This is a genomic window from Bradyrhizobium sp. WBOS08, from assembly GCF_024585125.1.
Classification (GTDB): domain Bacteria; phylum Pseudomonadota; class Alphaproteobacteria; order Rhizobiales; family Xanthobacteraceae; genus Bradyrhizobium; species Bradyrhizobium japonicum_B.
Genome location: NZ_CP028988.1, coordinates 4505771 through 4562220 on the forward strand (window position 1 = coordinate 4505771; position 56450 = coordinate 4562220).

The 56450-nt window shown below is 64.9% G+C and carries 54 protein-coding genes (2 of these 54 running past the window's edge); 34 read left to right on the forward strand and 20 right to left on the reverse strand.

Translation table 11 applies throughout. The features are described from left to right. Together DCM80_RS21190 and DCM80_RS21195 are read right to left on the reverse strand one after the other, a co-directional pair. Window positions 1–196: the start of an MFS transporter gene (locus DCM80_RS21190; RefSeq protein WP_257193507.1), read on the reverse strand. Its footprint begins 1007 nt before the window's first position; the window shows 196 of its 1203 coding nt (coding positions 1–196); it begins with the start codon at window positions 194–196; the stop codon falls past the left edge of the window. Window positions 197–289: 93 nt separating this feature from the next. Then, on the reverse strand, window positions 290–772 hold the full coding sequence (locus tag DCM80_RS21195) for a cupin domain-containing protein (protein WP_257197993.1): 483 nt from the start codon (window positions 770–772) through the stop codon (window positions 290–292). A 27-nt stretch (window positions 773–799) separates the two neighbouring features. Between DCM80_RS21195 and DCM80_RS21200 the strand changes: the two genes are divergently transcribed. Continuing rightward, window positions 800–973, forward strand: a complete 174-nt coding sequence (locus DCM80_RS21200) for a hypothetical protein (RefSeq protein ID WP_257193508.1) — start codon at window positions 800–802, stop codon at window positions 971–973. 91 nt (window positions 974–1064) lie between these two features. Then, window positions 1065–1781, forward strand: a complete 717-nt coding sequence (locus tag DCM80_RS21205; protein WP_257193509.1) for a peroxiredoxin-like family protein — start codon at window positions 1065–1067, stop codon at window positions 1779–1781. 199 nt (window positions 1782–1980) lie between these two features. On the opposite strand, the gene DCM80_RS21210 is transcribed toward DCM80_RS21205, so the two are convergent. Then, on the reverse strand, window positions 1981–2862 hold the full coding sequence (locus tag DCM80_RS21210) for a LysR family transcriptional regulator (RefSeq protein WP_257193510.1): 882 nt from the start codon (window positions 2860–2862) through the stop codon (window positions 1981–1983). Between the two features lie 179 nt (window positions 2863–3041). On the opposite strand from DCM80_RS21210, the gene DCM80_RS21215 reads away from it, so the two are divergent. The 3 genes from DCM80_RS21215 to DCM80_RS21225 all read left to right on the forward strand — a co-directional run bounded on the left by DCM80_RS21215 (window position 3042) and on the right by DCM80_RS21225 (window position 6103). Beyond that, a complete protein-coding gene (locus DCM80_RS21215; protein WP_257193511.1) occupies window positions 3042–3866 on the forward strand; it encodes a 3-hydroxybutyrate dehydrogenase in 825 nt (274 codons plus the stop codon). Between the two features lie 70 nt (window positions 3867–3936). Next, a complete protein-coding gene (locus DCM80_RS21220; RefSeq protein ID WP_257193512.1) occupies window positions 3937–5085 on the forward strand; it encodes a patatin-like phospholipase family protein in 1149 nt (382 codons plus the stop codon). A 73-nt stretch (window positions 5086–5158) separates the two neighbouring features. Beyond that, entirely contained in the window at window positions 5159–6103 is a 945-nt protein-coding gene (locus tag DCM80_RS21225; RefSeq protein WP_257197994.1) for an oxygenase MpaB family protein, read from the forward strand. Between the two features lie 199 nt (window positions 6104–6302). Here the strand turns inward: DCM80_RS21225 and glgA are convergent, their stop codons facing one another. Then, on the reverse strand, window positions 6303–7718 hold the full coding sequence (glgA, locus tag DCM80_RS21230) for a glycogen synthase GlgA (protein WP_257193513.1): 1416 nt from the start codon (window positions 7716–7718) through the stop codon (window positions 6303–6305). Between the two features lie 181 nt (window positions 7719–7899). Between glgA and DCM80_RS21235 the strand changes: the two genes are divergently transcribed. The 8 genes from DCM80_RS21235 (at window position 7900) to DCM80_RS21270 (ending at window position 16898) form a co-directional block, all read left to right on the forward strand. Further along, the gene (locus DCM80_RS21235; RefSeq protein WP_257193514.1) at window positions 7900–9096 is read left to right on the forward strand and encodes a CaiB/BaiF CoA-transferase family protein; all 1197 of its coding nucleotides are present in this window, start codon (window positions 7900–7902) and stop codon (window positions 9094–9096) included. A 127-nt stretch (window positions 9097–9223) separates the two neighbouring features. Then, complete coding sequence (locus tag DCM80_RS21240; protein WP_257193515.1) at window positions 9224–10768, forward strand: ABC transporter substrate-binding protein; 1545 nt, start codon at window positions 9224–9226, stop codon at window positions 10766–10768. A gap of 7 nt (window positions 10769–10775) precedes the next feature. After that, entirely contained in the window at window positions 10776–11726 is a 951-nt protein-coding gene (locus DCM80_RS21245; RefSeq protein WP_257193516.1) for an ABC transporter permease, read from the forward strand. Next, on the forward strand, window positions 11713–12585 hold the full coding sequence (locus DCM80_RS21250; RefSeq protein ID WP_257193517.1) for an ABC transporter permease: 873 nt from the start codon (window positions 11713–11715) through the stop codon (window positions 12583–12585). The genes DCM80_RS21245 and DCM80_RS21250 overlap by 14 nt, the downstream gene beginning before the upstream one ends. Then, on the forward strand, window positions 12582–13574 hold the full coding sequence (locus DCM80_RS21255) for an ABC transporter ATP-binding protein (protein ID WP_257193519.1): 993 nt from the start codon (window positions 12582–12584) through the stop codon (window positions 13572–13574). The genes DCM80_RS21250 and DCM80_RS21255 overlap by 4 nt, the downstream gene beginning before the upstream one ends. After that, a complete protein-coding gene (locus DCM80_RS21260; RefSeq protein ID WP_257193520.1) occupies window positions 13571–14542 on the forward strand; it encodes an ABC transporter ATP-binding protein in 972 nt (323 codons plus the stop codon). Before DCM80_RS21255 ends, DCM80_RS21260 begins: the two co-directional genes overlap by 4 nt. Window positions 14543–14617: 75 nt before the next feature. Continuing rightward, on the forward strand, window positions 14618–15685 hold the full coding sequence (locus tag DCM80_RS21265; protein ID WP_257177285.1) for an alcohol dehydrogenase: 1068 nt from the start codon (window positions 14618–14620) through the stop codon (window positions 15683–15685). Window positions 15686–15818: 133 nt separating this feature from the next. Continuing rightward, window positions 15819–16898 carry an isocitrate/isopropylmalate dehydrogenase family protein gene (locus tag DCM80_RS21270; RefSeq protein ID WP_257193521.1) on the forward strand — a complete coding sequence of 360 codons (1080 nt, stop codon included), beginning with the start codon at window positions 15819–15821 and terminating at the stop codon, window positions 16896–16898. Between the two features lie 31 nt (window positions 16899–16929). Here DCM80_RS21270 and DCM80_RS21275 read toward each other — a convergent pair whose 3' ends face one another. The 4 genes from DCM80_RS21275 to DCM80_RS21290 form a co-directional block, all read right to left on the reverse strand. Continuing rightward, on the reverse strand, window positions 16930–17211 hold the full coding sequence (locus DCM80_RS21275; RefSeq protein WP_028135136.1) for a hypothetical protein: 282 nt from the start codon (window positions 17209–17211) through the stop codon (window positions 16930–16932). 102 nt (window positions 17212–17313) lie between these two features. Beyond that, window positions 17314–18129 (reverse strand): enoyl-CoA hydratase, encoded by an 816-nt coding sequence (locus tag DCM80_RS21280; protein WP_257193522.1) that lies wholly within the window; start codon window positions 18127–18129, stop codon window positions 17314–17316. Between the two features lie 321 nt (window positions 18130–18450). Continuing rightward, window positions 18451–18822, reverse strand: a complete 372-nt coding sequence (locus DCM80_RS21285; RefSeq protein WP_020608151.1) for a helix-turn-helix domain-containing protein — start codon at window positions 18820–18822, stop codon at window positions 18451–18453. Window positions 18823–18851: 29 nt separating this feature from the next. Then, window positions 18852–19901 carry a LysR family transcriptional regulator gene (locus tag DCM80_RS21290; protein WP_028135138.1) on the reverse strand — a complete coding sequence of 350 codons (1050 nt, stop codon included), beginning with the start codon at window positions 19899–19901 and terminating at the stop codon, window positions 18852–18854. Window positions 19902–20306: 405 nt separating this feature from the next. On the opposite strand from DCM80_RS21290, the gene DCM80_RS21295 reads away from it, so the two are divergent. From DCM80_RS21295 to DCM80_RS21310, 4 genes are all read left to right on the forward strand, one after another. Beyond that, window positions 20307–20654, forward strand: a complete 348-nt coding sequence (locus DCM80_RS21295) for a hypothetical protein (RefSeq protein WP_257193523.1) — start codon at window positions 20307–20309, stop codon at window positions 20652–20654. A 204-nt stretch (window positions 20655–20858) separates the two neighbouring features. Continuing rightward, complete coding sequence (locus DCM80_RS21300; RefSeq protein ID WP_257193524.1) at window positions 20859–21590, forward strand: cytochrome c biogenesis CcdA family protein; 732 nt, start codon at window positions 20859–20861, stop codon at window positions 21588–21590. A 143-nt stretch (window positions 21591–21733) separates the two neighbouring features. After that, a complete protein-coding gene (locus DCM80_RS21305; RefSeq protein ID WP_257193525.1) occupies window positions 21734–22006 on the forward strand; it encodes a hypothetical protein in 273 nt (90 codons plus the stop codon). 258 nt (window positions 22007–22264) lie between these two features. Next, window positions 22265–23812, forward strand: a complete 1548-nt coding sequence (locus DCM80_RS21310) for a heme peroxidase family protein (RefSeq protein ID WP_257193526.1) — start codon at window positions 22265–22267, stop codon at window positions 23810–23812. Between the two features lie 79 nt (window positions 23813–23891). Here the strand turns inward: DCM80_RS21310 and DCM80_RS21315 are convergent, their stop codons facing one another. From DCM80_RS21315 to DCM80_RS21340, 6 genes are all read right to left on the reverse strand, one after another. Next, complete coding sequence (locus DCM80_RS21315; protein WP_257193527.1) at window positions 23892–24947, reverse strand: ABC transporter substrate-binding protein; 1056 nt, start codon at window positions 24945–24947, stop codon at window positions 23892–23894. 4 nt (window positions 24948–24951) lie between these two features. After that, window positions 24952–25284, reverse strand: coding sequence for a hypothetical protein (locus DCM80_RS21320; RefSeq protein ID WP_257193529.1), 333 nt, complete (start codon window positions 25282–25284; stop codon window positions 24952–24954). After that, window positions 25281–26039, reverse strand: coding sequence for an ABC transporter ATP-binding protein (locus DCM80_RS21325; protein WP_239622150.1), 759 nt, complete (start codon window positions 26037–26039; stop codon window positions 25281–25283). Before DCM80_RS21325 ends, DCM80_RS21320 begins: the two co-directional genes overlap by 4 nt. Further along, window positions 26036–26842 carry an ABC transporter permease gene (locus DCM80_RS21330; protein WP_257193531.1) on the reverse strand — a complete coding sequence of 269 codons (807 nt, stop codon included), beginning with the start codon at window positions 26840–26842 and terminating at the stop codon, window positions 26036–26038. The genes DCM80_RS21325 and DCM80_RS21330 overlap by 4 nt, the downstream gene beginning before the upstream one ends. Further along, window positions 26839–27660 (reverse strand): ABC transporter permease, encoded by an 822-nt coding sequence (locus DCM80_RS21335; RefSeq protein ID WP_257177296.1) that lies wholly within the window; start codon window positions 27658–27660, stop codon window positions 26839–26841. The genes DCM80_RS21330 and DCM80_RS21335 overlap by 4 nt, the downstream gene beginning before the upstream one ends. Window positions 27661–27781: 121 nt before the next feature. Continuing rightward, complete coding sequence (locus DCM80_RS21340) at window positions 27782–28603, reverse strand: FadR/GntR family transcriptional regulator (protein ID WP_257177297.1); 822 nt, start codon at window positions 28601–28603, stop codon at window positions 27782–27784. Between the two features lie 512 nt (window positions 28604–29115). Between DCM80_RS21340 and DCM80_RS21345 the strand changes: the two genes are divergently transcribed. The 3 genes from DCM80_RS21345 to DCM80_RS21355 all read left to right on the forward strand — a co-directional run bounded on the left by DCM80_RS21345 (window position 29116) and on the right by DCM80_RS21355 (window position 32030). Then, complete coding sequence (locus DCM80_RS21345) at window positions 29116–30114, forward strand: TRAP transporter substrate-binding protein (RefSeq protein ID WP_257193532.1); 999 nt, start codon at window positions 29116–29118, stop codon at window positions 30112–30114. 84 nt (window positions 30115–30198) lie between these two features. Further along, on the forward strand, window positions 30199–30714 hold the full coding sequence (locus DCM80_RS21350) for a TRAP transporter small permease (RefSeq protein ID WP_257193533.1): 516 nt from the start codon (window positions 30199–30201) through the stop codon (window positions 30712–30714). Then, the gene (locus tag DCM80_RS21355) at window positions 30711–32030 is read left to right on the forward strand and encodes a TRAP transporter large permease (protein WP_257193534.1); all 1320 of its coding nucleotides are present in this window, start codon (window positions 30711–30713) and stop codon (window positions 32028–32030) included. Before DCM80_RS21350 ends, DCM80_RS21355 begins: the two co-directional genes overlap by 4 nt. A 43-nt stretch (window positions 32031–32073) precedes the next feature. Here the strand turns inward: DCM80_RS21355 and DCM80_RS21360 are convergent, their stop codons facing one another. Continuing rightward, window positions 32074–33348: a serine hydrolase gene (locus DCM80_RS21360; protein WP_257193535.1), complete on the reverse strand. Its 1275-nt coding sequence runs from the start codon at window positions 33346–33348 to the stop codon at window positions 32074–32076. A gap of 162 nt (window positions 33349–33510) precedes the next feature. Here DCM80_RS21360 and DCM80_RS21365 point away from each other — a divergent pair, with 162 nt between their 5' ends. After that, complete coding sequence (locus DCM80_RS21365) at window positions 33511–34428, forward strand: intradiol ring-cleavage dioxygenase (RefSeq protein WP_257193536.1); 918 nt, start codon at window positions 33511–33513, stop codon at window positions 34426–34428. A 21-nt stretch (window positions 34429–34449) separates the two neighbouring features. Here DCM80_RS21365 and DCM80_RS21370 read toward each other — a convergent pair whose 3' ends face one another. After that, on the reverse strand, window positions 34450–35340 hold the full coding sequence (locus DCM80_RS21370) for a LysR family transcriptional regulator (RefSeq protein WP_257193537.1): 891 nt from the start codon (window positions 35338–35340) through the stop codon (window positions 34450–34452). Between the two features lie 100 nt (window positions 35341–35440). Between DCM80_RS21370 and DCM80_RS21375 the strand changes: the two genes are divergently transcribed. Next, window positions 35441–36310, forward strand: a complete 870-nt coding sequence (locus DCM80_RS21375; RefSeq protein WP_257193538.1) for an SDR family oxidoreductase — start codon at window positions 35441–35443, stop codon at window positions 36308–36310. Between the two features lie 67 nt (window positions 36311–36377). On the opposite strand, the gene DCM80_RS21380 is transcribed toward DCM80_RS21375, so the two are convergent. Together DCM80_RS21380 and DCM80_RS21385 are read right to left on the reverse strand one after the other, a co-directional pair. Then, the gene (locus DCM80_RS21380) at window positions 36378–38111 is read right to left on the reverse strand and encodes a bifunctional protein-serine/threonine kinase/phosphatase (RefSeq protein ID WP_257193540.1); all 1734 of its coding nucleotides are present in this window, start codon (window positions 38109–38111) and stop codon (window positions 36378–36380) included. 60 nt (window positions 38112–38171) lie between these two features. Then, window positions 38172–39011, reverse strand: coding sequence for a formate/nitrite transporter family protein (locus tag DCM80_RS21385; RefSeq protein ID WP_257193541.1), 840 nt, complete (start codon window positions 39009–39011; stop codon window positions 38172–38174). A 677-nt stretch (window positions 39012–39688) separates the two neighbouring features. Here DCM80_RS21385 and DCM80_RS21390 point away from each other — a divergent pair. The 11 genes from DCM80_RS21390 to DCM80_RS21440 all read left to right on the forward strand — a co-directional run bounded on the left by DCM80_RS21390 (window position 39689) and on the right by DCM80_RS21440 (window position 53317). Further along, on the forward strand, window positions 39689–41008 hold the full coding sequence (locus DCM80_RS21390) for a CmpA/NrtA family ABC transporter substrate-binding protein (RefSeq protein WP_257193542.1): 1320 nt from the start codon (window positions 39689–39691) through the stop codon (window positions 41006–41008). 63 nt (window positions 41009–41071) lie between these two features. After that, on the forward strand, window positions 41072–41968 hold the full coding sequence (gene ntrB / locus DCM80_RS21395; RefSeq protein WP_257193543.1) for a nitrate ABC transporter permease: 897 nt from the start codon (window positions 41072–41074) through the stop codon (window positions 41966–41968). 13 nt (window positions 41969–41981) lie between these two features. Further along, the gene (locus DCM80_RS21400) at window positions 41982–42776 is read left to right on the forward strand and encodes an ABC transporter ATP-binding protein (RefSeq protein WP_257193545.1); all 795 of its coding nucleotides are present in this window, start codon (window positions 41982–41984) and stop codon (window positions 42774–42776) included. Window positions 42777–43108: 332 nt separating this feature from the next. Continuing rightward, window positions 43109–44488, forward strand: coding sequence for an MFS transporter (locus DCM80_RS21405; RefSeq protein ID WP_257193547.1), 1380 nt, complete (start codon window positions 43109–43111; stop codon window positions 44486–44488). Between the two features lie 122 nt (window positions 44489–44610). Continuing rightward, complete coding sequence (locus DCM80_RS21410; RefSeq protein WP_257193548.1) at window positions 44611–45039, forward strand: globin family protein; 429 nt, start codon at window positions 44611–44613, stop codon at window positions 45037–45039. A gap of 10 nt (window positions 45040–45049) precedes the next feature. Then, complete coding sequence (locus DCM80_RS21415) at window positions 45050–46267, forward strand: NAD(P)/FAD-dependent oxidoreductase (protein WP_257193549.1); 1218 nt, start codon at window positions 45050–45052, stop codon at window positions 46265–46267. Between the two features lie 27 nt (window positions 46268–46294). Continuing rightward, on the forward strand, window positions 46295–48997 hold the full coding sequence (locus DCM80_RS21420) for a nitrate reductase (RefSeq protein ID WP_257193550.1): 2703 nt from the start codon (window positions 46295–46297) through the stop codon (window positions 48995–48997). 261 nt (window positions 48998–49258) lie between these two features. Beyond that, entirely contained in the window at window positions 49259–50161 is a 903-nt protein-coding gene (locus DCM80_RS21425) for an SMP-30/gluconolactonase/LRE family protein (protein ID WP_257197995.1), read from the forward strand. A 45-nt stretch (window positions 50162–50206) separates the two neighbouring features. Continuing rightward, entirely contained in the window at window positions 50207–51046 is an 840-nt protein-coding gene (locus DCM80_RS21430) for an aldo/keto reductase (RefSeq protein WP_257193552.1), read from the forward strand. Window positions 51047–51234: 188 nt separating this feature from the next. Next, a complete protein-coding gene (locus tag DCM80_RS21435) occupies window positions 51235–52176 on the forward strand; it encodes a DMT family transporter (RefSeq protein ID WP_257180868.1) in 942 nt (313 codons plus the stop codon). A gap of 61 nt (window positions 52177–52237) precedes the next feature. Beyond that, window positions 52238–53317, forward strand: coding sequence for a zinc-binding dehydrogenase (locus tag DCM80_RS21440; RefSeq protein ID WP_257193553.1), 1080 nt, complete (start codon window positions 52238–52240; stop codon window positions 53315–53317). A gap of 5 nt (window positions 53318–53322) precedes the next feature. Here DCM80_RS21440 and ppk2 read toward each other — a convergent pair whose 3' ends face one another. Further along, window positions 53323–54243, reverse strand: a complete 921-nt coding sequence (gene ppk2, locus DCM80_RS21445) for a polyphosphate kinase 2 (RefSeq protein ID WP_257193554.1) — start codon at window positions 54241–54243, stop codon at window positions 53323–53325. Window positions 54244–54334: 91 nt separating this feature from the next. Next, a complete protein-coding gene (locus DCM80_RS21450; RefSeq protein ID WP_257193555.1) occupies window positions 54335–54796 on the reverse strand; it encodes an Lrp/AsnC family transcriptional regulator in 462 nt (153 codons plus the stop codon). Window positions 54797–54928: 132 nt separating this feature from the next. Between DCM80_RS21450 and DCM80_RS21455 the strand changes: the two genes are divergently transcribed. Next, on the forward strand, window positions 54929–56450 hold the 5' portion of the coding sequence (locus tag DCM80_RS21455) for a transketolase (protein WP_257193556.1). It continues 842 nt past the right edge of the window; the window shows 1522 of its 2364 coding nt (coding positions 1–1522); it begins with the start codon at window positions 54929–54931; its stop codon lies beyond the right edge, outside the window.

Below are 56450 nucleotides of genomic sequence, written 5' to 3' on the forward strand. Positions count from 1 at the left end.
TGACGGCGAAGCCCATCGCCGCGGGCGAGACGCCGTAATGGCGCGTCAGCGCCGGCAGGATCGCCTGCGTCGCGAACAGGTCGACGACCGTCAGGAATGCAGTCAGCCCGATCACGACCGAGCGAAGCACGAGACCGGACAAATGCGCGTCCATCGCCATTGTGGACGGCTTGATCGGCGTGGAGAGGTCGGTCATGGCGTGATTGTCCGCGTATCGTGGATGGTCATTCCGGGATGGCGCGGCAGCGCCAGGCCCGGAATGGTGGGGATGCAAGCCCCCGAGGCGGCCTCACATGTGATGGTCGTTGGGATCCTTGCGGACGTCGCCGACGTAGAGAATGACGGTCTCCTTGCCGAGGTTCTTCCACCAATGCGAGGTGCCGTGGACCTCGGGACGGATGTCGCCGGCCTTGTGCACGATCGGATCGGCGCAATTGGAGGCGTATTCGACGATCTCGCCCTGCTGCACGAAGATCAGCGCGGGACGGTCGTCATGGCTGTGCCACGGCACGATGCCGCCGGGCGCGATGGTCAGCTTGCGGAAGCGCAGCTCGCGGCCCTCGATATGGGCGGGCTGCTTGCCGAGGTCGATGGCGCCCAGCGTCACGTCGGTGACGCCGACCGGCTTGTAGTCGACCATCTTTTGCGCGTTCGGCTTGACCTTGTCGGCCGGGCATTCGCCCGCGACGGCAGGCTGCGACGCGAATGTCAGCGCGCCGACGACGGCGAGGCCGGACCAGACCAGGCGCGACAATGTGGGATGCTTGGACACGGGCTTGGACATGGGAAGTCTCCTGTGTTGGCCGCAACCTCGCTGGTCGCCGGCTATGACGGGAGCTTCGTCGAGAACGCGTCGATCCTGAAATGCCGGCTTGCTCTCGATGCGATAGCGATCCGCTATGTTGATGCGCGGCGGCTATCGATCCGATTGGGCAACGGCATTTCCGCTTTCGTACCATTCGGCGTCCGATGACAGGGCGCCCGATTGGCGCCCGGTATCGCGCCTCTTGCGGCCGGCCGAACCGGGAAACTAATATTCACCGAATGCAATGCCGGAGCAGAAGATGACATCTCTCTCGCCAGCCGATGCCGAGCAGCTCAGGCTTGCCTTCCAGCGCTGCCGCGACATGGACGGCACCCTGAACGAGCAGCTCCGCGCCTATGCCGATGCCAGCCGTGCGGTCTTTCCGGCCTATGGCGAGGCAGTCGATCGCCTGGTCGCGAGATTGGGCGGGAACGGCGGCGGCGAGACCGCGCCGCGTCCCGGCGATCTGATGCCGCCATTCATGCTGCCGGACGAGGGCGGGCGTCTGGTCACACTGCCTGCGCTGCTGGAGCGCGGTCCGCTTGCCGTGATGTTCTTCCGCGGCCATTGGTGTCCCTATTGCCGGCTCAATGTCCGCGCCGTGGTCCAGGCGCTCGATCATATCGAGGCCATGGGGGCGCAGGTCGTCGCAATCATGCCGGAGACGCAGGAATATATTGGACAGCTCAAGGCCGAATCCGGCGCGCCGTTTCCGATCCTGACCGATCTCGACAACGGCTACGCGCTCTCGCTCAATCTCGCGATCTGGCTCGGCGCCGAGATCCAGCATCTGCTGTCGTATCAGGACATGGCGAAATTCCACGGCAATGATGGCTGGATGCTGCCGATCCCGGCCGTGTTCGTGGTCGGCCGCGACGGAATCGTCAAAGCGCGCTTCGTCGATCCCGATTTCCGCAAGCGCATGGAGATCGACGATTTGCTCGCGGCGCTGGAGAGCGCGAGCCGGGAGAACTAAGCTTTTCTTCCCTTCTTCCCTTGCGGGAGAAGGCGGCGCGGAGCGCCGGATGAGAGGTCTCTAGCCCCATATACTGATGTGCGTGGAGATATACCCCTCACCCAAGCGAGTCTGGGTCTGCCGGCGTCGCTGCCCTCTCCCACAAGGGGCGAGGGCACAGCAATGCGCCTCTCGCCTGCGGGCGGGAGCGCTCGCTCTGCTAGCCCGCAATCTCCCGCCAGTCGGCGCCGCGCAGCATGCGCATCACGGCGTTGGCGACTGCCGTGCGCTGGCGGCCGGCCACGCCGTAGAGGCTGACGGTGCGGCGGGCGTCCAGTCCGGCGACGGTGGCGCGGCTGAGCGTTTCCGGCAAAGGCGAGGTGTGCGGCACCATGGCGACGCCGATGTCGGCTTCGACCAGCTCGATCAGGTCGCGCTCGCTCGAAATCTCGTGGCCATGCTCGATGCCGTGTTCGCGCAGGTTCGCGGAGATGCGGCGCGAATGCTCGCAGAAGGTCCGACTCAGCAATTGCTCCGAGCGCAGATCGTCCAGTTCGATGCTGCTGCGGCCGGCCAGCCGATGTCCGTCGCCAACGACGAGCTCGAAGCTCTCGGTGAACAACGGCCAGGTGTCGAGCCGGTCCCAGGCCTCGTCGATCTCGGCGGCGATGCCGAGCTCGGCTTCTCCCTTCTTGAGGAAATCGGCGACCTCGCGGCTCGTCCCGCGCAGGAAGCGCAATTCGAGCCGGTTGAACTGCCGCCTGATCTCGTTGAGGTGCGGAATCAGCAATGCCAGATCGATCGAATGTGTCAGCGCGATGCGCAGCGCGCCGACTTCACCGCTCCTGAACGAGGAGGCGAGCGAGCGCGCGCCGACCGCGGCATCATAGCACTGCTTCAGGAGCGGATGCATGCGCTGGCCGAGCTCGGTCAGTTGCGCCGCCGGTCGCTCGCGGCGAAACAGGTCGCCGCCGAGCTCGGCCTCGAGCTGCTTGATCGCGCGCGTCAGCGAGGGCTGCGTGACGTTGCACTCCTCCGCCGCGCGCGTGAAATTGAGCAATTGCGCCACCGCGAGGAAATAGCGGACCTGGTGCATTTCCATGGATCGGCTCCCAGCAAGATCGGCTGGAAACCTAGCCGATCGAAGCGGGAAATGACATCCCGCCCGCGATAGCACGGACGTATGGAGTCGGAAGCCTACCGGTATTTCCGTTCGGGCCGGCGATCCTCCAGGGTCTTGCGAAGGTTTGAAGTCCAGTCATCGCCAACGGAGACCTTGCCATGAACATACCGCTGAAGCCGCAGACCTCGCAGCCTGCCCGCGCGCTGGCCGGCAAGGTCGCGCTCGTCACGGGCTCGACGAGTGGCATCGGTCTCGGCATCGCACGTGCCCTGGCCGCGGCCGGTGCCGACGTCGTCCTGAACGGCCTCGGCGTCGCCAGCGAGATCGGCCGGACGCGTGAGCAGATCGCCGCCGAGTTCGGCGTCAAGGCGAGCTACTCACCGGCCGACATGACGAGGCCGAGGTCGATCGCCGAGATGATTGCGGCGACCATCGCGGAATCCGGCCGGCTCGATATTCTCGTCAACAACGCCGGGATCCAGCATGTCGCGCCGCTCGAGCAATTTCCCGTCGAGAAGTGGGACCAGATCCTCGCGATCAACCTGACCTCGGCCTTCCACACGACGCGGCTCGCGCTGCCGGCGATGCGCCGGAACGGGTTTGGCCGGATCATCAACGTCGCCTCCGCGCACGGCTTGGTCGGCTCCCCGTTCAAGGCCGCCTATGTCGCCGCCAAGCACGGCATCGTCGGTCTGACGAAGGTGACGGCGCTGGAGACGGCGGAGCAGGGCATCACCTGCAACGCCGTGTGCCCGGGCTACGTCTACACGCCGCTGGTCGAAGCGCAGATCGACGGGCAGGCCAAGGCGCACGGCATCTCCCGCGACCAGGTCATCCGCGACGTGCTGCTGGCGCAGCAGCCGAACAAGCGCTTTGCCACGGTCGAGGAGCTCGGCGCACTGACGGTGTTCCTGTCGACGGATGCGGCGGCTTCGATCACCGGCATCGCGCTTCCGGTCGACGGCGGCTGGACCGCGCATTGAGATGGGCCGGCGCAACAAGCCGCAACGGCATGTGAATATTCGATCGGTGCAAGCTCACCAGGAGCAGGACATGAATGGCATGCAGGACAACACGCAGAGCAGGGGCGGGGATCTGCCCGGCCAGGTCGTGCTCGTGCTCCAGGGCGGCGGCGCGCTCGGGTCCTACCAGGCCGGCGTGTATCAGGCGCTGCATGAGGCCGGCATCGAGCCGGACTGGATCATCGGCACCTCGATCGGCGCCATCAATGCCAGCCTGATCGCGGGCAATGCACCCGGCCAGCGGCTGACGCATCTGAAGGAATTCTGGAAGCGGATGGAGCAGAATCCGATCTGGAATCTGCGCACCGCGTTTCCCGGCTTCAACGAGAAGCTCGCCTATTGGTCGACCGTCACCAACGGCATTCCCGGATTCTTTCGCCCCAATCCGCTGGCGCATGCCGGTGATTCCTATCCGCTCGGAGCGGATCACGCCGGCTTCTATTCGACCGCGCCGCTGGAGAGAACGCTGCTCGAGCTGGTCGATTTCAGCCTGGTCAATAGCTGCTCGCCGCGGCTCACGGTCGGCGCGGCCCATGTCCGCAGCAGCCAGATGCGCTATTTCGACAGCCGCGACGGCGAGCTGACCGTGAAGCACGTGATGGCCTCCGGCGCGCTGCCGCCGGCGTTTCCGGCGGTGCGCATCGACGGCGAGCTCTATTGGGACGGCGGCATCCTGTCCAACACGCCGACCGAGGCCGTGTTCGACGACAATCCGCGCAGGAATTCGCTGATCTTCGCCGTGCATCTGTGGAATCCGATCGGCGCGGAGCCGACGACGATGGCGGAGGTGCTGAACCGGCACAAGGACGTGCAATATTCGAGCCGTATCGCGAGCCAGATCGCCCGCCAGCAGCAGGCCCACCGCCTGCGCCACGTCATCAATCAGCTTGCCGCGCGCCTCTCCGAGAGCGAGCGCCGCGACCCCGCAATGCGGGAGTTGATCAGCTACGGCTGTCCGACCCGGATGCATGTCGTGCGGCTGCTGGCGCCGCAGCTCGATCGCGAGACCCATACCAAGGATATCGACTTCAGCCCGTCCGGCATCATGCGGCGCTGGGACGCCGGCTATGCGCATACGCGGTCCGTGCTCGAGCGAAAGCCGTGGATCGGCGAATTCGATCCGCTCGCCGGCGTGGTGCTGCACGAGCATATGGACGTGCTGCCGATGGCGGCGGAGTAGGTCGGCTCTTTCATCATCGAATTGCCACAGGCCTTGCGGATCGTCGGTTACCTTGCAGCCGAAGGCCGTGCAGATGGTGTCCGCGAACGATCTCGAGGCAACGCTCGATCAGGTCCGCGCCAACGCAGCGGGGGCGGTGGCGGGCGTGTTCGGCCCTGACACGCTGACCTGGCGGATCGACCGCGAGGCCGCCATCTTTCTCGGCGCCGGCCGCGCGCTGTTGCTGCAGCTGGCCCATCCCTGGGTTGCCGCGGCCATCGCCGAGCATTCCAAAACCTTTGCCGATCCGATCGGACGCTTCCATCGCACCTTCGACATCGTGTTTGCCATGGTGTTCGGCTCGCTGGAGCGGGCGTTGCTGTCGTCGCGCCAGCTGCACCGGCGTCACAGCATGATCGTCGGAGAGATGCCCGAGACGGTCGGCCCGTTCGCGGCAGGCTCGCGCTACCACGCCAACGACATCCCGTCGCTGCGCTGGGTCCATGCGACGCTGGTGGAGTCGGCGCTGATGGCGCATGACCTGGTCCTGCCGGCTCTCACGGTGGAGGAGCGCGAGCGTTACTGGAGCGAGAGTCGGCTGTTCGGTGCTTTGTTCGGGTTGACCGCGGACGATCTGCCGGCGGACTGGTCCGGCTTTTCTGCCTACACCGGGGCGATGGCGCAATCGGAGACGCTCACCGTGAGCCCGGCGGCACACGAGATCGCGGCGCAGATCTTTGCCGGCGCCCGCCCGTGGTTGCGGCCGCCGCGCTGGTACCGCGCGCTGACGGCGCGGATGTTGCCGGAACGGTTGCGCGCCGGGTTCGCCCTTGCACTCGACGCGAACGACGACAGGTCAGTCGACAATGCGCTGCGCTGGATCAGGCGCGTCTATCCGAAACTGCCTGACAGGCTGCGCTATGTCGGCCCCTACCAGGAAGCACAGGCACGCCTGCGCGGCGAGCCGCAGCCGGACTGGATGACGCGCTGTCTTAACCGCGCGTGGATCGGACGGCCGCAGATGGACGTGCGCCGCTGAGCGCTTCCGGCGTATCCCGGACAAGCCACAACGGGCAAAGCGCGTTGCGGCGCAGAGCCGGGACCCAGAGGCCGCGAACTGCGACGCGCGATGGGCCCCGGCTCAGCAGCGCACCGTCGAAGAGACGCTGCGCTGCGTCCGGGGCACGAGAGGGCGAGGCGCTCGCAATGACCTGAGTTTGTGGGAGCGCCGAAGCGCCTCACACCGACGCCAGCTTCCGGTAAAGCGCGCTGTAGCTGCCGGCCGAGATGCTCCAGGAGAACGATCGGCCCATGGCGCTGCGGCGCATGGTGTCGAGCTGGTCCTGCGCCATGAAGGCCGAGAAGGCGCGGCGGACGCCGCCGAGGAAGGAATCGCGCGAGGGTTTCGAGAACAGGAATCCGGTCTCGCCGTCGGTGATGGTCTCGGCGAGGCCGCCGGTCTGGTGTCCGATCGGCAGCGAGCCGAAGCGCTGGGCGTACATCTGGCTGAGGCCGCACGGCTCGAAGCGCGACGGCATCAGGGTGAAATCGCTGCCGGCGAAGATGCGGCGCGCCTGGGCGTCGTTGAAGCCAATCACGACGCCGATGGCGTCGGGGCGGCGGCGATGCGCGTCGATCAAGGCCTGCTCGAGCGCCGGCTCGCCGGAGCCGGTGACCACGATCTGCCCGCCGGCATCGACGATCTCGTCGGCCGCCGACAGCACGAGGTCGATGCCCTTCTGGTGCACGAGGCGCGCGACGATGCCGAACATCGGGCCGCGCGAGACCGCGAGGCCAAATTGCTTGCGGACGTAATCCGCATTGGCCCTCTTGCCGGCCCAGTCGCCGGCGCCGAACTGCTGGGCGAGCTGGGCGCAGGAGCGCGGGTCCCAGCTCTCGTCGATGCCGTTGAGGATGCCGGTCAGCTCGGCGGCGTCCGAGCGCAGCCGGAGCAGTCCCTCCAGACCGCAACCGAACTCGGCCGTGGTGATCTCCCGCGCATAGGTGCCGCTGACGGTGGTGAGGTGCGAGGCGTAGACGAGGCCCGCCTTGAGGAAGGAGACCTGATCGTAGAACTCGACGCCGTCGATGTGGAAGGAGCTCTCCGGTGCTCCGATCTGCCGCAGCGCGTCCTTCGGAAAAAGACCCTGATAGGCGAGGTTGTGGATGGTCAGGATCGACGGCAGCTTGGCGCCGTGCCAGGCAAGGTAGGCCGGCACGAGCGAGGCCTGCCAGTCATTGGCATGGATCAGGTCTGCTGCCCAATTCTTGTCCAGCTTGCCCATGGCCAGCTCAGCGGCGGCGGAGGCAAATCGGGCGAAGCGAATGTCGTTGTCGGGCCAGTCGCGCCCGGACTCGTCGCCATAGGGATTGCCGGGCCGGTCGTAGAGTTGCGAGCAGAGCAGCACGTAGACCGGCAGGCCGTCCTTGGTCGCGGCTCGGCCGATCGAGCATGCCGGCATTTCCGCGACCGCCGGGCAGCGGCCAACGATCTGAATATGCGTGAGTTGTTCGATGATGTCGCGATAGCCGGGCAGCATGACCCGGATATCGGCAAAGGGGCGAAGCGCGCGGGGGAGAGCTGCGGACACGGCGCCGAGGCCGCCGACGCGGACGAAGTCGTCCATCTCAGTCGTAACGAACAAGACCCTCAAGAACAGCTGCCCTCTTCCGATCCCGTTTCCTGCTATGCAAGAACGGGTCCAGTTGCCCACGAAATCTCAAGCCCGCCCACGCGGCACGTCCGTTCGGTAAAGACTTTCCTACTCAGCGGCCGCCCTCTAGGGTCGCCGCATCAACAAGAGAGAACATTGAAGGTTCCAAGGGGCTCCGGGGATGCAGCTAGCAGATAAGCATGAGGGGACGACGACAAAGGCCTTCGCCGGCCTCCGGGTGCTGGATTTTTCGACCACCATCGCCGGTCCTCACTGCGCGCGCATGCTTGCCGACATGGGAGCCGAGGTCATCAAGATCGAGACCGAGGGCGGCGAGACGATGCGGACCCGGCCGCCGCTGCGCAAGGGCTGCAGCACCACGTTCGGCCAGCTCAATGTCGGCAAGAAGAGCGTGGTGCTCGACCTCAAATCGGAGGACGGTAGGGAGGCGGTCCGCCGGCTGGCCGCGACGTCGGACATCCTGGTCGAGAACTTCCGCCCCGGCGTGATGCACCGGCTGCGGCTCGACTATGACAGGCTGCGCGCCGTCAATCCGAGGCTGATCTATTGCTCGATCTCCGGCTACGGCCAGAGCGGCCCTTCGGCCGAGCTGCCGGCCTATGCGCCGGTAATCCATGCCGCATCCGGCTACGACATGGCGCATCTGGCCTACCAGCCCGGCCGCAACCGTCCCGATTATTGCGGCATCTATCATGCCGACGTCGTCACCGGCACCTATGGCTTCGGCGCGATCGCCTCCGCGCTCTATCAGCGGACCGTGACCGGGCTCGGCCAGCATATCGACGTGTCCATGCTGGAATCGATGCTGTCGCTGACGCTGACCGAGCTGCAGGGCGCGCAATTCGCCGTGAAGCCGCCGCCGCGCCCGATGTTCGGACCGACCGAGACGGCAAACGGCTACGTCATGATCACGGTCGCCAGCGAGAAGACGTTCCAGGGCCTGATGGCCGTGATCGGCCACGGCGAATGGATCACCGACCCGCGCTTCTCGACCTATGCCCCGCGTCGCGAGAACTGGGCCGAGGTGATGGACGGGGTCGAGGCCTGGTCGCGGCAGCTCACGACCGATGCGTGTCTCGCCGCGCTCGGCGCGGCCGGCGTGCCGGCTTCGGCCTATCGCACCGTGGCCGAGGCGCTGGCCGATCCGCAGCTCGCGCACCGGCAGGCGCTCACGTCCGTGCAGGACGAGGGCGGCTCCTTCAAAGTGCTCAACCTGCCGTTCCGGATGTCGGGCGCCGACACCGCGCCCGCCACGACCATGGCCGGGCTCGGCGAGCATACCGATGCGCTGCGCGAGGAGATCGGCCTCGCCGACGATGCGCCAATTCCGACAGGCAAAACAGCCGCGACACGCTGAGCGTTGCGCCGCACTGCGGCGTGTGATCTCGCACGCGTTCCTCTTGCGGTGGCGCGCTTTTGCCGCCACTCTCGCCTCCAGTCATTCAGCGATCCGAAACATCGGACGAGGGATCCGGGGAGGAACCATGACGAAGATTGCTGCTGCGGCGCGCAAGCGCGCGCCGATATTCCTTGTTGCGGCATTTGCCCTCCTTCCACTGACTGGGCCTGCGCAGGCGCAGAAGTCCGGCGGCAGCATCACCGTCGGCCAGGAGCTCGACATTCCGGGCTTCGACCCGCTCAAGGTTGGCGTTTACGACACTTCGACCAACACCGCTGCGGCCGCGATCTTCGACACGCTGACCACACTCGATGAGAAGGGAGAAGCCGCGCCGAAGCTCGCGGTGTCCTGGACTCATTCCGACGATTACATGAGCTGGACGTTCAAGCTGCGCGAGGGCGTGAAATTCCACGACGGCACGCCATTCAACGCGCAGGCCTTCAAGGAGAATTTCGACCGGCAGAAGGATCCCGCCAACAAGTGCCGCTGCGCCTTCTACATCACCAACGTCAAGGAAGTGCTGGCGCCGGATGAATACACCATCGTCTACAAGCTCACCGATCCTTCCGTGAATCTGCCGGCGGTGATCACGATTCAGAGCCAGAACAACGTCATCCACTCTCCAACCGCATGGAAGACCAAGGGCGACGACTACAATCGCAATCCCGTCGGCACCGGTCCCTACATCCTGAAGTCATGGACCGCCGGCGACCGCATGGTGTTGGAGAAGAATCCAAACTACTGGGACAAGGGCCGGCCCTATCTCGACCGCATCATCCTGAAGCCGCTGCCCGACGCGCAGTCGCGCTTCGCCTCGCTGCAATCGGGAGAGGCCGACATCATCTGGGACGACGAGAACGACGCCGACAACATCATGAAGGCGCAGAAGGATCCCAAGCTCACGGTGCACACCTACAAGGGCTCGGGCGCGGCGGTCTACGCCTTCAACACCAAGGTCGCGCCGTTCGACGATGTCCGCGTGCGCCAGGCGCTGGTGATGGCGATCGATCGCCCGAAGATGTCCCAGGCGATCACCAACGGTCTGAGCCGGCCCGCGAGCAATCCTTACGGTGACGGCTCCTGGGTGAAATGCAAGGACGACGGCGCGCTGCCGTTCGACGTCGAGAAGGCCAAGGCACTGATCAAGGATTACGGCAAGCCGGTCGAGTTCAAGATGCTGGTGACCGCGACGCCGCGCGGCCGCATGGTCGGACAGGTGCTGCAGCAGTTCTGGAAGCGCGTCGGCGCCAACATGGAGATCGAGCAGGTCGACCAGGCCACCATTCCCTCGCGCGCCTTCACCCGCCAGTTCCAGATGACGCCGTGGCGCATCGTCGATCTCGCCGATCCCGATCCGCAGATGTACGCGAATTTCCGCAGCGGCAGCCCGCTGGCGCTCGCCGGATACTCAAACCCAGAGCTCGACAAGCTGCTGGACCACGCGCGCGTCACGGCCGACCTCGGCCAGCGCAGCGAGGATTACTGCGCCATCAGCCGCCTGATCAACAAGGAGGCGATCTGGTTCTGGACCTTCCAGAACACCTATTACGCGCTCTCGAGCGCCAAGCTGAAGGGCTTCCCGAAGATGTACAACGGCGTGATCGACGTCTCGAGGACCTGGCTGGAATGATCGCGCGATGCTGAACTTCGTCGTTCGGCGGCTGCTTGCCATGCTGCCGGTGCTGCTCGCCGTCTCGCTGCTGACGTTCCTGATTGCCTCGCTGCTGCCGGGCGATCTCGCTCTCGTCATCCTCGGCGATCAGGCGACGCCGGAGAACGTGGCGGCGCTGCGCCGCGACATGGGGCTCGACCAGCCGCTGTGGTGGCGCTATCTCAGCTGGCTCGGCCAGGTCCTGCAGGGCGATCTCGGCCGCTCGTTCCGCACCGGGCAGACGGTGTTGCAGGCGGTCGCCGAGCGCATTCCGGTCTCACTGCAATTGATGCTGATGGCCGAGTTCATCGGGCTCCTGATCGGCGTTCCCGTCGCGATCGCCTGTGCCGCCCGCGCCGGCGGCGCGTTCGACCGCTTCATGACCGGCAGCGCGTTCGCGATGCTGTCGATGCCGTCCTTCCTGGTGGCGATCCTGCTGATCTATCTGTTCGCGGTCGAGCTGCACTGGCTGCCGGCGACCGGCTATGTGCCGTTCACCGAGGCGCCGCTCAGCAATCTGCGCTTCTTCGTTCTGCCGGCGCTGACGCTCGCCCTCGCCGAATGGCCTGGAATCATGCGGGTGCTGCGTTCCGACATGATCGCGACCCTGCAGGAGGATTATATCGCGCTCGCCAAGGCAAAAGGCCTCAAGCCCGCGCGCATCCTGTTCGTGCATGCGCTGAAGCCGTCGTCGCTGACCTTGGTGACGGTCACGGGCATCAATATCGGCCGTCTGCTCGGCGGCACGCTGATCGTGGAATCGATCTTCGCGCTGCCTGGCATCGGCCGGCTCCTGGTCGGAGCGATCTATACCCGCGACCTCGTCATCCTCCAGGGCGTGGTGCTGCTGGTCGCCTGCGGCTTCGTCATCGTGAATTTCATCGTCGACATGCTCTACGCCGTGCTCGACCCCAGGATCCGCCATGGCCACGCTTGAGCTCTCGCTGCAGGACGGGGCGGCGCCCGTGCCGGTCGGCCGCAAGCGCAAGCTCGGCCTGCTGTTCTGGATCGCGAGCAGCTGGCTTGCGATCATCCTCGCGCTCGCGATCCTCGCGCCCGTGCTGCCGCTGCAGAATCCCATCGACATGGACATGCTGGAGCGCCGCGCCGCGTTCTCTTCCGAGCACTGGCTGGGGACCGACGGGCTCGGCCGCGACGAGCTCGCCCGCCTGATCTTCGGCGCGCGAACCTCGCTGACGGTCGGGCTGATCGCGCCGATGATCGGTCTCACCATCGGCGGCGCGCTCGGCCTGCTCGCCGGCTATTTCCGCGGCCGGTTCGAGATCATCGTGGTCGGCAGCATGGACGTGCTGCTGGCCTTTCCGCCGCTCATCTTCGCGCTTGCCGTGACCGCCTATCTCGGCCAGTCCGTCCCCAACCTCACCGTGATCCTCGGCGTGCTCGGCATTCCCGCCTTCATGCGCGTGGCGCGCGCGGCGACGCTGACGCTGGCGCGGCGGGAATTCGTGATCGCGGCCGAGGCGCTCGGCGCCAGCCATGCGCGCATCCTGCTGCGAGAGCTGTTGCCGAACGTGATCCTGCCGCTGCTCGCCTTCTTCCTGCTCGGCGTCGCCGTCACCATCGTGGTCGAGGGGGCGCTGTCCTTCCTCGGCCTCGGCGTGCCGCCGCCGATGGCGAGCTGGGGCAGCATGATCGGGGAGGGGCGCGACAGCCTCGACGTCGCGCCGCGGCTCGCCTTCCTGCCGGCGGCCGGACTTTTCGTGACCGTGCTGGCCTTCAATCTGGTCGGCGACACCTTACGGGCGCTGACCGATCCACGTCAGGGGGCGCTGTGAGCGCCCCGCTATTGACCATCGCGGACGTCACCGTCGAGCTGCCGACGCCGCGCGGCAATTTGCGCGCGGTGGATCATGTCGATCTGTCGCTGCAGGCGGGCCGCACGCTCGGCATCGTCGGCGAATCCGGCTGCGGCAAGACCATGCTGTCGCGCGCGGTGCTGCAGCTGTTGCCGAAGAAGGCAAAGCTCACGGGCCGCGTGATGTTCGACGGCCAGGATCTGGTGCGGCTCGCGCCGGAAAGCCTGCGGCGGCTGCGCGGCCGCGATCTCGCGGTCGTGTTCCAGGATCCCATGACCTCGCTCAATCCGGTGCTCACGATCGGCACGCAGTTGATGGAGACGATCCAGGAGCATCTCGAGCTCGATGCTCCGGCGGCGAAGGCGCGCAGCATCGAGCTCTTGGCCGCCGTGGGCATTCCCGCGCCGGAGCAGCGGCTCGCGCAATATCCGCATCAATGCTCCGGCGGCATGCGCCAGCGCATCGCGATCGCGATCGCGCTGTCCTGCGAGCCGAAGCTCTTGATCGCGGACGAGCCGACGACCGCGCTCGATGTCACCATCCAGGCGCAGATTCTCGATCTGCTCGCGCGCGAACAACGCCGCCGTCACATGGCCATGATCATCATCACCCACGATCTCGGCGTCGTCGCCGGCCGTGCCGACGAGGTCGCGGTGATGTATGCGGGCAGGGTGGTGGAGCGCGCGCCGACCTCGGCGTTGTTCAAGCGCATGCACATGCCCTACACCGAGGCGTTGCTGGCAGCGATCCCCAAGCTGGATGCCGCGCCGCATACGCCGCTGCCGGCCATCTCCGGCCGTCCGCCCGATCCGACGCGGCCGCTGCGTGGCTGCTCCTTCGCGCCGCGCTGCCGTTATGCCACCGGCCGCTGTCGCGAGGCCAAGCCGGCGCTGTCAAGCGCCGAGATGCCAGATCATCTCTATGCGTGCTTCCACCCGATCCAGATGGCGGAGGGAATTGGCGCATGATGCAGCTTGCCGTGCGCGCCGAGCCGCTTCTGAACGTCGACAATCTCGTCGTCGAATATGGCCTCGGCAACAAGACCGTGCATGCCGTCTCCGGAGTCAGCTTTCAGGTCGCCCGCGGCGAGACGCTGGGGCTGGTCGGCGAATCCGGCTGCGGCAAGTCGACGCTGGGGCGCGCGGTGCTGCAATTGCGCCGCGCCAGATCCGGCCGCGTGCTGTTCGACGGCGAGGACCTCACCGCGATGGATGGCGAGGCGCTGCGCAGGATGCGCCGCCGCGTGCAGCTGATCTTCCAGGACCCGATCGCCTCGCTCAACCCGCGCCGCCGGATCGGCGACATCGTGGCCGAGCCGCTGATCATCGCCGGCGTCAAGGATGCGGCCGAGCGCAAGCGGCGCGTCCATGAGGTGCTGTCGGCGGTCGGGCTCGATCCTGACCTCGTCGCTGGGCGCCTGCCGCACGAGTTCTCCGGCGGCCAGTGCCAGCGCATCTGCATCGCGCGGTCGCTCGTGCTCAATCCCGAGTTCATCGTCTGCGACGAGCCGGTCTCGGCGCTCGACGTCTCGATCCGCGCGCAGATCCTCAACCTGCTGGAGGAGATGAAGGCGCGCTTCGGCCTGACGCTGCTGTTCATCGCGCATGATCTTGCGGTGGTCAAAGCGGTCAGCGACCGCGTCGCGGTGATGTATCTCGGCCGGCTTTGCGAGGTCGGCCCTGCCGAGCAATTGTTCACGAGGCCGGCGCATCCCTATACGGAGCTGTTGCTGCAGGCCATTCCGGTGCCCGATCCGGACGCCCGTCCTGCCGAGAGCATCGCGGGCGGCGAGCCGCCATCGCCGATTGCGCCGCCGTCCGGGTGCCGCTTCCGCACCCGCTGCCCGCGGGCCGATCAGCGATGCAGCGCGGAGATACCGGAGTTGCGTGAAGTCGCACCCGGCCAGTTCGCGGCTTGCCATCATCCGCTGGCCTGAACTAAGACCGGTTTGTCTCGCCTTGCCGGCCATGGCATGGTGGCGCGGTGACAAGAAGCATGCGGGAGGACGCCGATGAAGAGTTTCAAGGTTGCCGATTTCAAGGCACCGCTGCAGGAGTTCGACGAAGCGACGCCGCAGCCGTCGGGCACGCAGGTGCTGATCAAGGTGAAGGCTGCCGGCGTCTGCCACAGCGATCTCCACATCTGGGAAGGCGGTTACGATCTCGGCCACGGCCGCAAGCCGCTGTCGCTGAAGGACCGCGGCATCAGCCTGCCGCTGACCATGGGCCATGAGACCGTCGGCGAAATCCTGGCGTTCGGCCCCGACGTGAAGCCGACCGACCAGGGCGAGCTGAAGATCGGCGACGTCGGGCTGGTCTATCCCTGGATCGGCTGCGGCAAGTGCGCCACCTGCCTTGCCGGTGACGAGAACATGTGCCTGACGCCGCGCTCACTCGGCGTCTATTGCGACGGCGGCTATTCCGATCACATGCTGGTGCCGCATCCGCGCTATCTGCTCAATCTGCGAGGGCTCGATCCGGCGACGACCGCGCCCTACGCCTGCTCGGGTGTCACCACCTACAGCGCGCTGAAGAAGGTCGAGCAGCATTTCGACACGCCGATCGTGATGTTCGGCGCGGGCGGTCTTGGCTTGATGGCGCTGTCGCTGTTGAAGGCGATGGGCGGCAAGGGCGCGATCATGGTCGATATCGACGCCAGGAAGCGCGAGGCGGCGGAGAAGGCCGGTGCGCTCGCCACTGTCGATCCCAAGGCGCCGGATGCGCTGGAGCAGCTTGCCAGGAAAGCGGGCGGTCCGATCCGCGCCGTGATCGACCTCGTCGGCAATGCTGCGACGACGCAGCTCGGTTTCGATTGCCTCACCAAGGGCGGCAAGCTCGTCATCGTCGGCCTGTTCGGCGGCGGTGCGACCTGGGCGCTGCCGCTGATTCCGATCAAGGCGATCACGATCCAGGGCAGCTATGTCGGCAACTTGCGCGAAACGCAGGAGCTGCTTGACCTGGTGCGGACCAAGAAGGTGCCGCCGATCCCGGTCACGACGGCCCCGCTCGCCAAGGCCAACGACGCGCTGCTGCAATTGCAGCAGGGCGCGGTGGTCGGGCGCACGGTGCTGACGCCGTAATCAACGACACTCTCCGCCGTCATTGCGAGCGAAGCGAAGCAATCCAGAATCTTTCCGCAGAGGCGGTCTGGATTGCTTCGTCGCTTCGCTCCTCGCAATGACGAGATCACTCTGACTTTCGCGCAGGAATCTAATGTCCGCAAACAACGCCTTCCACATTGCCGTGCTCGCCGGGGACGGCATCGGTCCCGAAGTCATGGCGCCGGCGCTCGAGGTGCTGCGCAAGGTCGGCGAGAGATCGGGCCTCGGCTTCCGTTTCACCGAGGCCCCGGCAGGGGCGAACAATTATCTGGCGACCGGCAAGTCGATGCCGGATTCGACGATCAAGCTGTGCGAGGAGGCGGACGCGATCCTGCTCGGGGCCTGTGGCCTGCCGTCGGTACGCTACCCCGACAATACCGAGATCGCGCCGCAGATCGAGCTGCGCTTCATCTTCGATCTCTATGCCGGCGTGCGGCCCGCGCGCCTCATTCCCGGCGTGCCGAGCCCGATCGTCGGTGCCGACCAGCGCGGCATCGATCTCGTCGTGATCCGGGAGTCGACCGAAGGCCTCTTCGCCTCCATGGGCAAGGGCGTCGTCACCCACGAGGACGCGCGCGAGACCATGGTGATCACGCGGCGGACCTCCGAGCGCCTGTTCGAGTTTTCGTTTCGCTTGGCCGAGCGGCGCAAGGCGCGCGGCAAGCCGGGGATGCTCGCTTGCGTCGACAAGGCGAACGTGTTCAAGGCGTTTGCATTCTTCCGCGGCATCTTCGACGAGGTCGCGAAGAAGCATCCCGACGTGAAGACCGACCGGCTCTATGTCGATGCCTGCTCGGCGATGCTGGTGAAGCGCCCCTGGGATTTCGACGTGATGGTGATGGAGAACATGTTCGGCGACATCGTCTCCGACATCACCGCGAGCCTGATCGGGGGCCTTGGCATGGCGCCGTCGGCCGATATCGGCGACAAATACGCGGTGTTCCAGCCCTGTCATGGCACCGCGCCCGATATCATGGGGCAGGGCAAGGCCAATCCCACCGGCATGATCTTGTCGGCGGCGATGATGCTGGACTGGCTCGCCGACAAGCACGGCGTCGAGAGCGCCGCGGAAGCGGGCGAGACGATCGAGCGGGCGGTCGATCAGGTCTATGCCGGCGGCATCAAGCCGATGGAGTTTGGCGGCAGCAACGGCACCGCCGACATCACCAAGGCGGTGCTCGCGGCGCTGTAGCTAAAGAAAGGGGCCCGCGAGCCCCTTCGTTTCACCAGCGGCGCCAGTGGTGGTGATGACGCCAGCCCCACGGACGCGGGCCGTAGAAGCGCGGGCCGCCGTAATAGCCGTAGGCGCGGTAGTAGTTCGGGCGCCACCAGCAACGGCCCCAGGGATTACAGACCCAACGCACCTGATCGACGTCGGCGGCCGGGCCCTTTGCAAGCTGGTTCGCCTGCGGAATGCCGTTCGGCATGGCCGCGAGGGCCGGTCCCGAAGCGAGCGCCACACCGCCGATGGCAGCCAGACCGAGCACAGCAAGTTTGAATGTCATCGCAACCTCCCTCATTGGTGGCGGGAGAACTATCGCGCGATCAACTGGTTGCTGCCGCAGCAAGCTGCACGAGGAATTTAATCTTCCTGAATAGAGGTTCAGCTACCTGCCCTGGAAGCGCGGTTTGCGTTTCTCCATGAAGGCCTGCCGGCCCTCGCGGAAATCCGCGCTGTCCATGCAGGCATGGCCGATCGCCTTGATGGCGTCCATGTCGCGCTGGCCTTCGTCCTTCAGCACCTGCGCGATCGTGATCTTCGCGGCCTTGATCGCGAGCGGAGCGTTCTCGGAGATGGCATGCGCGATCGCCATCGTCTCACCCCACAGCTCATCGATCGGGAACAGGCGCTCGACGAGGCCGATACGCAGCGCCTCCGCGGACTCGATGCGCATGCCCGTATACATCAGCAGCCGGGCCCAGGACGGGCCGACCAGCGACACCAGATGCTTCAGGCCGTCATAACCATAGGCGATGCCGAGCCTGGCCGCGGGAATGCCGAACTGGCTGCCGTGTGCGGCGAGGCGGATATCGGCGAGCATCGCGACCTGCATGCCGCCGCCGAGACAGAAGCCCTCGATGCAGGCGATCGTCGGCTTGGGAAAGTCGGCGAGCAGCGCGCGCTGGGCCGCGCTGCGCTTGGCGTATTGCTCGGACGCCGCCGCATTATGGCGGGTCTTCTCGAACTGGCTGATGTCGGCGCCGGAGACGAAGGCCTTGCCGCCGGCGCCGCGCAGGATCACGACGCGCACCCTCTCGTCGTCGCGCAAGGCCTTCATTGCCTCGCCAAATCCCTCCCACATCTCCAGCGACATCGCGTTGCGCTTGTCGGGATTGTTGAAGGTGATCACGCCGATGCCGTCAATGACGCGCTTGAGGATCTTGCCGTCGGCGTAGGATTTCTCATCGGAGGTATCGGGCATCGCGCGCTCGCTTGTCATTGACAGGTGCAATGTGCTGCGAGGGCATCGCCGCGGTCAACGGCCACCGGCGAGGCAGCTTGCATCCGCCTGTGCCGCCATTGCATGGCGGCGGTGCCGCTGCGCCGGTAAGACGGGACGAACGACTCGGAATCTGACAACAAAAAGGGGCGGTCAGACCGCCCCGGAAGCGAAGGCCGCGCGCGGAAAGCGCGCGGGCCAAACCGGACGCAACGACATGCGATCCGGGTCCCGTTCAATCCGGCCGCGTCCCGTGACGCGGCGGATTGAAGATCGGCCGTAAAGGCAGATCGTCGGCCGATCTCAGCTTTCGTTCGCTGCGATCGATTCCATCAGCGAGACCAGCTGACGCTGCACCGTCTGGTCCTTGATCTTGCTGTAGGCACGCAGCAGGCGCAGGCTGAAGGCCGAATCGAGGAAGAGCAGGCTCTCGACTTCGCGCGCCTTGTTGTCGCCGTCGTAGAAGAAGGTCACCGGCACGTCGAGCGCGGAGGCGATCTGCTGAAGGCGAGCTGCGCCCACGCGATTGACGCCCTTCTCGTACTTCTGGACCTGCTGGAAGCTGACGCCGAGCTTCTCGCCGAGCTCGGCCTGCGAGATCTTCATCTCGACGCGCCGCAGGCGGATCCGCTTGCCAAGCTCGATGTCCGGCTTGCCGGCACTACGCTGCTTCATTCTCTTTGCCGCTGCTTTCATCTTCGTTCTCACCTTTGTTCTTCGGTTGAAAATCCCCCGAAGAGCTGGGTCAGGGGTTCGCCCATGTACGAGTCCTTGAATTCATGCGGGTGCACGAACTCTTCCTTAAACCACGGGAAACGAGCTGGACTGAACGCTTCGATCAGCCAGTCGATCATGTGCCGCACGCGCGGAATACGGCCGCTACCGGGATGGTAGGAAAGCCAGATATCCAGCGGTCGGTTCAGCTCGACCTCCAGTGGAATCAATTTCCCGCCAAGCGCAATGGCGTAGCTGGGGAAGACGCCGATGCCGGCGCCATTCGCGACCGCCCAATAATTGGCGCTCGAGACATTGGTTTTCATGACCAGAAGGTCCCGTTCCGAAACGCCCGGGAAGAAGCTTTCGAAGGATTCCTTGGCGGCGAGCTGGTCGGCGAATTGCAGCACCAGGCGATGCTTGATCAATTCCGCCGCCGAACGCGGCGCGCCGTGTTTTGCGATGTATTTCTCGGAGGCCCAGAACATCAGGTGCATGCGGCCGAGCCGCACCAGCTTGATGTCGAGGGCCGAGGGACGGGACAGATGGATGGCGACGTCGGCCTCGTGGCGCGAGACATCGGCCGAGCGCATCGCGCAATGCAGGTCGACCAGGATCTTGGGATAGGCCTGCTGGAATTCGACCAGGCGCGGCGCAAGCCAGAACGTGCCGAGCCCCTCGGTGACGGCGACCCGGACCTCGCCGGACAGCGCGTTGGCCATCGAATCGCTGGCCCGCAGCACGTCGAAGGTGGCAGCTTCCATGCGCTCGACGGCGGACACCACCAGCGCGCCTTCATCGGTCAGATGGGTGCCGTGGACGTCGCGGGTGAACAGCGTGGTGCCGGTCTGGCGTTCGAAATCGTCGATCCGCCGGCGCACCGCGTTGATCGACAGCGACAGCCGTTCGGCCGCCGACCGGAAACTTCCGCATCGGACGACTTCGAGAAATATGCGGGCCGCATCCCAATCCGAGAGGCCGCTGAGATTTGTCTTTGGGCGTTCCGCCAGAGGAACGCCCCTTTCCGCCAAGGAGTGCATACAAGTCCCTTCGGACAGCTAAACTGGCAGAATCTGGCGCAAACCACAACCACTGCGGGTTGGGGGATGATGAGTTTTGAACTGTCATCCTTACCATCTAGGGTGAGTGGTATTTAGGTGCTGGCATGGGCTGGGATTCGGGTGAATTTGTCGCCTGTACGAGGGGTGTGGCGTGGGTTCCGTTGCGAGCCGTGAAATGGCTGCGGGATTGCAGGCGCTGTCCGCGATGACCGTCTTTGTGCGCTGGCCTGCGCCGTCTCGGTCGATGGATCAATTGCAGCCCGCCAGACGTTCCCTTCTCGATCGCTTTGAACGGCGCGAACAGCGCGGCGCGGCCACGTTGGCCGGAATCGCAGTTTCACGGCGGAAACCAACTGAAATCAGGTTCAGAGGGGCAGCGGCCTCATGCTATCCTGGGTATTCCAGGGGCGCCGAGGGGATCGTCACAATCACGTCTCGCAGGCCGAATTAACGGAAAGAACGCCGGTGTCGCATTCAGACGAACAATTGCAGTCGGTGCTGGAAACACTCGAGGGATGCCGCAAGGTTCTCAATGCGTGCAACAGCCGGGAATCGGCCGATCTGCTCTCCATCGTCATCCTCGACGTCAGGATGAAGCTCAAAGGAATAGACAGTGCCGATCTCAAGGCATTGTGCGATGAAATGCTGCGGAGCGCTGCGAGCGCGCCGCCAACCCCTTCCAAGCAGACGCAGGACCAGCCCCGGCGTCCGCTGCTCCGCGTGGTGAAGTAGCCGCGCCGCCGAACCTCGCTTTTTGGCGAGGTTTGTGCGCGTCTCGATGCCGCACCTGTGATCGCAGACGGCATCGGGCGGAGCCCTGGTTTCGTGCGCCTCTGTTGCGCATTCTCCGGCATCGGCTACACCAGAGCCGGTTCGCTCCGGCCGGGCGCATTTCCCGCGCGCCGTACCGGTCCCTGAGATGGCTCAGACGGCATCATGCAAAATGTTTCGATCCCGGCGGCTCTGATTGCCGGCCTCGTCAGCTTCCTTTCGCCTTGCGTCCTGCCGCTGGTCCCGCCCTATCTGGTCTACCTCACGGGCGCCACGATCGAGCATGTCGAGAGCGACGAGCCGGCGGAGGCTTCCAAGCGCGCCATCCTGTTGTCGGCGCTGCTGTTCGTGCTGGGATTCTCCACGGTATTCGTCGCGCTCGGCGCCAGCGCCTCGCTGATCGGCGGGCTGATCCGGGCCTGGTCGGCAGAGCTTTCGATCCTCGCCGGCCTCGTCATCATCGTCATGGGCCTGCACTTTCTCGGGCTGACGCGTATCGGCCTGCTGATGCGCGAGGGACGGCTGCCGATCCCGAAGCCGGTCGGCCTCTGGGGCGCCTATATCATGGGCCTCGCCTTTGCCTTCGGCTGGACGCCCTGTATCGGCCCGATCCTCGCCGCGATCCTGTCGATCGCCGCGGCTGAAACCACGGTGATGAAGGGCGCGGGTCTGCTCGCGGTCTATTCCGCGGGCCTCGGTATTCCGTTCCTGATCGCCGCCCTGATGATCGAGCAGTTCTCGGCACTGTTCGCACGCATGAAGGGCCACCTCGTCAATGTCGAACGCGCCATGGGCATCCTGATGGTGATCACCGGCATCGGCTTTCTCACCGGCGCGGTCTCGAATGTGAGCATCTGGCTGCTGGAGACCTTTCCAGCGCTGCAGACGATCGGCTAGCTGCCCCACGGGAACCGGGGTTTTCACGGATGAAAACCGCAAGGAACCGTTGAGAACCGTCAGGCATGCTACCTGAGAGCAGGTCTCCAACCTTTCCGATCCCGAGGCGTTGGAGCACGGACAATTGCATGATTGGAGATCTCGTGACCAAGACAGTGCGCCTAGAGCCCTTGTCGGGCAACGTGGCCCTGGTGGCCTGGCAATTCGTCGGACAGCCCTTGCAGGAGTGGCCGAGCTGGGTTCAGTCGAGTTGCTCGCTTCAGAAGGATGCCGAGGGAAAATTCGAGCTTCGGCACGAGCGGCGTAACGGCACCCAGATCGTCTATCTCGGCGAGTGGCTGGTGCGAGATCTCGATGGCGGCGTCGATTTCTACACCGACGCCGAGATCTGGACGCGGTTCGCTGCGAAACGCTGAAGCGCGACACGATCGCCGCGGATCGTGCGTCACGCCTTAGTCTTTCTTGCTTGAGCTTCGAGCGGTCAAAAGCCCGTGTCGTCAGTGGGGCAAAAAGCCTCGCCGGTAGGACACACCTACATATGCAATCTGTGGTAATATCTCATTTTACTGCACCCTGAGGGGCAATTTTCAAAGACCTATACTGAAACGGGAATTTCAGCCCAATCGACAACTTCGTCGCCCCTCTCCCTACAGCATTTTAAGCAGGAGCAAGCGATGGGAACCGACGTCAACGTTCATCCCGGTCATGGCAAGGCCGGACGTCAGCCGACGCGACAATTTCTCGATACGCTTTCCGGACACGAAGATCCCGGCATGTTCGGGCGGATGTTTCCGACCCTGGAGCCGCTGGCTGTCGATGACGGCCCGCTGCATGAACTCGCCGATGCGATGAAGGACCCCAATCCCGGCGATCCCGCAGGAAACAATGCCAACGTACCCGCCGGCTTCACCTATCTCGGACAATTCGTCGACCACGACATCACGCTCGACCTGACCTCCTTCGGCGAGAAGGAAGCCGATCCGATGGCGGTCACGAATTTTCGCACGCCCGCCCTCGATCTCGACAGCATCTATGGTCTTGGTCCGGACGGAAGCCGCCACCTGTACGCGCGCAATTCAGCGAGCGACAGCGGCAAGACTCCGGGTCCCAAGCTCCTGATCGGCAAGACCATCAACGTCGACGCCATCACCGGCGATCATCGCAACGACCTGCCGCGCAATCCCGAGGGGTTTGCCCTGATCGGCGATCACCGCAACGACGAGAACCTTCTCGTCGCGCAAACCCACCTTGCGATGCTGAAGTTCCACAACAAGGTCTGCGATCAGCTCGCGGCGTCGGGCAAGCCGGCGGGCGAGATCTTCGAGGAAGCGCGCCGCATCGTGACCTGGCACTACCAATGGATGGTCCTGCACGATTTCGTCGAGCGGATCACCGAGAAGGGCATCGTCGCAAAGATCCTCGAGCAGGGTCGGCGCTTCTACCGCTTCAAGAAGACGCCCTACATGCCTGTCGAGTTTTCAGGGGCGGTCTATCGTCTCGGTCACAGCATGGTTCGCCAGGTCTATAGCCACAACAGGATCTTCACGCCCGGCCCGGGCGGTATTCCTGCAACTCTCGATTTGCTGTTCAGGTTCACCGGTCTTTCGGGAGGGATCATCGGCGACCTGGCGCCGAACCCGATAACGCCGCCGCTCCCGCTTCCGGTGCTTTCAAGCAACTGGATCATCGACTGGCGGCGCTACTTTCAGGTGCTGCCCAACAATCCTCCGGGCGTGGGGTTCAATCCGTCGCGCAAGATCGATCCGTTCGTCGTGCCGCAGCTCCACACCTTGCCGGGCGAAGGCGGCAGCCTGCCGTTCCGCAATCTCAAACGCGGCGTGTTGCTGGGATTGCCGTCCGGGCAGGACGTCGCCAAGGCCATGAAGATCAAGAATCCTCTGACCCCAGACGAAATCTCCAAGGGGACTGACGGTGCCGTGGCGAAGAAGCATGGCCTGCACCAGCACACCCCGCTCTGGTACTATATCCTCAAGGAGGCGGAGCAGCGGGGCGGCGGCGAAAGGCTCGGACCGGTCGGCGCGACGCTGCTCGCCGAGGTCTTCGTCGGCCTCGTCCATGGTGATCACCAGTCGTACCTGTGGCTCAAGGGTAAAAGCTGGAAGCCGACGCTTCCATCGCAAGTGCCGGGCGAGTTCACGATGGCCGACCTGCTGCGCTTCGTCGGCGATATCAGCCCGATCGACGGCATCTCGACCGTCTAGTCCAGGCCCCCACCGGCGTTGCAGGCGATGGGGTAGACCGGCGCGCACGGCGCGCCGGTCTGGACGGTTGCAACAAGGCTCACGGCTTGAACACGTAGCCCGGCGTGATCGCCGCCGTCGCCGGAATCGGCGGCAGGTCGGCGAACAGCTCGGGACGATCCTTCATGACCTTGAGAATGTGCTTCGGCTCGATATGCGCATTGACGTCGAAGGTCGATTTGAGGATGCCGAGACGGGCGAGCCGGTCCTCGGCGCTCCACAGCGCGCGGTAATTGTTCGCCGACAGCCGGCGGTCCGCTTGCTGGATGTTGAACTGCATCGCGGTCTCGGCGACCTCCTGCTTCAGTCCCGGTATCCAGCGCGTGGCAACTTGCGCCGCCAGCTTCGGGTTCTTGCGCATCCATTGGTCGGCCTCGGAGACGGCCGCGAGGAATTTCTCGATGGTCTCGCCGTTGGCCTGCACCCAGGGGCGAAGCGCCACATTGAAGCCGATATAGGAGATCACGTCGCCGCCCCTGATGATCTCGACGGCGCCCGGCACGTCCTTGCCGGCAACGATCGGCCAGGGATCCCAGCCCGAGAACGCATCGATCCCCTTGGCGAGCAGGGCGACCGTCATGTCCGGGGGCGGCGTGTTGACCAGCGTGACATCATCGGGCTTCAGCCCGGCCTTCTCCAGCGTCGCCAGGATATAGAGATGGTTGATCGTGCCGAACGACGCCGCGATTTTCTTGCCCTTGAGCGTCGACAGGTCGCCCTTGACGATGCCCGAACCTTCGCGCGCGATGATTGCCATGGTCGCGTCGGACCCGGCCTTGGTAGCGTTGCCGCTGTAATTGCCGAGCGCGACGAGGTCCATGCCGCGCAGCACGGCGCCGATCATGGGCACGCCGACCTGCACGATTTCGCTCTCGCCCGCCTGCAGCGCGTTCAGCGCGTCGACGCCGGTGGCGTAGGGGCGCGCGATCGTGACGTCGAGCCCGTTCTTCTCGAAGAAGCCGCGCTCGAGTGCGATCGGCAGGCCGATCTGGTCGATGCCGGTGACCATGCCGGCCTTCAGTTTCGTCAGGTTCTGGGCGCTTGCCGGCACCATGCCGGCCAGAAGCGCTAGTCCAAGCAACACGAGTCGTTTCATAGTCTCAGCCTCCCTCTTTTATCGGCCCCACCGCCGTCACCCAGTAGGGCCGGGCGACGGCGTTGAGGTCCGTTCTTTTGACGCCACGCAATTCGATCGAATGCTCGTCCGTGCCCGACACGCGTCCGTATTGCTGGAACGCGAGCACATGGAATCGCTCCGGCGTGAACGGCAGCTCGATCTGGACATTCACTTTTTCCGACGTGCCTTTCAGCTCCGGCGCGATCTTGCCCGGGGCCGCGATGGTCAGCCAGAGCTGAAACAGCGCCCAGGCCGCGACGGCGCCGAGCACGACGCGTGCCTTGGTCGAGCCCAAGACGTCGGAGGCGATGCTCATGCCGCGCGCACCATCTGCAGCACCCGCGCGGACAGCTGCTTGAACCGGTCGTCCTTGACGAGGTCGTCCCAGACGCGGGGACGAGGAAGGTCGACCGCGATCTGGTCGAGCACGCGTCCCTTCGACAGCACGACCACGCGGTTGGCGAGAAACACCGCTTCAGCCACGTCATGGGTGATGAAGATCACCGTCGGCTTGCGCTCCTGCCAGATGCGGGTCAGCTCCTCCTGGAGCGTCATGCGCGTCTGCGCATCGACGCTGGCGAACGGCTCGTCCATCAGCAGGACGTCGGGGTTGTTGGCGAGTGCGCGCACCACGCCGACGCGTTGCTGCATGCCGCCGGAGAGCTCGTTGGGATAGCGATGCGCCGCGTGCGACAGCCCGGCCAGCGCGAGATATTCGCGTGCGATGCGGTCGCGCTCGGCCTTCGGCACGCCGCGCATCTTCGGGCCGAAGCCGACATTGTCGAGCACCGTCTTCCAGGGAAACAGCGCGAACGACTGGAACACGACGCCGCGCTCGGGACCGGGCCCGTGCACCGGCTTGCCGTCGAGCAGGATGTCGCCCTTCGAGTAGGGAATGAAGCCGGCGATCATGTTCAGGATCGTCGTCTTGCCGCAGCCGGAGGGGCCGACCACCGAGATGAACTCGCCGGGCTCGACGTCGAGCGAGACGTCGTGGACGGCGGTGACGTGTGCGCCCGCATAGGGGTCGAAATAGGTCTTGCCGAGATTGCGCAACGAGAGCGTCTTCATGATGTCACCAATCCCCAACGCTGGCCGGTCGCGCGCTCGAGCGGCGCGAGGATCCAGGCGTCCACGATGTACCAGAGCAATCCGAGAATGATCATGCCGAGGATGATCTCGACGGTGGAGCCGGCGCGGCGCGCATCGAACATCATGAAGCCGATGCCGGAGGTGCCGACGATCATCTCGACGGCGATCAGCGCGCGCCAGCCATAGCCGAGCCCGTTGCGAAGTCCGGTGATGATGTTCGGCAGCGCGCCCGGCAGCGTCACCTCCCACAGCACGCGCGCGCGCGAAGCCCCGAGGCTCAAGGCGGCGCGCGAGAGGTCCCGCGGCACGGATTCGACGCCGAGCACGGTGTTGAGCACGACCGGGAACAACACGGTGTAGACGATGACGAAGGTCATCGTCGTCAATCCGAAGCCGAACCAGATCAGGAGGATCGGCAGCCAGGCGATGTCGCCGATGGCCTGGAAGAACAGCAGCACCGGCCAGCAGATGCGGTGCGCCCAGCGGCTGGTGCCGATCAGGATCCCTAAGGGAATGCCGAGCGCCATGCCGGCCGCGGCACCGGTCGCGAGCCGGATCAGGCTGTCCTGGAGATAGTCGGGCAGGATGCCCTTGTAGGTCAGCGTGACGAACGCGCGCACGACGTCGGCCGGGCCCGGGAAGAACGCACGCGGAAACAGTCCGGCCTCGCTCACCGCGGTCCACAGCGCCAGCACCGGGATGAACGGTATGATCGCGGCGAGCCCCGGCCAGCGCTGGGTCAGACGGGTATAGCCGGCCCAGATCTGCAGCATCAGATTCATGCGCGCCTCACCATTCCCCAGCGCTCGATGGTCGCGCGCTCGAGCGGGACCAGCAGCAGGCGATCGATCAGAAGCCAGAGCACGCCGATCACGATCATGCCGAACACGATCACCTCGGTGCGGTAGAAGTCGCGTGCGACGAACAGCATGTAGCCGAGCCCGACATTGGTCGCGATCATCTCGGCAGCGATCAGCCCGCGCCAAGCGAAGCCAAGGCCCGTCCGGATGCCGGTGACGATGTTGGGGAGCGCGCCCGGCAGCAGCACCTCGGTCAGCAGCGCCCAGCGGCCGGCGCCCAGCGAGGCGGCAGCGTTGCGTAGCGTGTGCGGAATGGTTCTGACGCCGAGCAGGGTGTTGTAGGCGACGACGAAGAACACGGCATTGAAGATCACGAACACGATCGCGCCGAAACCGTAGCCGAACCACAGCGTCGCGATCGGAATCCAGGCGATACCGGCGAGCACCGAGAAGAAGCGGAACAGCGGCGTGAGAAAGGCCGCAACCGTCGGGCTGACCCCCATGGCGATGCCGAGCGGCACGGCGGTGGCAATGCCGATCAGCGTGCCCAGGGCGACGCGCAGGAGGCTTGCGCCGACATGGGCGAGCAACGTGCCGTCGCGGATCGAATCCAGCGCGGCGGTACCGACCGCACCGACGGAGGGAAACACGCGCGGATTGACGTTGAAGAGCGGGACGACGGCGGCCCAGATCGCGACCAGGGCCAGCAGCGGCGCGACGAACATCGCGATTCCCGCCAGCGAATTGACGCTGCGGATCAGCCGCGACGATCGACCTTTCAGACTGCCCGTCACCTGCATCTGGCCTCCCTCGCGTTCAGCAATGCCTGTGCCGGCATTTCGCGCTGATCATTCCCGACATCGTAACCCGGTCCTGCAACAGATCCCAGGCGGCGCAAGGATGTGGCCCGAGCCCTCCCTGTCACGGGTCATGGCGTCTTCTCTTGGGCTTGAGGGGCGACGTCCTGGTCACGCGCACGTCCGATCCGCCCGCTCTACGTGTCGCCGCAGCGATGACTGTCTTGCGGTTCGACAGCTTCAATCGGGTGTAGCCCAGCAGCCGTTCCATCGCGGCGCGCGCCTTCTCCGGGTTGCCGCTCTCGATGGCCCGCGCCGCCGCCGCGTGGTTCGGCAGATTGTCCTTGAACCAGCCGCCGGGGCCCCCGACGGCGACGGTGAATACGGTGCTCAGAATGGTATCGATCGCGCCGCGAAAGCCCTGAAGCACCGGATTGTGGGTCGCGTCCAGGATGGCAAGATGGAAAGCCTTGTCGGCTGCGAGAGCGCTGGCCTGGTCTCTTGCCGTCTGCATCGCAGCCAGGGCCGTGTCGATCCGCCAGCGGTCGTTCCTGGTGGCACGTTCGGCGGCGAGCGCCGCGGCGGCCGGCTCGATGATCGAGCGCACCTCCTGGATTGCCAGCAGAAGGTCGCGATCCGGCTCGTCCTGGCCGACGAGCCAGCTCAGCACGTCGCGGTCGAGCAGGCTCCATTCGTGGCGCGGCAGCACGTGCGTGCCGTGGCGCGGCCGCACACTGACGAGCCCCTTCGCGGCAAGCGTCTTGATGGCCTCGCGCACCACGCCGCGTCCGACGCCGAACCTTGTTTCGAGCTCAGGCTCGGGTGGCAGCGTCGTCCCCACGGGGATGAGATCCTGGGCGATCTCGCGGCCGAGCGTCGTCAGCACGGCACGAATGCGGCCGGGCTTGATCGGCTTATCGACGGGGCTCGGGCGCGCTCTTGCCACTCGTATGTTTCTCCCGCCCCGGCCGGTCCCAGCCGGTTTCCTTTATTTTTGGCTGCCACGCCCGGCAGCGGCACAATCATCCGATGTTTAACATCGGATGATTGCGCGAAGGCAAGCTGAATTGTCGCAGGGATCGCTGTGTTGCGCTGCGATATGCAAGGGGCGATGTCCAACGTGCAGATGAGCGGTGGCAGATGTCGCTGTCCGTCGTCGCCATTGAAAACAGCTGGCGGCCGGATCTATCGGCCAGCAGCAGGATGCTGGCGTCCCCGCGGCGCTGCGCCACTGCACAAACGTCATGGGCTAGAGATGAAAGCTGCAGTGCAATAGACGGCGTGTCGGCCGTTCCTGCGTCGAACTGTATCAGCGGCAAGCTTGTCAGCGTCCGGCCGGGCATCCGAATTGGGCTTCCGTGCCGCGATGGATTTTCATACCCTCTCTGCACGCAAGCCGCATACCGGCTGCACTCACGGCCCGGCGACAGGGTCGGAGCATCAAAGGGAGGGGAGACGATGAAGCGAAGGTCATTTCTCGCTGGTATCGGCGCGACCACTGCGGCGGCTACGATCGGCATGCCGTCGATCCTCAGGGCGCAAGCGCCGGTCACGCTGAACGGGGCGGTCCAGTTCAACGACGACCATGCCTTCAACCGGGCTCTGCTCCGGTTCGAGGAGTTGGTGAAGAAGTATTACGGCAAGCCCGTCAATTTCACCCTGCACCGGAACTCTTCGCTCGGCCTCGAGAAACAGTATTTCGAGTACATGTCGCAAGGTAAGGCGGTCGATTACGGCATCGTCTCTCCGGCGCACATGTCGACCTTCGCCAAGGCGGCCCCGTTCATCGACGCGCCTTTCGTGTTCAAGGGCATCGAGCACATGAACAAGGTGGTCGAGGCCAACATCCTGGCGCCGGTCGCCGATGAGGTTGCTGCCAAGGCCGAGGTCGTTCTCATCGGTTACGCCGGCGGCGGCATCCGCAACATCTTCGCCAACAAGCCGCTCAAGAACCTCGCCGATCTCAAGGGGCTCAAGGTCCGCGTGCAGGGTGCGCCGATCTGGTCGAAGACCTTCGCGGCGGTCGGCATGAGCCCGACCGTGATTGCCTATAACGAGGTCTACAACGCGATTCAGAACGGCGTGATCTCGGCCGGCGAGAACGAAGCGGCCGGCGTCGAGGCGATGAAATTCTACGAAGTGGCGCCGCATCTCAACCTGACCCAGCACGCGGTGTCGATCCGGCCGATCTGCTTCTCGGTGAAGACGCTGAAGACCTTGCCGAAGGATCTGCAGGACGCGATCATGAAGGCCGGCAAGGAGGCCGGCGATTACGGGCGTAAGCTCGAGTCGAGCGAGGAGGTCGTCAAGCTCGACACGCTCGAAAAGGCCGGCAAGCTCAAGCGCATCCCCTTCGAGGAGCGGGACGCCATGAAGAAGCTCGCCGATCCCGTGATGGCCACCTACGCCAAGGAGATCGGCGCGGAAGGCATTTTCGAGAAGATCAACGCCGTCTGAGAGCCTTGCGTCCGCCGAGAGCATATCCGGGCAGGCCCCGCTTCCTGCCCGGAGTTGGCGGATGTTTTGCCGCTGGGAGTACCAATGACTGAAATGCCCGTCCCGTCCACACCGTCGCTGTGGCGCCGCATCACGGCGGCTTATGCCAAGTTGCTGGAATTCCTGCTGGCCGCCTGCGTCGGCATTCTCGTCATTCCGGTCACGCTGCAGATCATCTCACGCTACACGCCGTTCATTCCGTCCTACATCTGGACGGAGGAAATGGCGCGCTTCATGTTCATCTGGACGATCATGATCGGTGCCATGGTCGGCGTGGGCGAAGCGCAGCATTTCGAGGTCGACGTGTGGCCCGACCTGTCGCGGCGCTCGGAAGCCGCAGTGCGAATACTGGCGCGTCTCGGCATATTGGCGCTGGCGCTGGTGTTCGTAACGGCTGGCCTCGAGTTCACCCGCTTTGCCTGGAACAGAACGTCGGAGCTGGCCGATCTGCCGCTTTGGCTGATCCACGTCGCCTGGCCGGCTGCCGGGGTCACGTGGATCGTGTTCGCGGGCGAGCAGATCCTTGATGAAGTGCGCGTTGTGGTCGGGGCAAGGCAATGAGCGGCAATGTACTCTCCGCCGGACAGGCCGCGATGGTGCTGTTCGGGGTCTTCGTCGGCCTGCTCATCGTGCGCGTGCCGGTCGCCTTCGCGCTCGGCCTTGCCTGCGTGCCGATCCTGCTGATCGAGCCGCACCTGTCGCTGATGATGCTGGCGCAGGAAACCTTCAATGCCTACAATTCATTCATCCTGCTGGCGGTGCCGTTCTTCCTGCTGACGGCCAACCTGATGAGTATCGGCGGCATCACCGATCGCCTGGTGGCGCTGTCGCGCTCGATGGTCGGGCACTGGCCGGGATCGCTGGCGCAGATCAACGTCGTGCTGTCGGTGTTCTTTGCCGGTATTTCGGGCTCCTCGACGGCCGATGCGGCGAGCCAGTCCAAGATCTTCATCGATGCCCAGACCAAGGAAGGCTACGATCTGTCGTTCTCCATCGCGATCACCGCGGTGTCCGCGGTGCTTGCAGTCATCATCCCGCCGTCGATCCTGATGATCGTCTGGGGCGGGCTGATCTCGACCTCGATTGCGGCGATGTATCTGGCCGGCATCGTGCCGGGCCTCTTGATCGCAGGCGCCCAAATGGCGACGGTGCACATCTACGCGGTACGCCGCGGCTATCCGACCTATCCGAAGTCGACCTGGGTCGAGATGCGATGCGCAATCTGGCAGTCGATCCCTGCCATGATGACGCCGTTCATCATCGTCGGCGGCATCCTGCTCGGCTGGTTCACCGCGACCGAGTCGGCCTGCGTCGCCGTGCTCTATTCCGTGGTGCTCTCGGCGTTCTTTTATCGTGAGACGGGTATCCGCGAATTGTACAAGGCCTTGCTCGATACCGGGCGCCTCGCCGGCGTGGCGCTGTTCTGTGTCGGTACCGCGAGTGCGTTCGGCTGGCTGCTCGCCTATTACAGGATTCCGCAGGAGCTGCTGGCCAACGTCTCGACGTGGGGCATGGGCGCCGTCACGGCTGGCTTCTTCATCTCCTTCTGCTTCCTGGTGGTGGGCTGTTTCCTCGACGCCATCCCGGCCATCATCATCGTCGGCACCGTGCTGGAGCCGCTGGCCAAGTCCGTCGATCTTCATCCCGTCCAGTTCGCAATCATTTCCATCGTCTCGCTGGCCTTCGGACTGGTGACGCCGCCTTATGGCCTGTGCCTGATGATCGCCTGTTCGATTGCGGGCGTACGGCTGCGCTATGCGCTGAAGGACACGGTGATCATGCTGATCCCGATGCTGCTGGTGCTGGCGGCCGTCATCGTCTGGCCTAGCGTGTCGCTGTTCCTGCCGCGCCTGATCGTGCCGGAGATGCTGAAATGAATGCGAGCCCGCGGCCGGCGGCCGCGGGGTTCCGTTCGGCTGGCTACAGGTTGCTCTCGGTGATAGCCGCGTACACCATGCTGCGCAGCTCGCGCCGGATCGGGTAGGCGCTCGACGGCAGCACTTGCGTCATGAAGATCGCGATCAGCTCCTCGGCCGGATCGATCCAGAACGAGGTGGTAGCCGCGCCGCCCCAATTGTATTCGCCGGGGCTGCCGGCGATCAGCGTCTCGGCCGGGCGCATGGTGACGGCGAAGCCGAGGCCGAAGCCGATGCCGTTATAAGTCGCTTCGGAGAACAGCGAGCGGGACACCTCCGGCAGCGCGCGGCCGCCCGGAATGTGGTTGGTCGTCATCAACGCCAGCGTCTTCGGCCCGATCAGCCTGACCCCACCGAGTTCGCCACCGTTGAGCAGGGCGCGGCAGAAGGTGAGATAGTCGGCGACCGTCGAGCACAGACCGCCGCCGCCGGAGATGAAGGAGGGCGGAGACAGGAACGAGCTCGTCGCCGGATCGTCCTGCAGCGTCAAACCTTCGCGGCGCTGGCCGGCATGGAAGGTCATGCCGCCACCGGGATCGGCGGAATAGCAGGCGGCGAAACGATGCGCCTTCGAGGCCGGCACGTGGAAATCGGTGTCGGTCATGCCGAGCGGATCGAGGATGCGTGATTTGAGGAATTGCTCGAAAGGCATCCCGGAGATCTTGCCGACGAGATAGCCGAGCACGTCGGTCGAGACTGAATAGTTCCAGGATTCACCAGGCGAGAATTCCAGCGGGATCTTGGCCAGGCCTTCGATCATGGTCTGCAGCGTGCCCGACTTCTCGACCTCGCCGATCTTTTCACTGCGATAGGCGGCATCGACATTGGAGCGCTGCTGGAAGCCGTAGGTGAGGCCGGAGGTGTGGCGCAGCAGGTCGACGATCAGCATCGGCCGGGACGGCGGCCGGGTCAGGAAGGCCGGGTAAGTGCCGGCGACGAACACGCCGAGATCCTTCCATTCCGGAATGTACTTGGCGACGGGCTCGTCGATGGCGACGAGGCCTTGCTCGACCAGCATCATGAAGGCGACGCTGGTGAGCGGCTTGGTCATGGAATAGATGCGGTAGATGGTGTCGTCCTTGACCGGCAGCTTGCGCTCGACATCGGCAAGGCCCTGGACCGAGCTGTGCGCGACCTTGCCGCGGCGGTAGACCAGAAGATGCGTGCCCGGAAAGCGGCCGGCATCGATGTATCGGCTCTTCAGATGCGCATCGACGCGGTCGAGCGCGGCCTTGGACATGCCGACGGATTCGGGCGAGGCGGGGGTGGGCGCGAGCATCAGTTTCCTCCGGGCAGTTCTGTCGGTTCGTTGATAGCGAAATGACGGCCTCATTCCAAGCCGCTCGCGCTTAACGCAGGGGGCCCGGCTGGTGTAGGCTGCCCCCTGGAACGCCTCCAGGCGGCCCCCGGGGGCGAACGAGAAAACACAGGGCAAGCCATCATGACCCAGTTCAACGAGACCGATCTTACCGAAGCCGTCATCAAGAGCTTCGACAGCACCCCCGATCCCCGCGCGAAATTCCTGCTCCAGGAATTGGTGAGGTCGCTGCACGATTACGTGAGCAAGACCGGCCTCACCTTCGAGGAGTGGGACTACGCCATCGATTTCCTGACCCGCACCGGCCAGAAATGCACCGATACGCGCCAGGAGTTCATCCTCCTGTCCGACGTGCTCGGCGTGTCCATGCTGGTCGACGCGGTCAACCATCGCGACCGCGAGGGCGCGACACAGACCACCGTGCTGGGCCCGTTCTATGTCGGCGAGCACAAGGTGACCGCGCACGGCACCGACATCTCGCCGCACAATCTCACCGGCGAAAAGATGTTCGTGCAGAGCCGCGTCACGGATCTGAAGGGCAAGCCGCTCGCGGGCGTCCCCGTCGACGTCTGGCATGCCGATGACGACGGCTTCTACGATTCACAGAAGCCGAACTACGACGAGGTCGGCGCCTCGGCGCGGGCGCGCTTCATCACCGACGATGACGGCCGTTTCTTCTTCCGTACCATCCTGCCTTGCAGCTACCCGATTCCGACCGACGGCCCGGTGGGCGAGATGATCGTGCAGACGGGCCGCCATCCGATGCGGCCCGCGCATGTGCACTTCCTGGTCAATGCCAAGGGCTATGAGCCGCTGATCACCCACGTCTTCATGGATGGCGACAAATATCTGGATTCCGACGTGGTGTTCGGCGTCAAGGACGACCTCATCGCCAAGGTCGAGCCGCGCGCCGACCCCACGATGCCCGACGGCACCAAGGCAAGCGGGCAGTGGCACCTGATGACTTACGAGTTCCACCTCAAGCCCGGTGGCGGCGTGGCACCGAAGCCGCTGGGGGTGAAGGCCGGGGAGCCGGCGTGAGCGCGGTTTCGAGAGCCAGGATTACCAGCTGACGTAGGCGGCCAGTTCGTCCGGCGTTCCCTTCGGAAAGGCGTCCTTGAGATGATCGAGGAAGGCGGAGACGCGCGCGCTGAGCAATCGCCGCGAGGGATAGAGCGTCCATAGGGCGATGTCTGATCCATCGACATCTGCCCACCGGACCAGCGTCCCGGCGGCAAGATCGTGACTGACGAGCGACAGCGGCAGCCTTGCCGCGCCGATGCCGGCTCTCACGGCATCGCGAACCATCATCAGGGATGACAGCCTAAGCACGGGATCGACCGCGATGCGCGATGGGCCGCTTGGCCGCCTGATGTCCCAAACCGCAGCCTCGTCATCGCCGCGCACGACGGCCGGAACGGCGAGCTTTGCTTTCGGGCGTTTCAGGGCCGGGCTCGCCACGACCAGCATCCGGTCACGCAGGAAGATGCGGCCGACCAGGCTTTCATCCGGATCGGGATTGACCCGGATCACGAGATCGAAGCCTTCCTCGATCATGTCGACGTGGCGATCATCGGTCGTGACCTCGAGCCGGACCTGCGGATGCCGAGAGGCGAAGCTGGCCGCAAGACGGCCCATCGCGGTTTGCGAGAAGAGCAGGGGGGCGCTGATCCGCAATCTGCCCTTTGGCTTGTCCGCGCCGGAGGCGATCGCGGCCGCCGTCTCGTCGAGCTCGGTGAGCAGTGCGCCCGTCCGCTCGTACAGCGCGCGCCCTTCCTGGGTGAGCTTGAGCGTGCGCCCGCCGCGCTCGAACAGACGCAAATCGAGGCTGCTCTCGAGTTCGGACACGCGGCGGGACAACGTCGCTTTCGGACGTCCCGCGGCGCGGGCGGCCTTTCCGAACCCTCCGTGACGGGCGACAAGATTGAAGTCGGCAAGCGCTAGCAAATCCATCTGTTCCACCTGTGAGACGGTCTGTCTAAACATAACGTCTTTCGGCTCGCATGTGGATCACTAATTTCCGGGTGTCCAAACCCCAGACCGGAGTGATCCCATGACTATCCTCGTTACCGGTGCAACCGGCACCATCGGCCGCCAGGTCGTCGATCAGCTCGTCAGGCGAGGCGCCGATGTGCGTGCATTGGTCCGAAATCCTGCGAAAGCCAATTTCCCGGCGAGCGTCGCCGTCGCCCAGGGCGATCTGCTGGACGTCGATTCCCTGCGCAGCGCGTTGTCCGGCGTTTCGACGCTGTTTCTGCTCAACGCCGTGGTGCCCGACGAATTCACCCAGGCGCTGACGGCGCTCAATCTTGCGCGCGAAGCCGGCATCGAGCGGTTCGTCTATCTTTCGGTCATTCACAGCGACCGCTACGTGAACGTGCCGCACTTCGCCGGCAAGTTCGGCGTCGAACGCATGATCGAGCAGATGGGATTCCAGGCGACCATCCTGCGCCCCGCCTATTTCATGAACAACGAGCTCATGATCAAGGATGTGGTGACCGCGCACGGCGTCTATCCCATGCCGATCGGCAGCAAGGGACTGGCGATGATCGACGCGCGCGACATCGGCGAGATCGCGGCAATCGAGCTGATCCGCCGCGAGACGTCCGCCGCTCCGCTTCCGCTCGAACGCATCAATCTTGTTGGCCCTGAAAACCTCACGGGCGCGAAGGCCGCCGCGATCTGGTCGGAGGTGCTCGGCCGCCGGGTCGTCTATGGCGGCGACGACACCGCGGGATTCGAGAAGAGCCTTCGGCAGTTGATGCCCGCCTGGATGGCTTTCGACATGCGGGTGATGAGCGAGCGCTTTCTCACGGAGGGAATGATCCCTGACACCGGCGACGTCGAGCGGCTGACCGACATGCTGGGCCGTCCCTTGCGATCCTATCGCGACCTCGTCGCCGAGATCACGGCATCCGTCTGAGGGGCTTCTTGAACAAGGGGGCCCTGCATCGCTCGCCTCCGATCATGTGGCGAGCGATGCAACCTGATCAGCGCGCGTGCAGCAATGCCAGCAGCACGACGACGGCGCAGGCGAGCGCCGCCGTGGTCAGCTTCCAGAACATCAGCGGGCTGCGCTCCAAGAGCGGTGTAATCCGCGTATCGAGATAGGCGGGGTTGGGCGTGCGCAGCTCGAAGATGAACTCCGAGAGGTCCTCGTGCCGCTTGTAGGGATCGGGATGGAGCGCGCGCCTCAGCGCGCCATCGATCCATGCGGGCACATTGCGGTCGTCGTCGGCCGGGCGGTATTTGAGCTTTCGCACGTCCGCCTTGCGGCGGATCCTGGCGATCTGGGTGCCGTAGGGCAGCTTTCCCGTCAGCATCTGGTAGCAGATCACGGCCAGCGAAAACATGTCGGAGCGCGGCGAGCCGCCTTGCCCGAGAAAATATTCCGGCGCGGTGTACTGCATCGTTCCCAGGATTTCGTCGGCCTCGCCCGGGGGCGCGGCCTCGGCGACGCCGGCGACCCTGACCGATCCGAAATCGATGATCTTTGCGGTGCCGGTCTTGTCGATCAGGATGTTGTCGGGCCTGAGGTCCTGATGCAGCATCTCCATGCGATGGAAGGCGCGCAGGCCCGCGGCGATCTGCTCGATGATGCCGCGCACGGTTTCGAGATCGGGCCGCGGATTGTCGGTCATCCATTGCTTCAATGTCTGCCCCTCGACGAATTCCGTGGCGACGTAGAGATAGCCGCGCCGCCGCGACTGCGACAGCGGCTTGAGCACATGCGGGCTGTCGATGCGGCGCGCGATCCACTCCTCCATCAGGAAGCGCTTGAGATAGGCGGCGTTGTCGCGCAGATCGACCGAGGGCAGCTTGAGCGCGACCGGCTGCTCGGTCTCGGTGTCGACGGCGAGGTAGATATGGCTGCGGCTGCTGCCGTGGATCTCCCGGACGATCCGGTAGCCGTCGAACATCGCCCGCGGTTCCGGTAGCGAAGGCAGCGGCAAGTCCGAGCTCTGATTAAAGATGCCGGACGGCTCGCGCTGCGGCAGCGCATCGATGCGCAGGATCTGGACGGTGATGTTGTCGTCGCTGCCGCGCCGGTAGGCTTCCTCGACGATGGCCTTGGCCGCCGCGTCGAGGTCGGCATGTTCGTTGATCGCGCTTGTGATGTAACGCGCATCGACGAACTCATAGGCGCCGTCGGTGGCCAGCAGGAAGATGTCGCCGGCCTCGATCTCGAGCGCCTGGTAGTCGATCTCGAGCTGCGGATTGATGCCGAGCGCGCGGCCGAGATAGGTCTGCTCGGACGAGACGATGATGCGGTGATCGTCGGTCAGCTGCTCCAGCGCCTTGCCGGCGACGCGGTAGATGCGGCAGTCGCCGACATGGAAGATGTGCGCGGTGGTCGCCTTGATGACCATGGCGCTGAGGGTGCAGACGTAGCCCTTGTCGCGGTCATAAGCGTACTGGCTCTTGCGCGTCTGCGCGTGCAGCCAGGAATTGGTGGCGTCCAGCACGCGGCGGGCGGAGGTCTTCACCGTCCAGGATTCCGACGTGCAGTAATAGTCCATCAGGAAGCTCTTGACCGCCGACTCGCTGGCGATCTGGCTCACGCTGCTGCTCGAGATGCCGTCGGCGAGAACCGCGGCGATGCCCTTCAGGCTGAGCAGCGGCTCCTCCGGAATCAGGACGCCGTGGAAGTCCTGGTTGACGGGCTTGCGACCCTTGTCGGAGTGCTGGCCGACCGAAATCAGGAGTCCGCGGGTCATCGTCATCACCGGGAGAGGGGAGCCTCACCCTGCTCGGGCGCGGCTCCCCTGTCGAGACGGATTCGATCAGGCGGCGACGCGGGGCTTCGCCGCCTTGTCGACCTGGCGCTTCGGCAGGGTCATGACATGCGTGGCGTAGAGGGTCATGCCGGTGAAGGCGAGGCCGCCGACGAGGTTGCCGAGCACGGTCGGGATCTCGTTCCAGATCAGATAGTCCATGATCGAGAACTTGGCGCCGAGCAGTAGGCCCGACGGGAACAGGAACATGTTCACGACGGAATGCTCGAACACCATGTAGAAGAACACCAGGATCGGCATCCACATCGCGATGACCTTGCCGGGCACCGAGGTCGAGATCATGGCGCCGACGACGCCGGTCGAGACCATCCAGTTGCAGAGCATGCCGCGCAGGAACAGCGTCGCCATGCCCGCCGCACCGTGCGCGGCATAGCCGAGCGTCCGGCCCTCGCCGATGTTGCCGATGGCCGCACCGACCTTGTCGGGCGCCTGCGTGAACCCGAACGTCGTCACGAAGGCCATCATGAAGGCCACGGTGAAGGCGCCGGCGAAGTTACCGACGAAGACGAGACCCCAATTGCGCAGCACGCCGCCAAGCGTCACGCCCGGACGCTTATCGATCAGGGCGAGCGGCGAGAGCACGAACACGCCGGTGAGGAGATCGAAGCCCAGGAGATAGAGCATGACGAAGCCGACCGGAAACAGCAGCGCGCCGACCAGCGGCTGCCCGGTGTTGACGTTGATGGTGACCGCGAACCACGCCGCCAACGCCAGGATGGCGCCGGCCATATAGGCGCGGATGATGGTATCCCGGGTGGACATGAAGATCTTGGACTCGCCGGCATCCACCATCTTGGTGACGAATTCCGAAGGCGCGAGATACGACATTCAATGGTTCCTTTGCTTCGTAAGTGAGATCGGCGCGCCCTCTGCGAGAGCGCGGCTGAACGTCCTGGGTCGTGCGGGCGGCCGGCCGCGCACGGCGCTATGGAAAGTCTGGAAGCCGTGGGAATCGCGTCACGAGGATTGCGCCGGCGAGGGCCGCGAAGCAGGTGAGCTTCCGGATGCAGCCGCCAGAGGCTGCAACAATGCGGCAAGCCGCAGTCTTCGTTGACGCCTAGGGAAATGCAAGTTGTGTGCCGCATGGGCGCGCTGGAAAGACGTAGTAATATCAAGACGATGTGTCGTTGCGCAGCTGAGCCTCGGCGCTTCCCTTGGCCTCTTGCATGAGCTTCTGCACAAGGTTTGTGCGTCGCACAAGAATCAAGCAGTCCGCAAATTTCACGAGCGGAACCGGCCTGCGGCAGGCTGGCGCAGTGTCATTAACATATTGATATTCAGACATTTTCCGTAGTGCCGGCCTTGGCACGAAGCTTGAATGGTTCCAGCCGACGCCATTGAAGCCGTCCCGCGAGACTTCTCATCCGATTTGCCGACGCCACCAAGGCGGGGGTTTCCCCCGTCGCGCGTTCGCATGCGCCAAAGATGGCGCCGCCGGACGGACGGGCTGCTCGTGTGCACAGACGCCACTCAATTCTGCAACGATGCAAAGGACGACACTGCCTATGACCAAGCGCACTCGCCGGCCCGCGAATACGGGCCTCAGCCGCCGTCAATTGTTGAAAGCCACCGGCTCCACCGCCGCACTTCTCGCCGCAGCAAAGCTGAATTTCCCCGCCGGCGCCTTCGCGCAGGACGCTGGCCCCGAGGTCAAGGGCGCCAAGCTCGGCTTCATCGCGCTCTCCGATGCCGGCCCGCTGTTCGTCGCCAAGGACAAGGGCCTGTTCGCCAAGTACGGCATGCCCGACACCGACGTGCAGAAGCAGGCCTCCTGGGGCACCACGCGCGACAATCTCGTGCTGGGCTCCGAAGGCAACGGCATCGACGGCGCGCATATCCTCACGCCGATGCCGTACCTGATCTCGGCCGGCAAGGTGACGCAGAACAACCAGCCGACGCCAATGTACATTCTTGCGCGGCTCAATCTCGACAGCCAGTGCATCTCGGTCGCCAATGAATACGCCGACCTCAAGCTCGGCGTCGATGCATCGCCCTTCAAGGCGGCGCTGGAGAAGAAGAAGGCCTCCGGCAAGGCGGTGAAAGCCGCGATGACCTTCCCCGGCGGCACGCACGACCTCTGGATCCGCTACTGGCTCGCAGCCGGCGGCATCGATCCCGACAAGGACATCGAGACCATCGTGGTGCCGCCGCCGCAAATGGTGGCCAACATGAAGGTCGGCACCATGGACTGCTTCTGCGTCGGCGAGCCCTGGAATCTGCAGCTGATCCATCAGAAGATCGGCTACACCGCGGTCACGACGGGCGAACTCTGGAACAAGCATCCGGAAAAATCCTTCGGCATGCGCGCCGCCTTCGTCGACAAGTATCCCAAGGCCGCCAAGGCGCTGCTGATGGCGGTGATGGAAGCCCAGCAATGGGCCGACAAGGCCGAGAACAAGGCGGAGCTTGCCGCCATCATGGGCAAGCGGCAGTGGATGAACTGCCCGGTCGAGGACGTGCTCGACCGCAGTGCGGGCAAGTTCGACTACGGCATCCCCGGCAAGGTGGTCGAGAACTCACCGCACATCATGAAGTACTGGCGCGATCATGCCTCCTATCCCTTCCAGAGCCACGATCTCTGGTTCCTCACCGAGGACATCCGCTGGGGCAAGTACGAGGCTGGCTTCGACACCAAGGCGCTGATCGCCAAGGTCAATCGCGAGGACATGTGGCGCGATGCGGCCAAGGCGCTCGGTGTCGCGGCCTCCGACATTCCGGCTTCGACCTCGCGCGGCAAGGAGACTTTCTTCGACGGCAAGGTGTTCGATCCGGAAAATCCGGCTGCCTATCTGAAGTCGCTCGCGATCAAGCGCGTCGAAGTCTGATGGAGCCCTGCGGCCGCCCGCGGGGCGGCCGCATCGTCCCTGCCAAGCCGGAGAGAGATAGCGATGAACATGCCTGCTACGAAGATCGAGCTTGAGACCGCGACGCCTGCGGCAGCCGCTGCACCGGTCGTCGCGATGACGCCGAAGCGGCCGCCGCGCACTGAAGCCTACGCGCGGATGGCACGGGAGACCGCCGTGCGCGTGATCCCGCCGCTGGTCGTGATTGCGCTGCTGACGCTGGTCTGGGAGCTGATTTGCCGCCGTGCCGGCTCGGCGCTGCCGCCGCCATCGAGAGTGTTCAAGGACACAAAGGAGCTGATCCTCGATCCGTTCTTCGATCATGGCGGCATCGACAAGGGCCTGTTCTGGCATCTGTCCGCCAGCCTGCAGCGCGTCGCCTTCGGCTATTCGCTCTCGGCCATCGCCGGCATCGCGCTCGGCGTGCTGGTCGGCCAGTCGGTCTGGGCCATGCGCGGGCTGGATCCGCTGTTTCAGGTGCTACGCACGATTCCGCCGCTGGCCTGGCTGCCGCTGTCGCTCGCCGCGTTCCGCGACGGTCAGCCCTCGGCGATCTTCGTCATCTTCATCACCTCGATCTGGCCGATCATCATCAACACGGCGGTCGGCATCCGCAACATCCCGCAGGACTATCGCAATGTCGCGGCGGTGGTGCAGCTCAATCCGCTCGAATTCTTCTCCAAGATCATGATCCCGGCGGCGGCGCCCTACATCTTCACCGGCCTGCGCATCGGCATCGGCCTGTCCTGGCTCGCGATCGTCGCAGCGGAAATGCTGATCGGCGGCGTCGGCATCGGCTTCTTCATCTGGGATGCCTGGAACTCCTCGCATATCAGCGAGATCATCCTGGCACTGTTCTATGTCGGCATCATCGGCTTCGTGCTGGACCGCCTGATCGCAGGTCTGGGCAAGGTCGTCACCCACGGCACCGCGCAGAACTGAGAGGAGGGGGCACATGACCGCCTATCTGAAGCTCGACCACATCGACAAGATCTTTACCCGCGGCGCCGCCACCACGGAGGTCTTGAAGGACATCAACCTCACGATCGAGAAGGGCGAATACGTCTCGATCATCGGCCATTCCGGCTGCGGCAAGTCGACCTTGCTCAACATCATCGCAGGGCTGACCGGCGCCACGACGGGGGGCGTGCTGCTGGAGAATCGCGAGGTCAACTCGCCGGGGCCCGACCGTGCCGTGGTGTTCCAGAACCACAGCTTGTTGCCGTGGCTCACGGTCTACGAGAACGTCAGGCTCGGCGTCGACAAGGTCTTCGCCAGGACCAAGTCCCGCGCCGAGCGCGACGCCTGGGTGATGCACAATCTCAACCTGGTGCAGATGGCCCACGCTCGCGACAAGCGCCCGTCCGAGATCTCCGGCGGCATGAAGCAGCGCGTCGGCATCGCCCGGGCGCTGGCGATGGAGCCGAAGGTGCTGCTGTTGGACGAGCCGTTCGGCGCGCTCGACGCACTGACCCGCGCGCATCTGCAGGACTCCGTGATGGCGCTGCATCAGAAGCTCGGCAACACCATCCTGATGATCACGCACGACGTCGACGAAGCCGTGCTTCTGTCCGACCGCATCGTGATGATGACGAACGGGCCGAGCGCGCGCATCGGCGAGGTGCTGGACGTGCCGCTGGCACGGCCGCGCAAGCGGCTCGAACTGGCCACCAACGCGACCTATTTGAAGTGCCGCCAGCGCGTGCTCGAATTCCTCTACGAGCGTCATCGCTTCGTCGAGGCCGCGTAAACCAGTTACCGCGAGCGGCGCGCCCAATTAATCGACATCAAGCTCAATTCTTGCGCGCCGCACAAGGATTGAGCGAATCGCAAATTTACCGTGCGAACAAGCCCTGCGAAAAATTCGGGCAACGCGAATAACGTTCTGAAATCCCAGTCTTTCCCGCGTGCGCGCAACTGGCACGGAAATTGAAACGTATTTGCGCGACGCCAACGACGACGTCCCTCAACATCATCAATCAGCATCGTGAACTCGCCACCGGGGTGAAGCCTCGGAGCGCGCCTCCGTGGGCGGAGGCTGAGCCTGCAACGACGCAGCGGTGAGACTGGAAGGGATACTCAATGACGAAGAATCCAACCTGGATTTCAGATTGGCGCCCCGAAGACGAGGCGTTCTGGAATGCGACCGGCAAGACCATCGCGCGACGCAACCTGATCTGGTCGATCGTGGCCGAGCATATCGGCTTCTCGGTCTGGCTGATCTGGAGCATCGTCACCACCAAGCTACCGCAGGCCGGCTTCCACTACACCACCGACCAGCTGTTCCAGCTCGTCGCGGTGCCGGGCCTGATCGGCGCCTTCATGCGCTTTCCCTATACGTTTGCAGTGACGACGTTCGGCGGCCGCAACTGGACCATCCTCAGTGCGGCGATCCTGTTCATTCCGACCTTGTCGCTTGCCTATTTCGTCAGCCAGCCCGACACGCCGTTCTGGCTGATGCTGCTGGTGGCCTCGACCGCGGGTCTGGGCGGCGGCAATTTCGCCTCCAGCATGACCAACATCTCCTTCTTCTTCCCCGACCGGATGAAGGGGTGGGCGCTCGGCCTGAATGCGGCCGGCGGCAATATCGGCGTTTCCAGCGTGCAGCTCCTGACACCGATCCTGATGACGCTGGCCGTGTTCAACCTGTATCAGGCGACGCCCGTCGACGGCATTTTCCTCCAGAATGCCGGCCTGATGTGGGTGCTGCCGATCGCCATCGCAGTGCTCGGCGCGGTGTTCTTCATGAACAACCTCACCACCGCGAAATCGTCGGTGAAGAACCAGCTCGCGATCGTCAAGCGCAAGCACACCTGGATCATGGCGTACCTCTATATCGGCACGTTCGGCTCCTTCATCGGCTATTCCGCGGCATTTCCGCTGCTGATCAAGACGCAATTCCCGGCCATCTCGATCTCGATCGCGTTCCTGGGGCCGCTGGTCGGCTCGCTGTCGCGTCCCTTCGGCGGCTGGCTCGCCGACAAGGTCGGGGGCTCCATCATCACCTTCTGGAACTTCATCCTGATGGCGGCGGCCACCGTCGGCGTGCTCTACTTCGTCGGACAGAAGGATTTCATCGGCTTCCTGTCGATGTTCCTGATCCTGTTCGTGACGACGGGCATCGGCAACGGCTCGACCTACCGCATGATCCCTTCGATCTTCCGCGAGCAGAACCTGTTCAAGGTGCGCGGCAAGGGCGACGCGGAGCGTGCGGCCGCCATGAAGACGGCGAGCATCGAAAGCGGCGCGGCGGTCGGCTTCATCGGCGCGGTCGGTGCGGTCGGCGGCTACCTGATCCCGAGCGGCTTCGGCAAGTCGATCGCCTTGACCGGCGGGCCGCAGCTCGCGCTCGCGATCTATCTGGCCTTCTACGCCTCCTGCCTCGCTCTGACCTGGTGGTTCTACCTGCGTCGCAGCCCGCAAAGCGAAGGCGCGCCAAGCCTCGCTGAGGCTCGCGTGTAGCACTTGGTACGAATCTCGCTTCTCCCCGTACGCGGGGAGAAGTCCCTCTGATGACGTTTGATCCATGAACTTCTTCCGCAATGGCGCGGACGAAGGCAGACCGAAGCAGACAGGAGAACATCATGACGCCAGAACAGATCACCCTCATTCAGCAGAGCTTTTCCAAGGTCGCGCCGATTTCGGAGCAGGCCGCGGTGCTGTTCTACGATCGTCTGTTCGAGGTGGCGCCGTCCGTGCGCGCGATGTTTCCCGAGGACATGACCGAGCAGCGCAAGAAGCTGATGGGCATGCTCGCCGCCGTCGTCGGCGGCCTGTCGAATCTGGACTCGATTCTTCCCGCGGCCTCCGCGCTCGCCAAGCGCCACGTCGCCTACGGCGCGGCGGCCGAGCACTATCCCGTGGTCGGCGCGACGCTGCTGTGGACCCTGGAGAAGGGCCTTGGCGAAGCCTGGACGCCCGAGCTGGCAAAGGCCTGGACCGACGCCTACGGCGTGCTGTCCGGCTACATGATGTCCGAGGCCTACGGCGCACAGCCGCAGGCCGCCGAATAGGAGATGTCTCGTGAGTGAACCGCTCGTCATCGTCGGTAACGGTATGGCGGCCGCGCGTCTGGTCGACGAGCTCGCCAAGTCCGCGCTCGGCCGCTACGCGGTCGCCGTCATCGGCGAGGAGCCGCGGCTCGCTTACAATCGCGTGCTGCTCTCATCCGTGCTGGCCGGCGAGACCGGCTCGCACGAGATCGAGCTGCGGCCGGCGGACTGGTGGCGCCATCGCGGCGTCACCGTGCGCTACGGCTATCGCGTCACCGAGATCGATGTCGGCCGCCGCGAGCTCAAGATCGAGGGCGAGGAGAGCATGGAATATTCCAAGCTCGTGCTCGCCACGGGATCGACGCCGCTTCGGCTCAATCTGCCGGGCGCCGACCTCGCCGGCGTGCACACCTTTCGCGACACCCGCGACGTCGACCTCTTGCTGACGCTGGCCGCGGCCAGGAAGCGCGTCGTCGTCGTCGGCGGCGGCCTGCTCGGACTTGAAGCAGCCTACGGCCTCGCCAAGGCGGGGGCGCCGGTGACGCTGCTGCATCTGATGGACCGGTTGATGGAGCGCCAGCTCGATGGGCCGGCTGCCGATCTGCTCAAGACGCTGGTCGAGCGCAAGGGCATCCGCATCCTGCTCAACGCCTCGACCGCCCGCATCCATGGCGATGGACATGTCGAGGCCGTCGAGCTTGCCGATGGCAGCCGTATCGAGGCCGACGCCGTGATCTTCGCTGCCGGCATCAGGCCGAACGTCGCGCTGGCGAAAGAGGCGGGCATCGCCGTCAATCGCGGCGTCGTCGTCAACGACGTCATGCAGACGTCCTCGTCCGACATTTTCGCGCTCGGCGAGTGTGCCGAGCATCGCGGCACCTGCTACGGCCTGGTCGAGCCCGCCTACGAGCAGGCGCGGGTGCTGGCGCGGCACCTGGCCGGCCGGCCCGCCGCCTATCAGGGCAGCGTGGTCTCGACCAATCTGAAGGTGTCAGGCGTCAGCGTGTTCTCCGCCGGCGATTTCATGGGCGGGGAGGGCAGCGAGAGCCTGGTGCTGACCGATCGCAGACGGGGCACCTACAAGAAGCTGGTGATCGCGGACGGCCGGCTCACCGGTGCGGTGCTGATCGGCGATAACGCCGACGCGCTCTGGTATCTCGAGCTGATCCGCAATGGCGACAAGGTGGCGGCGATCCGCACCGACATGATGTTCGGCCGCGCGCTCGCGCGTCCTCCCAGGGCGGCGTGACCGGCCAGCTTGACAAGGCAGTTCGACATGACGGCAATCGATCCCTCGCTCCGCGCCACCAAGACGACCTGTCCCTATTGCGGCGTCGGTTGCGGCGTGCTGGCGACGCCCGACGGCAAGGGTGGCGCGGCGATCGCGGGCGATCCTGATCATCCCGCCAATTTCGGCCGGCTCTGCTCCAAGGGCTCGGCGCTTGGCGAGACCGTCGGACTGGAAAACCGGCTGCTCTATCCGATGATCCGCTGCAAGGGCGTGCTGGAACGCGTCGCCTGGAGCGATGCGCTCGATCACGTCGCCCATCGCATGCAGCACATCGTGGCCCGCGACGGCGCCGACGCGGTCGCGTTCTATCTCTCCGGCCAGCTCCTCACCGAGGACTATTACGTCGCCAACAAGCTGATGAAGGGTTTTGTCGGCACGGCCAACGTCGACACCAATTCGCGGCTCTGCATGTCGTCCTCCGTCGCCGGTCATCGCCGCGCCTTCGGCGCCGACACCGTGCCCGGCTGCTACGAGGATCTCGACCAGGCCGATCTGCTTGTCTTCGTCGGCTCGAATGCGGCCTGGTGCCATCCGGTGCTGTTCCAGCGCATGCTGAAGAACCGGCAGGAGCGGGGGGCGCGGATGATCGTGATCGATCCGCGCCGCACCGACACCGCCGATGACGTCGACCTGTTTCTCGGCCTCAAGCCGGGCACCGACACGGCACTCTTCTCCGGGATGTTCGTCGATCTCGTCGACAACGGCGCGTTGGACACCGATTACGTCGCGAACCACACGTCGGGCTTCGAGGACGCGCTGGCGCGCGCGCGGAGCATCGCCGGCAGCGTCCGCGCGACGGCGCTCGCCACGGGCCTGTGCGAGCAGGACGTCGCCACCTTCTTCAGGATGTTTCGCGAGACGCCGCGCGTCGTTACGCTCTATTCGCAAGGGGTCAACCAGTCGGCGCAGGGCACCGACAAGGTCAACGCGATCCTGAATTGCCATCTCGCGACGGGTCGCATCGGCAAGCCGGGCGCTTCGCCGTTCTCGCTCACCGGCCAACCCAATGCGATGGGCGGCCGCGAGGTCGGCGGCCTCGCCAACATGCTGGCCGCCCATATGGGCTTCACGCCGCCGGACATCGATCGTGTCAGGCGGTTCTGGAAGGCGCCGCGCATCGCCACCCATGAGGGGCTGAAGGCGGTGCAATTGTTCGAGGCCATCAATCGCGGCGAGGTCAAGGCGCTCTGGGTCATGGGCACCAATCCTGCGGTGTCGCTGCCGGATGCGGACTTCGTGCGCGAGGCGTTGAAGAAGCTCGAGCTGTTCGTGGTCTCCGAGAACGTGCTGTCCAACGACACCGTCGAGGCGGGTCCGCACGTGCTACTGCCGGCGCTGGCCTGGGGCGAGAAGTCGGGCACGGTGACCAATTCCGAACGCCGCATCTCGCGCCAGCGCTCGTTCCTGCCGGCGCCGGGCGAGGCTCGCCCCGATTGGTGGATCCTGAGCGAGACCGCAAAGCGTCTCGGCTTCGGCGACAGTTTCAACTACAAATCGGCCGCCGAGATCTTCCGCGAGCACGCCGCGCTCTCGGCATTCGAGAACGAGGGCAGCCGCGATTTCGACATTGGCGCGCTGACCTCGCTGTCCGACGAGGGCTTCGACGCCCTGAAGCCGGTGCAATGGCCGGTGCGCGACGGTGGCGCGCCCGGCGAGCGTTTCTTCGCGAGCGGCGGCTTCTTCACCAATGACGGCAGAGGCCGCTTCGTTGCGCCGGAGGTGCCGTTACTACGCAGCGAGACCGGTCCCTCGCGCCCCCTCAGGCTCAACACCGGACGCATCCGCGATCAGTGGCACACCATGACGCGCACCGGCCTCAGTCAGCGGCTCGGCGCGCATCTGCCCGAGCCGTTCGTCGAGATCCACCCCGATGACGCCAGGAAATACGGCATCGTTCACGACGGCTATGCCCGCATCACCACCGACTACGCACAGTGCATCCTGAAGGTGGTCGTCAGCGAACGACAGCAGCGCGGCGCCTTGTTCGTGCCGATCCACTGGAGCGCGATGAATGCTTCGCACGGCCGCGTCGGGGCGCTGGTGCAGTCGTTCACCGATCCGTTCTCCGGACAGCCGGAATCGAAGGCGACGCCGGCCGCGATCGCGCCTTACGAATTTGTCTTTCGCGGCTTTGCGCTGTCGCGGCAGCAGCTCGACCTTCCATCAAACGTGTTGTGGACCCGCGTCACGGTCGCCGGCGGCTTCGGCTATCTGTTCGCTGACAACGCGGATCTGTCGCGCTGGCCGGCCTGGCTCGACGGCGTCGCCGGCGAGGACGTCGCCGAATATCGCGATTTTGGCGGCGGTATCTATCGCGCCGCCTCCTTCGCTGGTGATCGCATCGAGGCCTGCCTGTTCGTCGGCCCCGGGCATGACGCCGGCGATTGGGAGGTGGTCAAGACTGCTTTTGCGGCCGATCACGTCAGCGACGAGCAGCGCCGTATACTGCTCTCGGGCAAGTCGGCGGAGGGGGCGACCTCGACCGGGCCGATCGTCTGCGCCTGCTTCGGCGTTGGTCGCGGCACCATCTGCGACACGATCGCCGCCGGCGCGCGCACGGCGGCCGAGATCGGTGCCGAGCTCAAGGCCGGCACCAATTGCGGCTCCTGCATCCCCGAGCTGAAGCGTCTGATTGCGGCGACGGATGTGCCGGTGAAAGAAGCCAAGCTCGCCGGCGCGGCGGGGTAGATCTCTCTTCTCAGGACCAAGAGCCGTCTCGTGCCCCGGACGCAGCGCAGCGTCTCTTCGACGGTGCGCTGCAGAGCCGGGGCCCATGTTGCAGCGAGCGCTTGGCTTTTCTGGGTTCCGGCTCTGCGCAGCAGCGTTTCACGCTGCAGCGCGTCCGGGACACGGTGTGGCGTGGAAGTAGGCATGCCGCCCCAATCGACGCGCCTCCGATAGTGCCCTATGCTGCCGCGCGCTCTCCCTCAACAATCACAACAACAAATGATGTACCTGGAAACGCCGCCGCGGCTGATCGAAACCACGCTGTTCTCCGCCATGCCTGACGAGTTCCGCCGCAAGGGGGTGCGGAGCGATTGGGCCGATGCCAACCGGCCACATGTGCCGACCGACAGTTTCATCGAAGGGCCTTCCTTCGACACGGACGGCAATCTCTACATAGTCGATATTCCCTTCGGTCGCATCTTTCGCGTCGCGCCCGACGGGGAATGGTCGCTGGTGATCGAGTACGAGGGATGGCCGAACGGCCTGAAGATCGCCGCCGACGGACGCATTCTGGTTGCCGACTACATGCACGGCATCATGGAGCTCGATGCCAAAGCCGGCCGCGTGACGCCCGTCCTGACCGCGCGCAATTCGGAATCGTTTCGCGGCTGCAACGATCTGCATCTGGCCTCCAACGGCGACATCTATTTCACCGATCAGGGCCAGACCGGCCTGCATGACCCCAGCGGCCGGGTCTATCGGCTGGCGTCGAACGGCCGGCTCGATTGCCTGATCGACACCGGCATCAGTCCCAACGGCCTGGTGCTCGATCCGACCGAAACCGTGCTGTTCGTGGCAATGACGCGCGACAACGCGGTGTGGCGGTTGCCGTTCATGAAGGATGGCAGCGTGTCCAAGGTCGGTCGCTTCTGCTCGCTGTTCGGCACCAGCGGTCCCGATGGCATGACGATGGATGCGAAGGGCCGCTTGTTCGTCGGCCACGCCTCGCTCGGCCACGTTTTCGTGTTCGCCCCTAACGGCGAACTGATCGCGCGGATCAAGTCGTGCGCGGGGCCGAATTGCACCAACGTCGCGATCGGTGGCGCCGGGAAAGACAGGCTCTATATCACGGAGTCGTCGACCGGCAGCATTCTGGTCGCCGACATCAGCGGATTGAACTCCTGAGCTTGGTAACGGTTGGCTGAGCTGAAGAACCACAGCGGAGCGAACATGAACGCAAAACCTTTCGGCCGAACCGGCGCCGACGTTTCCGTCATCGGGCAGGGCACCTGGTATCTCGACCACGGCGACCGCAAACGCGCGATCGCTGCGCTTCAGCGCGGGCTCGATCTCGGCATGACGCATATCGACACCGCCGAGATGTATGGCGATGCGGAGCTCGTCATTGCCGATGCCATCGCGGGACGTCGCGACGAGGTGTTCCTGGTCTCCAAGGTGCTGCCGAGCAACGCCTCGCGCCGCGGGACCATCACTGCCTGCGAGCGCTCGCTGAAGCGGCTCAAGACCGATCGCCTCGACTGCTACCTCCTGCATTGGCGCGGTTCCTATCCGCTGCAGGATACGGTGGCGGCGTTCGAGGAGCTGGTGCAGGCAGGCAAGATCAAGTCCTGGGGCGTTTCCAATTTCGACGCCGACGATCTCGACGAGATTCTCGAAGTCGCCGGCAAAGGCCGGATCGCCTGCAACCAGGTGCTCTATCATCTGAAGGAACGCGCCATCGAGCATGCGGTGATCCCCTGGTGCGAGAGGCACGGCGTCGCGGTGGTCGCCTATTCCCCCTTCGGCCACGATGATTTCCCGGATGCGCGCAGCAAGGGCGGCGCCGTGCTGGCGCGCATCGCAGAGGCGCGTCGCGCGACGCCGCGTCAGGTCGCGCTGAGCTTCCTCACCCGTGCGACTACGGTGTTCGCGATTCCGAAGGCATCATCGGCGGAACATGCCGGCGAGAATGCGGCGGCCGGCAACCTCGTGCTGACGAAGGACGAGATTGCAGCGCTCGATGCGGCGTTTCCGCGCGGGCCGAGGCCGCGCAGCCTGCCCATGCTGTAGTGCACAAACGCCCATTATTAACGGAGCATTGACGCGCGCGGCGGCCCGCGCATATCGGCATCCTGTTTTCGGAAGTTGTGAACACGGCGCATTTGGCGTTTTTTACAACCGTTCCTCGATTCGCATTTGCCCGGGTTCCTGCCGTGACACCGCCGCCCGCCGCAGCCGCAAGGCTCGACACTATTCCCATGCCCGTGCCGGAGAAGAAGCAGAAGGCCCGCCGCGCGCCTGCGCGCGTCGATCATCCCTTCAAGGGCATCGCGCTGGTGTTGCTCTCCACGATCTTCCTGGGCTGCTCCGACGTCACCGCGAAATATCTGTCGACCAGTTTGCCGTCGATCGAGATCACCTGGATCCGCTTCGTCACGTTCGCGCTGCTGTTCACGCCGGTGATGCTGCCGGGCTCGCCGCTGCATGCGATGCGCACCGAGCGGCTCGGCCTGCAGCTGATGCGCGGCGCCGCACTGCTCGGCTCCTCGCTGTTCTTCATCACCGGTCTTGCATTTCTGCCCATCGCGGAGGCCTCAGCGACCGGCTTCGTCTCTCCGCTGTTCGTCACCGCGCTGTCGATCATTTTCCTCAGCGAGAAGGTCGGCATGCGCCGCTGGATCGCGACCGCGATCGGCCTGACGGGCGTCTTGATCATCCTGCGGCCGGGCACGAGCGCGTTTCATGCCGCCGCATTCTTCCCGATCATCTCGGCATTCTGCTGGGCCGCCGCGCTGATCCTGACACGGATGATGAGCGGCCGCGAAGCGGTGCTCACCACCATGGCCTATTCCGCGCTGACCGGCGTTGCGATCCTCAGCGTCATGGTGCCGTTCGTCTGGGTCACGCCGAGCTGGACGGCAATCGGCCTCGGCATCGTGATCGGCGTTGCCTCGACCGTCGGCCAGTGGATCATCGTGCTGGCCTATCGCTACGGCGATGCCTCGGTGCTGGCGCCGTTCTCCTACACGCAGCTGCTCTGGGTCAGCATTTTGGGCTTCTTCATCTTCGGCGAGGTCCCTGACGTCTGGACCGTCGTCGGCGCCGCCTTCATCGTCGCCAGCGGCCTCTACATCGCCCATCGCGAGCGGGTCCGGCGCGCCCAGCTGCTGGTCTTGGAAGAGCGTTCCCCGAACCCCTGACGCAAGTTCGCAGCTTCCGCTTCGTGCTATCAATGGCGCCAACGAAAACGGGAGGAGCCGGATGCGCGCGGCGATTTTCAGGAACGGTGAGATTGTCGTTGGGGAGATGGCCGAGCCCAGGCCCGGCGTCGGCCAGGTGCTGGTCAAGACGCTCGCCTGCGGCATCTGCGGCTCCGACCTGCACGCGCGCCAGCACGCCCATCGCTTGGCGGAGATGGCGCAAAAGACCGGCCGCAAGCCGATGGACGTCTCCCGCGACGTCGTGTTCGGCCACGAGTTCTGCTGCGAGATCGTCGACTACGGAGCCGGCACCGCACGCAAGCTGAAGCCGGGCACGCGCGTCTGCTCGCTGCCGGCGCTGCTGACGCCTGGGGGGATCGAAGGCATCGGCTATTCCAACGACAATATCGGCGGCTATGCCGAGGCGATGCTGCTCAGCGAAGCGCTGCTGCTCGAAGTGCCCAATGGTCTGGCGCCGGAACATGCCGCGCTGACCGAGCCGCTTGCCGTCGGCGTCCACGCCGTGGCGAAAGCCAATATCCGTGGCGGCGAGGTGCCGCTGGTGATCGGCTGCGGCCCGGTCGGACTTGCGGTGATCGCCGCCCTGAAGCTGAGGGGACTGCATCCCATCGTCGCCGCCGATTATTCGCCGGCGCGGCGCACGCTCGCAGCCAGGCTCGGCGCCGATGTCGTCGTCGATCCCAGGGCATCGCAGCCCTATGCGACCTGGGCCGAGCACGCCCAGATGTCGGACGCGGAGAAGGCGGCACGGCCGCCGTTCCAGGCCATGCTGCCGGCGCTGAAGCCCGCGATCATCTTCGAATGTGTCGGCGTGCCCGGCCTGCTCCAGCAGGTGTTCGAGGGCGCGCCGCGCGATGCCAGGATCGTCGTGGTCGGCGTCTGCATGGAGAGCGACAGAAACGAGCCGATGCTCGGCATCATGAAGGAGCTGAACGTCCAATACGTGCTCGGCTACACGCCGGAGGAGTTCGCAAGCTCACTGCGCCTGATCGCCGAAGGGCAGGTCGACGCCGCCGCCATGGTGACGGCCGAGGTCGGCCTCGATGGCGTCGCAAAGGCGTTCGCCGACCTTGCCAATCCCGAAGCGCACACCAAGATCATCGTTCAGCCGTGGCGGTAGTGGTCTCAATATTTCGCCGGCACATACATCTCCGACGGGACCGGGCCACGCTGATAGTCGGGATTGCGCACGCGCGGGGGCAGCGTCACCGGAGCTCGCACGACCTCCTGGTACGGGATCTGAGTCAATAGATGTGCGATGCAGTTGAGCCGGGCGCGCTTCTTGTCCACGGCATCGACGATCCACCACGGGCTGTCCGGCAGATGCGTGTGTTCCAGCATCGTCTCCTTGGCCTTCGTGTACGCCTCCCAGCGACTGCGTGACTCGACGTCCATCGGGCTCAGCTTCCACTGCTTCAGGGGATCCTTGATGCGCATGGTGAAGCGGAACTGCTGCTCGTCGTCGGTGATCGAGAACCAGTACTTGACCAGGATGATGCCGGAGCGGATCAGCATGCGCTCGAACTCCGGCACTGTCTTGAAGAACTCCTGATATTCGTCCTCCGAGCAGAAGCCCATCACGCGTTCGACGCCGGCGCGGTTGTACCAGCTACGGTCGAACAGCACGATCTCGCCGCCGGCCGGCAGGTGCGCGACGTAGCGCTGGAAATACCATTGCGTGCGCTCGCGCTCGTTCGGCGCCGGAAGCGCCGCGACGCGGCAGATGCGGGGATTGAGGCGCTGGGTGATGCGCTTGATCACACCGCCCTTGCCGGCGGCATCGCGGCCCTCGAACAGCACCACGACCTTCTTCCGCTCGCTCTGCACCCAGTCCTGGAGCTTGATCAACTCGCCCTGGAGGCGAAGCAGCTCCCGGAAATAGAGCCTGCGATCGACCGCCGGTTTCAGCGTTCCGGTCTCGTCGAGGAGCTCATCGAGACGGGCATCATCCAGCTCCATCTCCAGTTCCTCGTCGAGATCGTCGGCCATTTCCTGGATGATGCGGGCGCGCTTGGAGATCTCGGATTTGCGATCGGCTGCGGTCATGGGTGCTTCTCTCGGCTCGAATACCAGTCACAACGACCATCGGCGGCGTTTGTTGCGGCCATGTGACAACGTGCGACCCCGCTGATGCAGCTCACACCGGCAGCGCGATCGAATATTTCACCTGGCTCAGCGCAAAGCTCGATTCGATCGAGGCGATGCCATCGAGACGGGTCAGCTTGGTCTTCAGGAAGGTCTCGTAGGAGGCGAGGTCGGCGGCGACGACGCGCAGGAGATAGTCGCGATTGCCGGTCATCAGATAGCATTCCAGCACCTCGTCCCATTTCGAGATCGCGCGGGCGAAACGGTTGAGGTCCTCCTCCTTCTGCCGCGCCAGCTTGATCGAGATGAAGACGCTGACGTGCAGGCCCAGCGCCTTCTGGTCCACGGTCGCGACATAGCGCGAAATGACGCCGCGCTCCTCCAGCAGCCTGACCCGGCGATGGCAGGGCGAGACGGAGAGACCGACCCTGTCGGCGAGTTCCTGCATGGTCATGCGGCTGTCTGCCTGCAGCAGGGCGAGAATCTTGCGGTCGATGGTGTCGAGGTCTGGCATTGGGATGAAACCTGCATTTCTGGCGGTAGTGTGGGAAATTATCCCAATTTGGCCAGATTTACCGCAAGAAATTGAGATATTTGGCGACCCCCGCAGGGGTATGATCGGCGGATCAGATTCCGGAGCATCGCCATGCCCGTCGATTCCGCCCGTCTGGACACATTGACCGCCCTCAGCCGCAAGGCGCTGTGGTTGTCGTCCTGGACCATCCACCATGCCAACCACATCCGCGCCAATGCGGACGGCCTCAAGGTCGGCGGGCACCAGGCCTCCTCGGCCTCGCTCGCGACCATCATGTCGGCGCTGTACTTCCACGTGCTGCGCCCGGAGGATCGCGTCGCGGTGAAGCCGCATGCGAGCCCGGTGTTCCACGCCATCCAGTACCTGTTCGGCCGGCAGAGCCGCGAGAAGCTGGAGAATTTCCGCGGCTTCAAGGGCGCGCAGTCCTATCCCTCGCGCACCAAGGACGTCGACGACGTCGATTTCTCCACCGGCTCGGTCGGCCTCGGCGTCGCCCAGACGCTGTTCTCTTCGCTGGTGCAGGACTACGTCAAGGCGCACGGCTGGATGAAGGATCGCCGCGAAGGTCGCATGATTGCTCTGGTCGGCGACGCCGAGATGGACGAGGGCAATATCTGGGAGGCGTTGGCCGAAGGCTGGAAGCACGGACTGCGCAACACCTGGTGGGTGGTCGACTATAACCGCCAGTCGCTCGATGCCGTCGTGCGCGAGGGGCTGTGGGAAAAGTTCGAGACCATGTTCCGCAACTTCGGCTGGGACGTGGTGATCGTGAAATACGGCCGCCTGATGCGCGAGGCCTTTGCCGAGCCCGGCGGCGAAGCCTTGAAGCGCTGGATCGACTATTGCCCGAACGCGCTCTATGCGGCGCTGTGCTTCCAGGGCGGCGCGGCCTTCCGCAAGCATCTGCATGACGAGATCGGCGACCAGGGCCAGATCACCAAGCTGATCGACAAGCGCAGCGACGACGAGCTCTTGGCACTAATGTCGAATCTCGGCGGCCACGACATGGCGAGCATGCTGGAGGCATTCGACTCCATCGATCACGATCGCCCGGTCTGCTTCATCGCCTACACCATCAAGGGCGTCGGCCTGCCGTTCCAGGGCCACAAGGACAACCATGCCGGCCTGATGACTGTTACGCAGATGGAGAAATATCGCGACAGCCAGAACATCCGGCCCGGCCATGAATGGGACAAGTACGAGGGTCTGTCGCAATCCGCCGCCGAGCTTGACGCATTCCTCGCACGCGTGCCCTTCAACCAGGACGGCCGCCGCCTGAGCGCACCTGTGATCGAGGTGCCCGCCCAGCTCGCGTTCAAGCCATCGCCGCAGATGTCGACCCAGCAGGGCTTTGGGCTCGTGCTCAACGAGATCGCGCGCAGCGACAGCGAACTGGCCAGGCGCATCGTCACGACCTCGCCCGACGTCACCGTCTCGACCAATCTCGGCCCCTGGGTGAACCGCCGCGGCCTGTTCGCCAGCGCCGAGAAGGCCGACTTATTCCGCAGCGAGAAAATTCCCTCCACCTACAATTGGGACGCCTCGCCCAAGGGCCAGCATCTGGAGCTCGGCATCGCCGAGATGAACCTTTTCATCATGCTCTCGGCGCTCGGCCTGTCGCACCAGATCAACG

Excerpts from the sequence above, each read along its gene's own strand:
- DCM80_RS21205 (WP_257193509.1), top strand. The coding sequence starts at position 1,065 with ATGACATCTCTCTCGCCAGCCGATGCCGAGCAGCTCAGGCTTGCCTTC.
- DCM80_RS21210 (WP_257193510.1), bottom strand. The coding sequence starts at position 2,862 with ATGGAAATGCACCAGGTCCGCTATTTCCTCGCGGTGGCGCAATTGCTC.
- DCM80_RS21215 (WP_257193511.1), top strand. The coding sequence starts at position 3,042 with ATGAACATACCGCTGAAGCCGCAGACCTCGCAGCCTGCCCGCGCGCTG.
- DCM80_RS21220 (WP_257193512.1), top strand. The coding sequence starts at position 3,937 with ATGAATGGCATGCAGGACAACACGCAGAGCAGGGGCGGGGATCTGCCC.
- DCM80_RS21225 (WP_257197994.1), top strand. The coding sequence starts at position 5,159 with ATGGTGTCCGCGAACGATCTCGAGGCAACGCTCGATCAGGTCCGCGCC.
- DCM80_RS21235 (WP_257193514.1), top strand. The coding sequence starts at position 7,900 with ATGCAGCTAGCAGATAAGCATGAGGGGACGACGACAAAGGCCTTCGCC.
- DCM80_RS21240 (WP_257193515.1), top strand. The coding sequence starts at position 9,224 with ATGACGAAGATTGCTGCTGCGGCGCGCAAGCGCGCGCCGATATTCCTT.
- DCM80_RS21245 (WP_257193516.1), top strand. The coding sequence starts at position 10,776 with ATGCTGAACTTCGTCGTTCGGCGGCTGCTTGCCATGCTGCCGGTGCTG.
- DCM80_RS21250 (WP_257193517.1), top strand. The coding sequence starts at position 11,713 with ATGGCCACGCTTGAGCTCTCGCTGCAGGACGGGGCGGCGCCCGTGCCG.
- DCM80_RS21260 (WP_257193520.1), top strand. The coding sequence starts at position 13,571 with ATGATGCAGCTTGCCGTGCGCGCCGAGCCGCTTCTGAACGTCGACAAT.
- DCM80_RS21265 (WP_257177285.1), top strand. The coding sequence starts at position 14,618 with ATGAAGAGTTTCAAGGTTGCCGATTTCAAGGCACCGCTGCAGGAGTTC.
- DCM80_RS21270 (WP_257193521.1), top strand. The coding sequence starts at position 15,819 with ATGTCCGCAAACAACGCCTTCCACATTGCCGTGCTCGCCGGGGACGGC.
- DCM80_RS21275 (WP_028135136.1), bottom strand. The coding sequence starts at position 17,211 with ATGACATTCAAACTTGCTGTGCTCGGTCTGGCTGCCATCGGCGGTGTG.
- DCM80_RS21280 (WP_257193522.1), bottom strand. The coding sequence starts at position 18,129 with ATGCCCGATACCTCCGATGAGAAATCCTACGCCGACGGCAAGATCCTC.
- DCM80_RS21285 (WP_020608151.1), bottom strand. The coding sequence starts at position 18,822 with ATGAAGCAGCGTAGTGCCGGCAAGCCGGACATCGAGCTTGGCAAGCGG.
- DCM80_RS21290 (WP_028135138.1), bottom strand. The coding sequence starts at position 19,901 with ATGCACTCCTTGGCGGAAAGGGGCGTTCCTCTGGCGGAACGCCCAAAG.
- DCM80_RS21295 (WP_257193523.1), top strand. The coding sequence starts at position 20,307 with ATGCTATCCTGGGTATTCCAGGGGCGCCGAGGGGATCGTCACAATCAC.
- DCM80_RS21300 (WP_257193524.1), top strand. The coding sequence starts at position 20,859 with ATGCAAAATGTTTCGATCCCGGCGGCTCTGATTGCCGGCCTCGTCAGC.
- DCM80_RS21310 (WP_257193526.1), top strand. The coding sequence starts at position 22,265 with ATGGGAACCGACGTCAACGTTCATCCCGGTCATGGCAAGGCCGGACGT.
- DCM80_RS21315 (WP_257193527.1), bottom strand. The coding sequence starts at position 24,947 with ATGAAACGACTCGTGTTGCTTGGACTAGCGCTTCTGGCCGGCATGGTG.
- DCM80_RS21320 (WP_257193529.1), bottom strand. The coding sequence starts at position 25,284 with ATGAGCATCGCCTCCGACGTCTTGGGCTCGACCAAGGCACGCGTCGTG.
- DCM80_RS21325 (WP_239622150.1), bottom strand. The coding sequence starts at position 26,039 with ATGAAGACGCTCTCGTTGCGCAATCTCGGCAAGACCTATTTCGACCCC.
- DCM80_RS21330 (WP_257193531.1), bottom strand. The coding sequence starts at position 26,842 with ATGAATCTGATGCTGCAGATCTGGGCCGGCTATACCCGTCTGACCCAG.
- DCM80_RS21335 (WP_257177296.1), bottom strand. The coding sequence starts at position 27,660 with ATGCAGGTGACGGGCAGTCTGAAAGGTCGATCGTCGCGGCTGATCCGC.
- DCM80_RS21345 (WP_257193532.1), top strand. The coding sequence starts at position 29,116 with ATGAAGCGAAGGTCATTTCTCGCTGGTATCGGCGCGACCACTGCGGCG.
- DCM80_RS21350 (WP_257193533.1), top strand. The coding sequence starts at position 30,199 with ATGACTGAAATGCCCGTCCCGTCCACACCGTCGCTGTGGCGCCGCATC.
- DCM80_RS21355 (WP_257193534.1), top strand. The coding sequence starts at position 30,711 with ATGAGCGGCAATGTACTCTCCGCCGGACAGGCCGCGATGGTGCTGTTC.
- DCM80_RS21360 (WP_257193535.1), bottom strand. The coding sequence starts at position 33,348 with ATGCTCGCGCCCACCCCCGCCTCGCCCGAATCCGTCGGCATGTCCAAG.
- DCM80_RS21365 (WP_257193536.1), top strand. The coding sequence starts at position 33,511 with ATGACCCAGTTCAACGAGACCGATCTTACCGAAGCCGTCATCAAGAGC.
- DCM80_RS21370 (WP_257193537.1), bottom strand. The coding sequence starts at position 35,340 with ATGGATTTGCTAGCGCTTGCCGACTTCAATCTTGTCGCCCGTCACGGA.
- DCM80_RS21375 (WP_257193538.1), top strand. The coding sequence starts at position 35,441 with ATGACTATCCTCGTTACCGGTGCAACCGGCACCATCGGCCGCCAGGTC.
- DCM80_RS21380 (WP_257193540.1), bottom strand. The coding sequence starts at position 38,111 with ATGACGATGACCCGCGGACTCCTGATTTCGGTCGGCCAGCACTCCGAC.
- DCM80_RS21385 (WP_257193541.1), bottom strand. The coding sequence starts at position 39,011 with ATGTCGTATCTCGCGCCTTCGGAATTCGTCACCAAGATGGTGGATGCC.
- DCM80_RS21390 (WP_257193542.1), top strand. The coding sequence starts at position 39,689 with ATGACCAAGCGCACTCGCCGGCCCGCGAATACGGGCCTCAGCCGCCGT.
- ntrB (WP_257193543.1), top strand. The coding sequence starts at position 41,072 with ATGAACATGCCTGCTACGAAGATCGAGCTTGAGACCGCGACGCCTGCG.
- DCM80_RS21400 (WP_257193545.1), top strand. The coding sequence starts at position 41,982 with ATGACCGCCTATCTGAAGCTCGACCACATCGACAAGATCTTTACCCGC.
- DCM80_RS21405 (WP_257193547.1), top strand. The coding sequence starts at position 43,109 with ATGACGAAGAATCCAACCTGGATTTCAGATTGGCGCCCCGAAGACGAG.
- DCM80_RS21410 (WP_257193548.1), top strand. The coding sequence starts at position 44,611 with ATGACGCCAGAACAGATCACCCTCATTCAGCAGAGCTTTTCCAAGGTC.
- DCM80_RS21420 (WP_257193550.1), top strand. The coding sequence starts at position 46,295 with ATGACGGCAATCGATCCCTCGCTCCGCGCCACCAAGACGACCTGTCCC.
- DCM80_RS21425 (WP_257197995.1), top strand. The coding sequence starts at position 49,259 with ATGTACCTGGAAACGCCGCCGCGGCTGATCGAAACCACGCTGTTCTCC.
- DCM80_RS21430 (WP_257193552.1), top strand. The coding sequence starts at position 50,207 with ATGAACGCAAAACCTTTCGGCCGAACCGGCGCCGACGTTTCCGTCATC.
- DCM80_RS21435 (WP_257180868.1), top strand. The coding sequence starts at position 51,235 with ATGCCCGTGCCGGAGAAGAAGCAGAAGGCCCGCCGCGCGCCTGCGCGC.
- DCM80_RS21440 (WP_257193553.1), top strand. The coding sequence starts at position 52,238 with ATGCGCGCGGCGATTTTCAGGAACGGTGAGATTGTCGTTGGGGAGATG.
- ppk2 (WP_257193554.1), bottom strand. The coding sequence starts at position 54,243 with ATGACCGCAGCCGATCGCAAATCCGAGATCTCCAAGCGCGCCCGCATC.
- DCM80_RS21450 (WP_257193555.1), bottom strand. The coding sequence starts at position 54,796 with ATGCCAGACCTCGACACCATCGACCGCAAGATTCTCGCCCTGCTGCAG.